At 66.5% G+C, this 56314-nt stretch carries 50 protein-coding genes, 1 tRNA gene and 2 pseudogenes (1 of these 53 cut by a window edge); 23 read left to right on the top strand and 30 right to left on the bottom strand.

The features are described from left to right. Window positions 1-155 precede the first annotated feature (155 nt). Entirely contained in the window at window positions 156-1589 is a 1434-nt protein-coding gene (locus AC3A3G_RS14020; RefSeq protein ID WP_487488470.1) for an NAD(P)-dependent oxidoreductase, read from the top strand. Then, the gene (gene gltB / locus AC3A3G_RS14015; RefSeq protein WP_200216310.1) at window positions 1586-6112 is read left to right on the top strand and encodes a glutamate synthase large subunit; all 4527 of its coding nucleotides are present in this window, start codon (window positions 1586-1588) and stop codon (window positions 6110-6112) included. Before AC3A3G_RS14020 ends, gltB begins: the two co-directional genes overlap by 4 nt. 86 nt (window positions 6113-6198) lie before the next feature. Here gltB and AC3A3G_RS14010 read toward each other — a convergent pair whose 3' ends face one another. After that, window positions 6199-6861 carry a TetR/AcrR family transcriptional regulator gene (locus AC3A3G_RS14010; RefSeq protein WP_234287956.1) on the bottom strand — a complete coding sequence of 221 codons (663 nt, stop codon included), beginning with the start codon at window positions 6859-6861 and terminating at the stop codon, window positions 6199-6201. A gap of 428 nt (window positions 6862-7289) precedes the next feature. Between AC3A3G_RS14010 and AC3A3G_RS14005 the strand changes: the two genes are divergently transcribed. After that, window positions 7290-9416 (top strand): M13 family metallopeptidase, encoded by a 2127-nt coding sequence (locus AC3A3G_RS14005; protein ID WP_125900681.1) that lies wholly within the window; start codon window positions 7290-7292, stop codon window positions 9414-9416. A 388-nt stretch (window positions 9417-9804) separates the two neighbouring features. On the opposite strand, the gene hisS is transcribed toward AC3A3G_RS14005, so the two are convergent. The 5 genes from hisS to AC3A3G_RS13980 all read right to left on the bottom strand — a co-directional run bounded on the left by hisS (window position 9805) and on the right by AC3A3G_RS13980 (window position 14536). Further along, window positions 9805-11289: a histidine--tRNA ligase gene (hisS, locus tag AC3A3G_RS14000; RefSeq protein WP_200216311.1), complete on the bottom strand. Its 1485-nt coding sequence runs from the start codon at window positions 11287-11289 to the stop codon at window positions 9805-9807. A 57-nt stretch (window positions 11290-11346) separates the two neighbouring features. Next, entirely contained in the window at window positions 11347-12567 is a 1221-nt protein-coding gene (locus tag AC3A3G_RS13995; protein WP_200216313.1) for a DUF418 domain-containing protein, read from the bottom strand. A 61-nt stretch (window positions 12568-12628) separates the two neighbouring features. Then, window positions 12629-13195, bottom strand: a complete 567-nt coding sequence (locus tag AC3A3G_RS13990) for a hypothetical protein (protein ID WP_234287957.1) — start codon at window positions 13193-13195, stop codon at window positions 12629-12631. Continuing rightward, on the bottom strand, window positions 13195-14073 hold the full coding sequence (locus AC3A3G_RS13985) for a 3-hydroxybutyryl-CoA dehydrogenase (protein WP_200216315.1): 879 nt from the start codon (window positions 14071-14073) through the stop codon (window positions 13195-13197). The genes AC3A3G_RS13990 and AC3A3G_RS13985 overlap by 1 nt, the downstream gene beginning before the upstream one ends. A gap of 157 nt (window positions 14074-14230) precedes the next feature. After that, window positions 14231-14536, bottom strand: a complete 306-nt coding sequence (locus tag AC3A3G_RS13980; RefSeq protein ID WP_125900685.1) for a YggT family protein — start codon at window positions 14534-14536, stop codon at window positions 14231-14233. A 122-nt stretch (window positions 14537-14658) separates the two neighbouring features. Between AC3A3G_RS13980 and AC3A3G_RS13975 the strand changes: the two genes are divergently transcribed. Then, window positions 14659-14734: transfer RNA gene (locus tag AC3A3G_RS13975), tRNA-Ala, on the top strand. A gap of 59 nt (window positions 14735-14793) precedes the next feature. Here AC3A3G_RS13975 and AC3A3G_RS13970 read toward each other — a convergent pair. The 3 genes from AC3A3G_RS13970 to AC3A3G_RS13960 all read right to left on the bottom strand — a co-directional run bounded on the left by AC3A3G_RS13970 (window position 14794) and on the right by AC3A3G_RS13960 (window position 20130). Further along, entirely contained in the window at window positions 14794-15813 is a 1020-nt protein-coding gene (locus AC3A3G_RS13970) for an NAD-dependent epimerase (RefSeq protein ID WP_487488469.1), read from the bottom strand. Between the two features lie 45 nt (window positions 15814-15858). After that, window positions 15859-17745, bottom strand: a complete 1887-nt coding sequence (locus tag AC3A3G_RS13965) for a M20/M25/M40 family metallo-hydrolase (RefSeq protein WP_200168367.1) — start codon at window positions 17743-17745, stop codon at window positions 15859-15861. A gap of 111 nt (window positions 17746-17856) precedes the next feature. Further along, the gene (locus tag AC3A3G_RS13960; RefSeq protein WP_487488468.1) at window positions 17857-20130 is read right to left on the bottom strand and encodes a TonB-dependent receptor; all 2274 of its coding nucleotides are present in this window, start codon (window positions 20128-20130) and stop codon (window positions 17857-17859) included. A gap of 265 nt (window positions 20131-20395) precedes the next feature. On the opposite strand from AC3A3G_RS13960, the gene AC3A3G_RS13955 reads away from it, so the two are divergent. After that, window positions 20396-21763, top strand: a complete 1368-nt coding sequence (locus AC3A3G_RS13955) for a metallophosphoesterase (protein WP_487488467.1) — start codon at window positions 20396-20398, stop codon at window positions 21761-21763. A gap of 3 nt (window positions 21764-21766) precedes the next feature. On the opposite strand, the gene AC3A3G_RS13950 is transcribed toward AC3A3G_RS13955, so the two are convergent. The 3 genes from AC3A3G_RS13950 to chpT form a co-directional block, all read right to left on the bottom strand. Next, window positions 21767-22504 carry a CheR family methyltransferase gene (locus tag AC3A3G_RS13950; protein WP_234287959.1) on the bottom strand — a complete coding sequence of 246 codons (738 nt, stop codon included), beginning with the start codon at window positions 22502-22504 and terminating at the stop codon, window positions 21767-21769. Window positions 22505-22575: 71 nt separating this feature from the next. Beyond that, window positions 22576-22968 (bottom strand): response regulator, encoded by a 393-nt coding sequence (locus AC3A3G_RS13945; protein ID WP_200216328.1) that lies wholly within the window; start codon window positions 22966-22968, stop codon window positions 22576-22578. Between the two features lie 71 nt (window positions 22969-23039). After that, the gene (gene chpT / locus AC3A3G_RS13940; protein WP_125900700.1) at window positions 23040-23744 is read right to left on the bottom strand and encodes a histidine phosphotransferase ChpT; all 705 of its coding nucleotides are present in this window, start codon (window positions 23742-23744) and stop codon (window positions 23040-23042) included. Window positions 23745-23821: 77 nt separating this feature from the next. On the opposite strand from chpT, the gene cysQ reads away from it, so the two are divergent. Continuing rightward, window positions 23822-24631, top strand: coding sequence for a 3'(2'),5'-bisphosphate nucleotidase CysQ (gene cysQ / locus AC3A3G_RS13935; protein ID WP_368923177.1), 810 nt, complete (start codon window positions 23822-23824; stop codon window positions 24629-24631). Window positions 24632-24647: 16 nt separating this feature from the next. Here cysQ and AC3A3G_RS13930 read toward each other — a convergent pair whose 3' ends face one another. The 4 genes and pseudogenes from AC3A3G_RS13930 to AC3A3G_RS13915 all read right to left on the bottom strand — a co-directional run. Beyond that, window positions 24648-25541: an aldo/keto reductase gene (locus AC3A3G_RS13930; protein ID WP_487488466.1), complete on the bottom strand. Its 894-nt coding sequence runs from the start codon at window positions 25539-25541 to the stop codon at window positions 24648-24650. Window positions 25542-25544: 3 nt separating this feature from the next. Continuing rightward, on the bottom strand, window positions 25545-25787 hold the full coding sequence (locus AC3A3G_RS13925; RefSeq protein WP_487488465.1) for a BolA family protein: 243 nt from the start codon (window positions 25785-25787) through the stop codon (window positions 25545-25547). A 92-nt stretch (window positions 25788-25879) separates the two neighbouring features. Beyond that, window positions 25880-26398: a GNAT family N-acetyltransferase gene (locus AC3A3G_RS13920; protein WP_200168374.1), complete on the bottom strand. Its 519-nt coding sequence runs from the start codon at window positions 26396-26398 to the stop codon at window positions 25880-25882. Continuing rightward, a pseudogene (locus AC3A3G_RS13915) lies at window positions 26395-26688 on the bottom strand (JAB domain-containing protein); the annotation flags it as partial. The gene AC3A3G_RS13920 and the pseudogene AC3A3G_RS13915, both read right to left, overlap by 4 nt. Window positions 26689-26720: 32 nt before the next feature. Here AC3A3G_RS13915 and AC3A3G_RS13910 point away from each other — a divergent pair. Continuing rightward, entirely contained in the window at window positions 26721-28397 is a 1677-nt protein-coding gene (locus AC3A3G_RS13910) for a recombinase family protein (protein ID WP_487488464.1), read from the top strand. Window positions 28398-28998: 601 nt separating this feature from the next. Next, a complete protein-coding gene (locus AC3A3G_RS13905; protein WP_487488463.1) occupies window positions 28999-29187 on the top strand; it encodes a hypothetical protein in 189 nt (62 codons plus the stop codon). Window positions 29188-29265: 78 nt separating this feature from the next. Here AC3A3G_RS13905 and AC3A3G_RS13900 read toward each other — a convergent pair whose 3' ends face one another. Continuing rightward, complete coding sequence (locus AC3A3G_RS13900) at window positions 29266-29631, bottom strand: hypothetical protein (RefSeq protein WP_487488462.1); 366 nt, start codon at window positions 29629-29631, stop codon at window positions 29266-29268. A 132-nt stretch (window positions 29632-29763) separates the two neighbouring features. On the opposite strand from AC3A3G_RS13900, the gene AC3A3G_RS13895 reads away from it, so the two are divergent. From AC3A3G_RS13895 to AC3A3G_RS13875, 5 genes are all read left to right on the top strand, one after another. After that, window positions 29764-30000 carry a hypothetical protein gene (locus AC3A3G_RS13895; protein ID WP_487488461.1) on the top strand — a complete coding sequence of 79 codons (237 nt, stop codon included), beginning with the start codon at window positions 29764-29766 and terminating at the stop codon, window positions 29998-30000. Between the two features lie 193 nt (window positions 30001-30193). Next, on the top strand, window positions 30194-30478 hold the full coding sequence (locus AC3A3G_RS13890; protein WP_487488460.1) for a hypothetical protein: 285 nt from the start codon (window positions 30194-30196) through the stop codon (window positions 30476-30478). Window positions 30479-31363: 885 nt separating this feature from the next. Next, window positions 31364-31933 (top strand): hypothetical protein, encoded by a 570-nt coding sequence (locus AC3A3G_RS13885; protein WP_487488459.1) that lies wholly within the window; start codon window positions 31364-31366, stop codon window positions 31931-31933. Continuing rightward, a complete protein-coding gene (locus tag AC3A3G_RS13880) occupies window positions 31930-32376 on the top strand; it encodes a hypothetical protein (RefSeq protein ID WP_487488458.1) in 447 nt (148 codons plus the stop codon). The genes AC3A3G_RS13885 and AC3A3G_RS13880 overlap by 4 nt, the downstream gene beginning before the upstream one ends. Continuing rightward, on the top strand, window positions 32376-33002 hold the full coding sequence (locus AC3A3G_RS13875; RefSeq protein WP_487488457.1) for a hypothetical protein: 627 nt from the start codon (window positions 32376-32378) through the stop codon (window positions 33000-33002). Before AC3A3G_RS13880 ends, AC3A3G_RS13875 begins: the two co-directional genes overlap by 1 nt. Window positions 33003-33159: 157 nt before the next feature. On the opposite strand, the gene AC3A3G_RS13870 is transcribed toward AC3A3G_RS13875, so the two are convergent. Further along, the gene (locus tag AC3A3G_RS13870) at window positions 33160-33813 is read right to left on the bottom strand and encodes a recombinase family protein (protein WP_487488456.1); all 654 of its coding nucleotides are present in this window, start codon (window positions 33811-33813) and stop codon (window positions 33160-33162) included. 269 nt (window positions 33814-34082) lie between these two features. On the opposite strand from AC3A3G_RS13870, the gene AC3A3G_RS13865 reads away from it, so the two are divergent. From AC3A3G_RS13865 to AC3A3G_RS13855, 3 genes are all read left to right on the top strand, one after another. Continuing rightward, entirely contained in the window at window positions 34083-34925 is an 843-nt protein-coding gene (locus AC3A3G_RS13865; RefSeq protein ID WP_487488455.1) for a hypothetical protein, read from the top strand. 143 nt (window positions 34926-35068) lie between these two features. After that, window positions 35069-35428 (top strand): hypothetical protein, encoded by a 360-nt coding sequence (locus AC3A3G_RS13860; protein WP_487488454.1) that lies wholly within the window; start codon window positions 35069-35071, stop codon window positions 35426-35428. Window positions 35429-35584: 156 nt separating this feature from the next. Then, window positions 35585-35770 carry a hypothetical protein gene (locus AC3A3G_RS13855; RefSeq protein WP_487488453.1) on the top strand — a complete coding sequence of 62 codons (186 nt, stop codon included), beginning with the start codon at window positions 35585-35587 and terminating at the stop codon, window positions 35768-35770. Between the two features lie 77 nt (window positions 35771-35847). On the opposite strand, the gene AC3A3G_RS13850 is transcribed toward AC3A3G_RS13855, so the two are convergent. From AC3A3G_RS13850 to map, 4 genes and pseudogenes are all read right to left on the bottom strand, one after another. Continuing rightward, complete coding sequence (locus AC3A3G_RS13850; protein WP_487488452.1) at window positions 35848-36480, bottom strand: hypothetical protein; 633 nt, start codon at window positions 36478-36480, stop codon at window positions 35848-35850. Between the two features lie 30 nt (window positions 36481-36510). Next, a complete protein-coding gene (locus AC3A3G_RS13845; protein WP_487488451.1) occupies window positions 36511-37104 on the bottom strand; it encodes a TetR/AcrR family transcriptional regulator in 594 nt (197 codons plus the stop codon). Between the two features lie 94 nt (window positions 37105-37198). Further along, a pseudogene (locus tag AC3A3G_RS13840) lies at window positions 37199-37651 on the bottom strand (JAB domain-containing protein); the annotation flags it as partial. Window positions 37652-37677: 26 nt separating this feature from the next. Next, entirely contained in the window at window positions 37678-38499 is an 822-nt protein-coding gene (map, locus tag AC3A3G_RS13835; RefSeq protein WP_087141568.1) for a type I methionyl aminopeptidase, read from the bottom strand. Between the two features lie 149 nt (window positions 38500-38648). Here map and AC3A3G_RS13830 point away from each other — a divergent pair, with 149 nt between their 5' ends. Both AC3A3G_RS13830 and AC3A3G_RS13825 read left to right on the top strand, forming a co-directional pair. Beyond that, entirely contained in the window at window positions 38649-39419 is a 771-nt protein-coding gene (locus tag AC3A3G_RS13830) for a competence/damage-inducible protein A (RefSeq protein WP_487488450.1), read from the top strand. Between the two features lie 185 nt (window positions 39420-39604). Further along, window positions 39605-40900 carry an OmpP1/FadL family transporter gene (locus AC3A3G_RS13825; RefSeq protein ID WP_368923170.1) on the top strand — a complete coding sequence of 432 codons (1296 nt, stop codon included), beginning with the start codon at window positions 39605-39607 and terminating at the stop codon, window positions 40898-40900. A 79-nt stretch (window positions 40901-40979) separates the two neighbouring features. Here AC3A3G_RS13825 and AC3A3G_RS13820 read toward each other — a convergent pair whose 3' ends face one another. The 3 genes from AC3A3G_RS13820 to AC3A3G_RS13810 all read right to left on the bottom strand — a co-directional run bounded on the left by AC3A3G_RS13820 (window position 40980) and on the right by AC3A3G_RS13810 (window position 44582). Further along, window positions 40980-42455: a DEAD/DEAH box helicase gene (locus tag AC3A3G_RS13820; protein ID WP_368923241.1), complete on the bottom strand. Its 1476-nt coding sequence runs from the start codon at window positions 42453-42455 to the stop codon at window positions 40980-40982. Window positions 42456-42761: 306 nt separating this feature from the next. Beyond that, window positions 42762-43409, bottom strand: coding sequence for a DUF1345 domain-containing protein (locus AC3A3G_RS13815; RefSeq protein ID WP_487488449.1), 648 nt, complete (start codon window positions 43407-43409; stop codon window positions 42762-42764). A gap of 57 nt (window positions 43410-43466) precedes the next feature. Next, on the bottom strand, window positions 43467-44582 hold the full coding sequence (locus tag AC3A3G_RS13810) for a Rieske 2Fe-2S domain-containing protein (protein ID WP_487488448.1): 1116 nt from the start codon (window positions 44580-44582) through the stop codon (window positions 43467-43469). 99 nt (window positions 44583-44681) lie between these two features. On the opposite strand from AC3A3G_RS13810, the gene AC3A3G_RS13805 reads away from it, so the two are divergent. The 3 genes from AC3A3G_RS13805 to AC3A3G_RS13795 all read left to right on the top strand — a co-directional run bounded on the left by AC3A3G_RS13805 (window position 44682) and on the right by AC3A3G_RS13795 (window position 48510). Continuing rightward, complete coding sequence (locus tag AC3A3G_RS13805; protein ID WP_487488447.1) at window positions 44682-45626, top strand: alpha/beta fold hydrolase; 945 nt, start codon at window positions 44682-44684, stop codon at window positions 45624-45626. Next, complete coding sequence (locus AC3A3G_RS13800; RefSeq protein ID WP_487488446.1) at window positions 45623-46243, top strand: class I SAM-dependent methyltransferase; 621 nt, start codon at window positions 45623-45625, stop codon at window positions 46241-46243. The genes AC3A3G_RS13805 and AC3A3G_RS13800 overlap by 4 nt, the downstream gene beginning before the upstream one ends. 197 nt (window positions 46244-46440) lie before the next feature. Next, complete coding sequence (locus AC3A3G_RS13795; RefSeq protein ID WP_487488445.1) at window positions 46441-48510, top strand: transglycosylase domain-containing protein; 2070 nt, start codon at window positions 46441-46443, stop codon at window positions 48508-48510. A gap of 32 nt (window positions 48511-48542) precedes the next feature. Here the strand turns inward: AC3A3G_RS13795 and AC3A3G_RS13790 are convergent, their stop codons facing one another. The 3 genes from AC3A3G_RS13790 to AC3A3G_RS13780 all read right to left on the bottom strand — a co-directional run bounded on the left by AC3A3G_RS13790 (window position 48543) and on the right by AC3A3G_RS13780 (window position 51220). Beyond that, a complete protein-coding gene (locus tag AC3A3G_RS13790; RefSeq protein WP_487488444.1) occupies window positions 48543-49256 on the bottom strand; it encodes a M48 family metallopeptidase in 714 nt (237 codons plus the stop codon). Then, window positions 49222-50502, bottom strand: a complete 1281-nt coding sequence (locus tag AC3A3G_RS13785) for a polyhydroxyalkanoate depolymerase (RefSeq protein WP_487488443.1) — start codon at window positions 50500-50502, stop codon at window positions 49222-49224. Before AC3A3G_RS13785 ends, AC3A3G_RS13790 begins: the two co-directional genes overlap by 35 nt. A 97-nt stretch (window positions 50503-50599) precedes the next feature. Next, entirely contained in the window at window positions 50600-51220 is a 621-nt protein-coding gene (locus AC3A3G_RS13780) for an SCO family protein (protein WP_200168386.1), read from the bottom strand. An 89-nt stretch (window positions 51221-51309) separates the two neighbouring features. Between AC3A3G_RS13780 and AC3A3G_RS13775 the strand changes: the two genes are divergently transcribed. Beyond that, a complete protein-coding gene (locus AC3A3G_RS13775; RefSeq protein ID WP_487488442.1) occupies window positions 51310-52854 on the top strand; it encodes an ActS/PrrB/RegB family redox-sensitive histidine kinase in 1545 nt (514 codons plus the stop codon). 69 nt (window positions 52855-52923) lie between these two features. Then, on the top strand, window positions 52924-53478 hold the full coding sequence (locus AC3A3G_RS13770; RefSeq protein ID WP_200168900.1) for an ActR/PrrA/RegA family redox response regulator transcription factor: 555 nt from the start codon (window positions 52924-52926) through the stop codon (window positions 53476-53478). A 26-nt stretch (window positions 53479-53504) separates the two neighbouring features. On the opposite strand, the gene AC3A3G_RS13765 is transcribed toward AC3A3G_RS13770, so the two are convergent. Together AC3A3G_RS13765 and AC3A3G_RS13760 are read right to left on the bottom strand one after the other, a co-directional pair. Continuing rightward, window positions 53505-54359, bottom strand: a complete 855-nt coding sequence (locus AC3A3G_RS13765) for an HAD family hydrolase (protein WP_487488441.1) — start codon at window positions 54357-54359, stop codon at window positions 53505-53507. A gap of 54 nt (window positions 54360-54413) precedes the next feature. Continuing rightward, window positions 54414-56314 carry the 3' portion of a PAS domain-containing sensor histidine kinase gene (locus tag AC3A3G_RS13760; RefSeq protein WP_487488440.1) on the bottom strand. It continues 427 nt past the right edge of the window, so the window shows 1901 of its 2328 coding nt (coding positions 428-2328); its start codon lies off the right edge, out of view; it ends in the stop codon at window positions 54414-54416.

Genomic DNA, 56314 nt, shown 5'->3' with positions numbered 1-56314 from the left:
CGAGCCCGGAAACCTATCGCAACGCACCTAAGCAAAACCCGCTCAGGCTGTAATAATTGCGATTTTTTCGCATCTTTATGCCTTCTAGAAAAATTTATGCCGCAAAATGAGAAAAATATTTGCGTGATGGGAAAATATGCCCGTCTAATGTGCACATGCAAAAAGGCGGACGATCCAACCCTGGCGGTTTCCTGATTGAGCAGCGTCGGCTGGAGAAACAGCCCGCTGATCTGCGCGTGCGCGCCTTCACCGAGATCACGCTCAAACCGACCGCCGACAGCGGCACGGTTCAGGCGTCGCGCTGCACCGACTGCGGCGTGCCCTTCTGCCAAAACGCCTGTCCGCTGCAGAACAACATCCCCGACTGGCTGGCCCTGTCGGCCGACGGCGACCTGCGCGAGGCCTGGCGCGTCGCCTCGGCCACCTCGACCATGCCCGAGATCTGCGGCCGCATCTGTCCGCAAGATCGTCTGTGCGAAGGCGCCTGCACCTTGCAGCAGTCCGGCTGGGACGGCGTCACCATCGGCTCGGTCGAGGCCTGGATCGCCGACACCGCCTTCGACAACGGCTGGGTCGAGCCCATCCGCCCCCTGGCCGAACGCCGCCAGAGCGTGGCCATCGTCGGCTCCGGCCCCGCCGGCCTGGCCGCCGCCGACCGCCTGCGCAGCGAGGGCTACGCCGTCACCGTCTATGACCGCCACGACCGCGCCGGCGGCCTGCTGACCTATGGCATCCCCGGCTTCAAGCTGGAGAAGCGCATCGTCCAGCGCCGCATCGACCGCCTGATCGAGGGCGGAGTCGAGTTCGTGCTGAACGCCAATGTCGGCGTCGATGTGACGATGGACGAGCTGCGCGCGCGCCACGACGCCGTCCTTCTGGCCATGGGCGTCTATCAGGCGCGCACCCTCAGCGTCCCCGGACGCGGTCCGAACGACACCGTCGCCGCACTCGACTTCCTGATCGCCCAGAACCGCGTCGATTGCGGCGACGCGGCTGATGCGTCCGCGCCCCACGCGGCGGGTCGCGACGTCGTCGTCGTCGGCGGCGGCGACACGGCCATGGACTGCGTCCGCACCGCCGTCCGCCAGGGCGCTGCCAGCGTCGTCTGCCTCTATCGCCGCGACCGCGAAAACATGCCCGGCTCGGCCCGCGAGGTGCAGAACGCCGAGGAAGAAGGCGTCCGCTTTGAATGGCTTGGCGCGCCCAAGGCCCTGATGTCCAAGGGCGAGGCCGTCACCGCCGTCCGCGCCCAGCGCATGGCCCTGACGGACGCCGCGCCCCGTGGCCGTCGCGACATCGCCCCCGTGCCCGGCTCGGACTTCGACCTGCCCGCCGACCTGGTGATCGAAGCCCTCGGCTTTGAGCCCGAGGCCTTTGGCGAACAGCTCGACGCCAACCTCGGCCTGACCAGGTGGAACACCCTGCAGGTGGCGCGTGGCGGTTTCGCCACCACCCTGCCCGGCGTGTTCGCCGCTGGAGACGCCGTGCGCGGCGCCTCCCTCGTCGTCTGGGCCGTGCGCGACGGCCAGGACGCTGCGGCCGAGATCGACCGCTACCTGCGCGCCCGCACCGAGGAAGCCGCGGCATGACCGACGCCACGCAACAGAACTGGCTGGCCCAGTATGAAGAGAACCGCGCCCGTCTGATTGACGGCGGCGCCTATGACCCGTCGTCGGAACGCGACGCCTGCGGCGTGGGTCTGGTCTGCGCCATCGACGGCAAGCCTCGCCGCGAAATCGTCGAGATGGCCATCAAGTCGTTGAAGGCCGTAGCCCACCGTGGCGCGGTCGACGCCGACGGCCTGTCCGGCGACGGCGCCGGCGTCATGATCGAACTGCCTCAGGCCTTCTTCGCGGCCCAGGTGCGCGCCGTCGGCCAGACCCTGCGTCCCGGCCCCATCGCCGTGGGTCAGGTCTTCCTGCCGCGCACCGACCTGGGCGCCCAGGACCACGCCCGCGCCATCGTCGAGGCCGAGGCCATCCGTTCGGGCTTCTACATCTACGGCTGGCGCCAGACCCCGCTGGACCTGTCGGTCGTCGGCGTCCGCGCCGACGCCACCCGGCCCGAGATCGAGCAGATCATGCTGGCCGCGCCAGAAGGCATGGAGATCGAGGAACTGGAGCGAGAGCTCTTCCTGTGTCGCCGCCGCATCGAAAAGGCGGTGCAGGCGTCTGGCCTGAACGGCTTCTACCTGTGCTCCCTGTCGGCCCGCTCCATCGTCTACAAGGGCATGGTCCGCGCCGAGCTGCTGGGCCAGTTATATCACGATCTCAAAGACCCCACGGTCGAGGCCGGCTACGCCGTCTTCCACCAGCGCTACTCGACCAACACTTTCCCCGAGTGGAAGCTGGCCCAGCCCTTCCGCATGCTGGCCCACAACGGCGAGATCAACACGCTTCAAGGCAACCTGAACTGGATGCGCGCCCACGAGATCCGCATGGCCGCCTCGGCCTTCGGCGACCGCGACCAGGAGGTCAAGCCGGTGGTCCAGCCGGGCGGTTCAGACTCGGCGGCGCTGGACAATGTCTTCGAGGTCTTGGTCCGCGCCGGGCGCCCCGCCCCCCTGGCCAAGGCCCTGCTGGTCCCCGAGGCCTGGTCCTCGGACGACGTGGTGATGAAGCCCGAGCACCGCGCCCTCTACGCCTATTGCAATGCGGTGATGGAGCCGTGGGACGGTCCCGCCGCCCTGTGCGCCGTCGATGGTCGCTGGGTCGTGGCGGGCAAGGACCGCAACGGCCTGCGTCCCCTGCGCGCCGTGGAAACCGTGGACGGCCTGCTGCTGGCGGGCTCCGAGGCCGGCCTGGTCCCCCTGCCCGAGGGGCGCATCAAGCGTCGCCTGCACATCGGTCCTGGCAAGCTGATCGCCGTCGATCTGAAGCACGGCCGCATCTACGACGAGCATGAGGCCGTCGACGCCCTGGCCGCCGCCCAGCCCTATGAGCAGTGGCTGGAAAACATGGTTGATCTGGAGCCGATCATCGGCCCCGGACCCGAGCCGCGCGCCGCGACGGGCGAGGCCCTGATCCGGCGCCAGATCGCCGCCGGTTTCAGCCGCGAGGATCTGGACCTGCTGCTGGACGCCCTGGTCCGCGACGGCAAGGAGGCCGTGGGGTCCATGGGCGACGACGCCCCGCCCGCCGTTCTGTCCAGCCTGCCGCGCCCTCTGGCCCACTACTTCCGCCAGAATTTCTCGCAGGTGACGAACCCGCCCATCGACCCCCTGCGTGAAGCCGGGGCCATGAGCCTGAAGACCCGCTTCAAGAACCTGGGCAACATCCTGGCCCAGGACGAGGCCCAGACCGAGGTCTTCGTGCTGGACAGCCCGGTCCTGACCACCGGCATGTATCAGCGCCTGCTGGGCGTCGTCGCCGACGGCTCGACGACGGTGATCGACTGCACCTATCCGGTCCCGGCCGAGGGCGACCGCCCCGGCGCCGGCCTGCGTCAGGCGCTCGACCGCATCCGCGACGAGGCCGAGGCCGCCGCGCGCGAGGGCGCCACCCTGATCGTCCTGACCGACGAGCACGCCTCGGCCGAGCGTCTGGCCGCGCCCATGATCCTGGCCACCGCCGGTACGCACAGCCGCTTGATCGCGGCGGGCCTGCGGACCTATTGCTCGCTGGTCGTGCGGTCGGCCGAGACCCTGGACCCGCACGCCTTCGCCGTTCTGGTCGGGGTGGGCGCCACCGCCGTCAATCCGTGGCTGGCGCAGGAACTGTTCCAGGAGCGTCTGGATCGCGGCGCCTATCCGGGCCTGACGCTCCACGACGCCTGCCTCAACTACAAGCACGGCATAGAGGCGGGGCTGCTCAAGGTGCTGGCGCGTAAGGGCATCAGCATCATCTCCGCCTACCGCGGCGGCTGCGAGTTCGAGGTCTTGGGCCTGTCCCGCGCCCTGGCCGCCGAGTTCTTCCCCGGCGCGCCGTCGCGCATCTCCGGCATCGGCCTGGCCGGTCTGGAGCAGGCGGCGCTAAAGCGTCATGCCGTGGCCTTCGGCGCGGCGGTCCCCTCCCCGTCGATGGGCGGCTTCTTCCGCATCCGTGCGGGCGGAGAAGCCCACGCCCATGACGCCAAGACCATCCACCTGCTGCAGGGCGCGGTGAACCGCGGCGACTACAAGCGCTTCAAGCAATACTCCGCCGCCGTCCGCGAGCAGCCGGATCTGGCCCTGCGCGACCTGTTGGACTTCAAGGATGGCCTGACCCCCGTCCAACTGCACGAGGTCGAGAGCGTCTCGGACATCCGCCGCCGCTTCCTGTCCCAGGCCATGTCCCTGGGCGCCCTCAGCCCTGAGGCCCATGAGACCCTGAACATCGCCATGAACCGGATGGGCGCGCGCGCCGTTTCCGGCGAGGGCGGCGAAGACCCGGCGCGCTACGTCCCGCGTCCGAACGGCGACAACGCCAACTCGGCGGTCAAGCAGGTGGCCTCGGGCCGCTTCGGCGTCACCGCCGAATACCTGAACCAGTGCCGCGAGATCGAGATCAAGGTGGCCCAGGGCGCCAAGCCCGGCGAAGGCGGCCAGCTGCCCGGCTTCAAGGTCACCGAGTTCATCGGCCGGATGCGCCACGCCGTTCCGGGCACCACCCTGATCAGCCCGCCGCCGCACCACGACATCTATTCGATCGAGGATCTGGCCCAGCTGATCTACGACCTGAAGGCGATCAATCCCGACGCCAAGGTCACGGTCAAGCTGGTCTCGGCCACCGGCATCGGCGCCATTGCGTCCGGGGTCGCCAAGGCCAAGGCCGACGCCATCCTGATCGCCGGCCACAACGGCGGCACGGGCGCCTCGCCCCAGACCTCGGTCAAGCACGCGGGGATGCCATGGGAGATCGGCCTGGCCGAGGCGCATCAGGTGCTCAGCCTGAACCACCTGCGCTCCTCGGTCAGCCTGCGCGCCGACGGCGGCATCCGCACCGGACGCGACGTGGTCCTGGCCGCGCTACTAGGGGCCGAGGAATACGGCATCGGCACCTCGGGCCTGATCGCCATGGGCTGTCTGATGGTGCGTCAGTGCCATTCCAACACCTGCCCGGTCGGAGTCTGTTCGCAGGACGAGCGCCTGCGCGCCAAGTTCACCGGCACGCCGGAGAAGGTGGTCAACCTCTTCACCTTCATCGCCGAGGAGGTCCGCGAGATCCTGGCCTCGATCGGCGCCCGCACCATCGACGAGATTGTCGGCCGCACCGACCTGCTGCGTCAGACGCGGCGCGGCGGTTCGCATCTGGACGACCTGGACCTCAACCCCCTGCTGATGAAGGTCGACGTCGACCGGCCCGGCCGCTGGGCCGACAAGGCGCGCCAGCCGGTCCCCGAGAGCCTGGACGCCCAGGTCTTGAAGGACGCCACCCCCTTCCTCGAGCGCGGCCAGACGCTGGAGCTGTCCTACCCGCTGAACAACACCCAGCGCACCGCCGGCGCCGGGGTCTCCTCGGCCATCGTCCGCAAGTTCGGGCCAGAGGGTCCGCAAGGCCGTCTGAAGCTGAAGCTGGAAGGCATCGCCGGTCAGAGCTTCGGCGCCTTTGGCGCGCGCGGCCTGATCCTCGACGTCACCGGCGAGGTCAACGACTACGTCGGCAAGGGTCTGTCGGGCGCCGACATCCATGTCCGTCCCCATGAGTGGCGCGCCGACCAGCAGGTCTGCGGCAACACTACCCTCTATGGCGCCACCTCGGGCCGTCTGTTCGTGGCGGGCGCGGCGGGCGAACGCTTCGCCGTCCGCAACTCCGGCGCCGAGGCCGTGGTCGAGGGTCTGGGCGCGCACGGCTGCGAATACATGACCGGCGGCCGTGTGGTCGTGCTCGGCGCGGTCGGCTGGAACCTGGCCGCGGGCATGAGCGGCGGCGAGCTGTTCGTGCTCGACGCCGACGGTCGCGCGGCTCAGGCCCTGAACGGCGACATGGCCGGGGTCGGTCGCATCGACGCCGAGGCGGAAGGCAGGCTCAAGGCCCTGATCGAGGCCCACGCCGGCGCCACCGGCTCGCCTCTGGCGCGACGCATTCTGGCCGGCTGGTCGACCTACGCGTCGCGCTTCGTCCGCATCGCGCCCAAGACCGTCCTGGCCGCGGAGCGCGCCATTGTTGACGTTAGGCTGGCGGAAAGGGCGTAAGTCGGCCACAGCCGCCCTGAGCCCGGCGTGAAAAAGGGCCGCCCGCCTCTCGGCAAGCGGCCCTCGAATACTGTCGCAAGCGAAAGCTACTGACGCGCCGTCTGGCTCGACAGGATCATATCCAGTTGCTTGCGCACATGCGGGGTCAATTCCTCAACGCCCCAGCCGTCATAGGCGGCGTAGCGGAAGTTGGAAATGAAGACGTCCCAGATCATGCGCGGCAGCAGCGTCTGGTCGATGTCCTGGCGAAGCTCCCCTTGCCCCACGGCCGCCTGCAGCACGTCCTGAATCCAGACCACCAGCGGACCAACAAAAGCGCGCGAGCGCTGATCGGCGTCTTCCGGCTGGAACCAGGAACGGGCAACCATGGCCTGCATCAACGGCAGATGACCCAGAGAGCGGTGATAACCTGCGGTCAGGGCTGCCGTCAGGCGATCCGTCACGCGAGCATCGGCGCCCGCGTCGCCGGCGCGCATGTCGTTCAGCAAGCCTTCCATCTCTTCAGCAAAGACCGTCTCGAACAGTTCGGCCTTGTCCTGGAAGTTGGCGAAGACGGCGCCGGTCGACATGCCCGCGCCCTTGGCGATGTCGCGGATCGTCGCCGCATCATAGCCGCGCTCGGCGAAAAGGGTCCGCGCCGCGTCCAGCACCTTGAGGCGCGTACGAACCTTCGCCGCCTGGCGGCGGTTCATCCGCGGCGGGGCGACGGTTTCGACGGTTTCGGCAAGAGTGGGGGAGGGCACGCGCATAGACAGGTGGCTCTGGGCTTAAATGGGTGGCGCGCTCGGCAAGCCAGACCCTGCCTGCTTGACATGGGTCCGAACCTTAAGACGACGTGCGCCCCTGAAACTAAGGGCGAACTTTCATCACCGAACAATGACCAAAATGGGTCATGGTGGGTAAAAATCTCTGCCCTGCCTAAGCGGAGCAATCAAGAAGCCTACGCAATTATACGAATGACTATCACGTCATATGAACAACGATACGGCTTTTCGGGCGAAAAACTATAGTTTTGCATACATCTACTTACACCCTCATAAATGGGCAGAGCGTCGTGCCCCCGCCGCCGTAGGGAGAGAGCTCTCGCTCTCAGCATGAATTTTTTTTAAGACAGCGGCTCCGCGCATCCGGCCTAGGCTCGGCGGCACGGTTCCGGGGCTGAAATGAGGAAACACCCATGAAGAAACTGCTTGTCGGCGTCGCCGCCGTCGCCCTTCTGGCGCCGGGCGCGGCCCTGGCCCATGATGGCCATGACCACGCCTGCATCGACGACGCCTGTTCCGTCTTCGAACTGTTCCAGACTCCAGCCGCCCAGGGCGGCGCCTCTGGCTGGCAAGGCACGGAAGCGCCCCGCTACGGCGCCTGGGGTTTCGATCTGGCGGGACGCGACACCTCGGTGAAACCGGGCGACAGCTTCTTCCGCTACGCCAACGGCGCGGCGCTGGACCAGTTGACGATTCCGTCGGACCGCACCTCCTACGGCTCCTTCCCCCTTCTGCGTGAACTGTCGGACAACCGCATGAAGGCCCTGATCCAGAGCCTGGTCGCGCGCACCGACCTGGCCGCCGGCTCGGACGAAGCCAAGATCGCGGACGCCTATCGTTCCTACATCGACGAAGCCCGCATCGAGGCGCTGGACGCTCAACCGCTGCAGCCCTTCTTGGCCGCCATCCGGGCTGCCGACACGCACGAGAAGATCGCCGCCTACATGGGCCAGACGCAAGGCCGCGTCGGCTCATCCTTCTTCGGCACCGGTATCACAATCGATCAGAAGAACCCGACCCGCTACGCCGTGACCGCCGGGCAGTCGGGCCTGGGCCTGCCCAACCGCGACTACTATCTGGACGCTCGCTTCGCCGACAAGAAGGAGAAGTATCAGGCCTACGTCGAGCGGATGCTGACCAACATCGGCTGGACGGATCCGGCGGGTTCTGCGGCCGCCATCGTCGCCCTGGAAGACAAGATCGCCGAAGCTCACTGGACGCCGATCGAGAACCGTGATCGCGACAAGACCTATAATGAGTATTCGATTCAGAGCCTGGCAGCCGAAGCGCCCGGCTTCGACTGGACCGGCTACTTCAACGCCGCCGGCCTGGGCTCGATCGATCGCCTGATCGTGCGCCAGAACACGGCGATGCCGAAGATCGCCGCCATCTTCGACGAGACCCCGGTCGCCACTCTGCAGGCCTGGCAGGCCTTCCACACCACCGACGACGCCGCCGGCAGCCTGTCGAAGCGCTTTTCCGACGCCCAGTGGGAATTCCGCTCGCGCGACCTGTCGGGCCAGCCCGAGCAGCGCAGCCGCGAAAAACGCGCCATCAGCTTTGCGGAAGGTTCGCTGGGCGAAGCTGCGGGCCGTCTCTACGTCGCCGAATACTTCCCGGCGGAATCCAAGGCCAAGATGGAGGAGCTGGTCGCCAACCTGCGCACCGCCCTGTCGCACCGCATCGACAACCTGACCTGGATGGGCGCCGAGACCAAGGCGGCCGCCCAGGAGAAGCTGCGCAAATTCACCGTCAAGATCGGCTATCCGAACAAGTGGCGGGATTATTCGGCGCTGGAGATCAGGGCCGACGATCTGTTCGGCAACACCCAGCGCCTGGGCCAGTTCATGTGGAACTACCAGCTCAACCGCCTGAACAAGCCGGTCGATAAAGATGAGTGGGGCATGACCCCGCAGACGGTGAACGCCTACTACAACTCAGCCAATAACGAGATCGTGTTCCCCGCGGCTATTCTGCAGCCGCCCTTCTTCGATCCAAACGCGGACCCGGCCGTCAACTACGGCGGCATCGGCGGCGTGATCGGCCACGAGATCGGCCACGGCTTCGACGACCAGGGCTCCAAATCCGACGGCGACGGCGTGCTGCGCAACTGGTGGACCGAGCAGGACAAGGCCAACTTCAAGGCCCTGACCACGCGCCTCGGCGCCCAGTACGACCAGTTCGAACCCCTGCCCGGCTTCCACGTCCAGGGCGGCCTGACCATGGGCGAAAACATCGGCGACGCAGCCGGCACGGCGGTGGGCCTCGAAGCCTACCACCTGTCGCTCAACGGCCAGCCCTCCCCGGTCATCGACGGCGTGACGGGAGACCAGCGCTTCTTCTACGGTTGGGCTCAGGTGTGGCAGTCGAAATACCGCGAGGACGCCCTGAAGAACCAGATCGCCACCGACCCGCACAGCCCGGCCGAATTCCGGGTCATCGGCCCGGTGCGCAACATCGACGCCTGGTACGAAGCCTTTGGCGTCAAGCCCGGCGACAAATACTACCTGAAACCGGAAGACCGCGTTCGTATCTGGTAAGGCGACGCCGGATTAATGAGAAAGGGCCGGAGCCGCGACGCTCCGGCCCTTTTGCATTGGCGCACTCCCCCGCACCGCCGCGCCCTAGCATGACGGCGCTCGAAGCGCCTCGCCCACCTTATCAAACAACCGTCGAGAATCCTGACTTCCAGACATGAAAAAGCCCGCTGCGGGGGATACATCGCAGCGGGCCTTCACGCTCTCTAAGGAGCGGACGTTTCCTCCCCGAAACGCCTTCAAGATGTCGCTGCGACGGTGCGCTGCGCCTCTTGAGTGAGACCAAATGACGCCTTCCGCTGCCCTACGTCAACCAAACCCCGGCCCAAAGAGCATCCTTTTATGACTAAACGTTGATAAGTCACGCTGTCGTCATGGATATTATCGAAGCTTATTCGATAATGGAGCGGACCACCGCGACCAGCTGATCGCGGGCCACGGTCTGTTGCCCCGGACGCTCGGCCTTCCAGGCGTTGTTGTCCGTGATGGCGGCGGCGCGGGCGCGTCCGGCGTCCAGATCCTTGATCGTCACCTGACCGGCGGCGATCTCGTCTCCGCCCAGGATGACGGCGGCCGGGGCTCCGCGGCGGTCGGCGTATTTCATCTGCGCCTTCATGCCCGCCCGGCCCAGATACAGCTCGGCCGGAATGCCTGCCGCGCGCAGTTCGGACACGGCGTCGAGATAGTGCTGCATGTCGTCCTCGGAGAAGACGATGGCCACCACCGGCCCGCGCGTCTCGTCCTCACCGCCGCGACCGGCCGCGCGCAGGGCCGAGGCTAGGCGCGACACGCCGAAGGAGAAGCCTGTCGCCGGGGTCGACTGGCCGGTGAAACGCGACACCAGGTCGTCATAACGCCCGCCGCCGCCGATCGAGCCGAAGCGCACGGCGCGGCCCTTCTCATCCTTGGTGACCAGCAGCAGTTCAGCCTCGAACACCGCGCCGGTGTAGTATTCAAGCCCGCGCACGATGGTCGGGTCGAAGCGCACGTCGTCCTGCGACACGCCCATGGCGGTCAAGGCGCGGTCGATGGCGGCCAGTTCCTTCAGCGCCTCTTCGCCGGCGGAGCCCAAGAAACCTGAACGCGCGGCGCCCGACACGGCGTCCAGCACGCCCGCGCGGCTGAGGCCCGGCGTCTCGGCCGAAGCCAGAAACGCCTCGATCGCCCCGATCACCGAGGCCGGCAGGTTCGCCCCTTTGGTGTAGTCGCCGGACTCGTCCAGACGGCCCTCGCCCAGCAGCAGACGCACGCCCTCGACGCCGAGGCGGTCATATTTGTCCACGGCGCGAAGAGCCGTCAGGCGCTGCGCCGCGTCGACGATCCCGCCCGCGTCGAACAGGCCGTCGAACAGCTTGCGGTTGGACACGCGGATCACCGCCTGCCCGGCCGCCAGACCCGCGGCGCGCAGGCCCTCGCAGCCCATGGCGATGATCTCGGCGTCGGCCTCGGGCCGGTCGGAGCCGACGGTGTCGGCGTCGCACTGCCAGAACTCGCGGAAGCGGCCCGGCCCCGGCTTCTCGTTGCGCCACACCGGCCCATAGGCGTAGCGGCGGAACGGCTTGGGCAGGGTCTCCCAGTTCTGGGCGGCGAAGCGGGCCAGAGGCGCGGTGTGGTCGTAGCGCAGGGCCATCCACTGATCGTCATCGTCCTGAAGCGCGAAGACGCCCTCGTTCGGACGATCGGCGTCCGGCAGGAACTTGCCCAGCGCGTCGGCGTATTCGAAGGCCGGGGTCTCCAGCGCCTCAAAGCCCCAGCGCTCATAGACCTCGGACACGCGCGCGACGATGCGGCGCTCGGCGGTCAGGTCGCGGCCGCGACGGTCAGCGAACCCGCGCGGCGCGCGAGCTTCGGGGCGGTTGGAGGCTTCGTCGGTCATAGGGCGGCGATTAAGCCATCAGTTCCGTCGCCGCAACTCGCCGCCGCCCCTTCCCGCTCAGGCTGCACGCCGCAGCGGCAGGTCGCGCCCATAGCTGAGGCGCCGCCACAGCCACTCAAACGGCCCCATGGTGAACCTCGACAGCCACAGCGGCGACCAGATCAGTTGCAGCGCCCAGACGCCGACGACGATGGCCCACTGCATCGGATAGTCGACCTGGCCGAACAGACGCGGTCCCCACGGCATGTAGAAGATCGTCGTCATGATCAGGGTCTGGGTCAGATAGTTGGTGAAGGCCATCCGCCCCACCGGCGCCAGAACCTTGCGCAGCCAGCCCACGCCGCGCGTCGTGGCCAGGATCAACACCGAGGCGTAGGCCAGGGTGACGATGATCGGATAGGAGGCGACGACCGCCGCCCAGCCGCCGGTGGCCTCGACGCCCGGACCGGCCTGGATCTCCAGCCACTCCAGAACGCCCAGCAGCGCCAAGACCGCCGCGCCGCCCGCCATCAGCATCGCATAGACGCGCGTCGGGACGCGGCCATGGAAGAAGCCCGCCTTGAACAGGCCCAGCCCCAACATCATCAGCGGCACGGTCGAGAAGACATACATCAGCAGGCTGGCGCCCTGGGCGAAGGCCCAGGCCTTCAGGTTCTCCAGCGCCGCACCCGCCCAGCCGCTCTGATAGGCGGCGATGGAGGCCGCGACCGCGCCATCGGCAGGCCCGCCCTCGCTCATGGCCTCCGGGAAATGCGCCATCGTCATCATCAGGCCCGCCTGAAGCGTGGCCAGCAGCACCGTCGCCCCGGCCCCGATCCAGATCAGCGGCTTGGCCGGCATCGACCGCATCAGCATCACGAACAGGCCCGACCAGGCGTAGAGCAGCAGGATATCGCCGTACCAGAAGGCCAGGCCGTGGATCAGGCCGAACAGAGCCAAGAACATCAGGCGACGGCGCAGGACGCGCCCCTTGGCCTCATCGCCGCGCTCGCCGCCGACCAGAAAGATCGACACGCCGAACAGCATGGAGAACAAGGTCACGAACTTCTGGCGGAAGAAGACATCGACCGCCCACTGCGCCATGCCCGAAGCCCCGACGACAGCGGGAAAGGGCGATTGATCCGGCGCCGACTCCAGGATCACCATCGGCAGGGCGAAGGCCGCCGCATTGACCGCCAGAATGCCCAGAACGGCCGCGCCGCGCAGCACGTCCAGCGTCACGATCCGCTGGTTCGCCGCCACCGGATTCGGCTCGGCCGTCGTGACCTGGTCCCTCATGCTCGCCCCTGTTCGTCGCATAGGGGTTCAGGCTTAGGCGGGACGGCCGCTTCGGTTCACGTTAAATCCCCGTAACGTCCCGTTCGGACAGGACGCCCATGCGGTTGTTGACCACCGGCGCCGGGACAAATCCCAGATAGGCCACGCACAGGCCGCCCCACAGGGCGTAGCTGACGCCCATCATGACCGCCAGCGGCAGGCCGCCGACGCCATAGATCAGCAGGGCCGTCTCGATCGCGCCCAGGCCCTGGACCAGACTCTGCGAGGCGGCGCCCGCCAGACCCGCCATGACCACGGCCATGATCGTCTGCATCGCCGCCGCCAGCAGGCCGCCGAACACGGTGAAGCGGCACGCCACGCCCAGTCGCGTCGACGGGCGCCCGGTCTTGCCGTGGCTGTCGAGCAGCAGCCAAAGCCCCACCGGCGCCGCGATCAGTCCGACCGCCAGCATCACCAGCCGCCAGTCCGTATCCACGCCCGACCACCAGTTCTCGGGCGGCCAGATGAACAGGGTCAGGATCACCGGCGGCCAGGCCGCCGCCGCCAGGGCGGCCGGAACCAGGGCGCCCGCGCCGCGCCGCGGCGCCACACGCTTCAGGCCCGGCAGGGAGGGAAAGGCGACGGCCATCAGCGGGTCGGGACCGGCGTCTCGCCGGAATAGTCGTAGAAGCCGCGCCCGCTCTTCTTGCCCAGCCACCCGGCCTCGACATATTTCACCAGCAGCGGACAGGGCCGGTATTTGCTGTCGGCCAGGCCGTCATACAGCACGTTCATGATCGCCAGGGCCACGTCCAGCCCCATGAAGTCCGCCAGCTCCAGCGGCCCCATCGGATGGTTGGCGCCCAGCTTCAGCGCCTTGTCGATCGAGGCGACGTCGCCGACGCCTTCATACAGGACATAAACCGCCTCGTTCATCATCGGCACCAGGATGCGATTGACGATGAAGGCGGGGAAGTCCTCGGACTCCGTGATGATCTTGCCCAGGCTCTCGGCGAAGGCGACCGCCGTCTCGAAGGTCGAGGCCGAGGTGGCGATGCCGCGCACCAGTTCGACCAGTTTCATCGTCGGCGCCGGCTTCATGAAGTGCAGGCCGATGAAGCGCTCAGGCCGATCCGTGACCGAGGCCAGGCGGGTGATGGAGATCGAGGAGGTGTTGGACGCCAGCAGAACATCCGGCCCCAGCAGCGGCGTCAGTTCGGTGAAAACGCCCTTCTTGACCGCTTCGTCCTCGGACGCGGCTTCGATGACCAGATCGGCCCCGGCCGCCTCCGCCAGGGTTTTCACGGCGGTGACGCGCTGAAGCGCCGCCTGGGCCTCCGCCTCGGTCGACAGGCCGCGCGCCGCGCGCCGCGCCAGGCTGGCCGCGATCTCGCCCAGGGCCAGGGTCACCCGGTCCGACGCAATGTCGTACAGCTTCACCTCATAGCCGCCGGCGGCCACCACCTGAGCGATGCCCGAACCCATTTGCCCGGCGCCGATGACGGCGACTGTCCTGATCGTGGTCATGAATTACGCGAAAAAGGCGGTCCGCCAGGGACCAGTCGTCGGCACCTTAGGAGCCCGCTCGCGCCACGCAAGGGCGGATTGGGCTCCATATGCGGATTCCTGGGGGGCCGTGATCCGGGCTCAACGCCCGACGGCCTCCCCTCGACGCAGCCGTGGATCAGCCCAGCGACATGATCAGCATCGGCGCGACCGTCCGGTTGAACAGCACGCTCAGGAACTGCAACGCCAGCAAGGCGATGATCGGGGTGATGTCGATGCCGCCCAGCGACGGCACCACACGCTGGAGCGGGCCCAGGATCGGCCGCGTCACCGTATCCAGCACATAGGCGACCTGACCCACGAAACGGTTGCGCCGATTGATCACGTCGAAGGCGAACAGCCAGCTCAGGATCGCCGAGGCGATGATGCACCAGATCATCAAGGTGACGACGGCGTTCACCAGCCAGACAAGGGCGAAACCCATGAGAAACTCCTGCTTCGTTCACGCCGCTTCTAGCGGCCCCGCCGCAGATCGCCAAGGATTCGTGCGCGGCCCGTTGACACGCCCCCCCGCACGCTTCTATGTCCCGCGCCTGCCTGTCGGTCGGGGCCGTAGCTCAGTTGGTAGAGCGCGTCGTTCGCAATGACGAGGTCAGGGGTTCGACTCCCCTCGGCTCCACCAGGGCACCTTCACGAAATCGCTGACGTTCGATCGCCCTCCAGGGCGAGCGCTTCTGCGCCTCAGTTCTCGCGATAGAAGTTGCAATACCAGTCGACGAAGCGGGCGACGCCCTCCTCCACCGGGGTCGTAGGAGCGTAGTCGAGGGCGGCCAGGGTGTCGGTCACGTCGGCTTCGGTGTCGGCCACGTCGCCGTCCTGCATGGGCATCGGGTTCAGCTTCGCCTTGCGGCCCAGTTTGGTCTCCAGCACCTCGATATAACGCATCAGCGGCACCGGGCGACCCGCGCCCAGGTTCAGGATACGCCAGGGGGCGACCCCGCTGGTCGCGGGATTGGGGGCGGTCGCGTCCCATGCCGGGTCGATCGCGGCGGGACGATCCAGCGCGGCGACCACCCCGGTGACGATGTCGTCGACATAGGTGAAGTCGCGGCTCATCCGCCCCTCGCCGTACACGTCGATCGGCTCGTCCTTCAGGATGGCGCGGGTGAATTTGAACAGGGCCATGTCCGGGCGCCCCCACGGTCCATAGACGGTGAAGAACCGCAAGCCGGTCGCCGGAAAGCCGAACAGGTGGGCGTAGGAATGGGCCATGGCCTCATTGGCCAGCTTGGTCGCCGCATAGACGGTCAGCGGATGGTCGGCGGGCTGGCGCACCGAGAACGGCAGAGCGCGATTGGCCCCAAACACCGAACTGGTCGAGGCGAAGACCAGGTTGGCCGCCTCGACCGCGCGGCAGCCTTCCAGGATGCTGAGGAAGCCGACGACATTGGAATCGACATAGGTCTCGGGCGCTTCCAAGCTGTAGCGGACTCCCGCCTGGGCGGCGAGGTGGACCACCCGGCGCGGCCTGTGCTCGGCGAACAGGGCGGCGACGCCGTCGCGATCGGCCAGGTCCAGCGTATGATGGCGATAGTTGGGATAGGCCTGAAGCTGGGCCAGGCGCGCCTGCTTCAGCGCCGGATCATAATAGGCGTTGAGATTGTCCAGGCCGATGACGCGCTCGCCCCGCTCCAGCAGACGCCGGGCGGTGTGGAAGCCGATGAAGCCGGCGGAGCCGGTGACCAGGACGGGATCGCTCATGATCGGCTGCGATAAACGGTCGCGCGGCCGGACGCCAGCACCCCTCTAGGGCAGGGCCTCCGCCACGGCGGGCGACGGCGCCAGCAGTTGGGCCGAAACATTCAGGCCGACGCCCGCGATCAGACAGGCCGCCGCCGCAAACAGGACCAGGCGCGTCGCCTTCGCGCCCGGCGCCAGGGGCCGGGCGAACAACAGGGCCAGCAAGGCGATCAGGGCCAGGGCGCCCGGCATGTCCATCCCCACGCCCAGGAAGACGAAGTGACCAATGGCCAGCAGCCAGGCGCCGCCCAGCACGGTCGCCACGGCGGCGGGCAGAAGGCCGAGCGGCCGCGTCAAGCCGGGGTCGATCAAAGCCGCCAGGGCCGCCGCCGTCGCAGCCAGCAACACCGGCCAGACGAACAGCAGGGCCGCCTCGGGCGCCGCCCCCTGCAGGGCGCAGCCGAACACGAAGACCAGAGCGATCAGGCCCAGCCAGCCGCCCCAGGCCGACCGCTCGGCCCGTCCCGGCCACAACGACAGGATGATAGCGACCACGCCCAGTCCCAGCATCACCGGACTGAACCCGCCGACCAGCAGGACGACGGCGGTCAGGACGGCGAACGCCCCGCCGATCACGCGCGGCCGCGCCCGGCGCGCGCCGGTCAGCAGGACCAAGGCCAGGGCGACGATCGCCAGCGTCGCCCCCGCCTCCATCCACGGCAGGCGGCGCAACAGGGTGTAGTAGACGTCCGGCGAATCGGCGCGACTCGACATCGGCCCGGCCAGAAGGCGCGTCGCCTGCACCAGGATCACGCCCCCGGTCAGGAACCACAGCCCGTCCAGCAGACCCAGACCAACCTGCCCCGCCGTCAGCCCCGCCCGACGCCGCGCCCGCCAGGCCGCGAAACCGCCCAACGCCGCCGCCAGGGCCAGCAGAAGCCAGCCGGTTCCTTGCGCATGGGCGATCATCCAGCGGCCGAAGACGTCGGAGTAGACCAGGTTCTCGCCCTTGGCCGGCAAGCTGTGCGCGCGCGCCAGCTCATCGGCCGCCTCCAGCGCCTGGGAGCCCAGATGCTGGACCGCGCCCCGATCCAGATTGGCGGGCGTGGCGTTGGCCGAGTGATACTGATCCGGGCGGCCGATGAAGGCCAGGTTCAGCCCGCCGATTCCCCGGTCCTTGGGCACGGTGAAGTCGGTGCCGTTGGGCATCCGCTCGTACATGAAGGCGGCGATGGAGGTGGCGGTGGTTCCGCCGTCGGCCCTGGCCGCCGCACGACGGAACAGCTGCACGGTCGGCCCGGCCTCGCGCCCGGTCTCGAACATGGCGGCGCGGCCGCCGCCGCCGCGCGCCTCGAGGTTCACCACCGCCCCGATGCGGTCCCGCAGGGGATGGCCGCCGAAGAAGACCCGCGCCCCGTCCAGTCCCAGCTCCTCGGCGTCGGTCAGCAGCACGACCAGATCGCGCTCGACCGGACCGCGCGCCTGGATCGCCCGCACGGCTTCCAGAATGGCGGCGACCCCGGCGGAATCGTCGGCCGCGCCAGGCGAGCCGACCACGGTGTCATAGTGGGCCATCAGCATGACGGCGGGCTGGCTGCGGTCTTTTCCGGGCAGGACGCCGATCAGATTGATCGCCTGATTGCCCGCCGCGGCCGGATCGCCCCCCGCCCGCGCCAGCCGCTTGACCGAGGCGGGCGACAACGGCCCGGTCTGTTCGCTGACCTCCAGCCCCAGCTGCGTCAGCCGCGCGCTCAGATAGGCGCGGACCCGCGCATGTTCGGGCGAGCCGACCGGGTGGGGGGCGCGGGCGATCTGTTCGATGTCGGTCATGGCCCGCGCGGCCGAGAAGGCGGCGGCAGGCGCGTCCGCCGCGCGCGGCTTCGGCGCCTGGGTGGTCCACACCGCCAGCAAGAAGGCGAGCGTCAGCGATCCGAACAGCAAGGCCAGCCGCATGTGAGATCCTCCCCGATCCGGTCCGCAGTAGGACCAAGCTGGACCGGAATGGCAAGAGGGCGGCGACAGGTCTCCCCGCCGCCGCCCTCCGATGCGATCAGCCGTAAAGGCTTAGAAACGCTTCGACAGCTCCACGCCGTACATACGCGGTTCGTTGACGAAGGCCGTCAGGTTGTTGAAGTCGATGGCGCCGATGACGTTGGCCTCGTCCGTGATGTTGCGGACATAGACGGCCGCCTCCAGACCCCGGTTCAGGTCGCGCCAGCCCGCACGCAGGCCGCCTTCGAACGCCGTGTCCTGCATGAATTCGACCGATTCATAGAGGAACAGGTTGAAGTCCTTCTGCATCACCCAGTCGGTCGCGGCGAACAGCTCCTGATCGTCGCCGATCGGATGGACGTAGGACAGCGTCAGATTGGCGGTCCATTCCGGCGCCTGGGGGAAGGGGTTGCCGTCGATATAGGCCAGGCGCGCCGCTCCGACCGTCACCATCCGGTCGGTGACGGTGCAGTTGGCGAGCGGCGAGCAGACGCCGACCTGAAGATCCTTGTCCTTGATTTCGGTATGGTTCCAGGCCAGGCCGCCAGCCAGGCTGAAGCCCGCGCCCAGATAGACGTCGCCGTCCACTTCCAGGCCATAGCCCTCGCCCTTGTCGGCGTTCAGCAGCTGGTTGAAGTTGCCGGCGCCGCCGATGGCCGTGAACTGCGGATCGGAGACTTCGTAAAAGTAGGCCGTGGCGTTCAGGCGGGCGCGGCCGTCCCACAGGCGAGCCTTGAACCCGGCCTCATAGGACATGACCGTTTCCGAATCCGCCGTGGTCACGATGTCCGCCGAAGCGATGCGGCCCTGGATCGACGGGCCGCGATAGCCGTTGGCCACGCGAGCGAACAGGTTCAGGCCGTCGTTGACCTCGTACAGGGCGCTGACGTCCCAGCTGACCTGTTCATCGCCGACCGACTTGGTGACGTTATCCAGCGGCTTGGCCGTGGACGAGCTGCCTGCCGGGATGATGCGGCGGCCCCAGAAGTCGCGGCTGTCGTCGGTGTAGCGAACCCCGGCCGTCAGCTTCAGCGCGTCCGTCACCTGATAGCGGCCCTGACCGAAGATCGACCAGGAGTCCGACTTCTGGATGACGTCGGGAACCACCGTCGGCGCGATGCCGCCGACGCCGTTGAAGGTGCCCGAGACCAGGTTGAAGCGCTCGTCCCAATAGAATGCGCCGACCTGCCAGCCGAAGCGGCCGTCGCCGTTCGAGGCCAGGCGCAGCTCATAGGTGTTCTGGATCAGGTCGCTGGACAGGGTGCCGGTCTCGACCGCGAACGGGGTCTTGTAACCGGCGCCGGTCGGAGCCCCGACCGAGACGCCGCCGTCGATGTCGCCATTGCCCTGGCTTTCGCCCTGATAGGAACCGATGACGCCGGTCAGCGTCGCCGGGCCGAAGTCATAGGCGACCTGCAGCGACTGCGAGAGGGTCTTCTGCTTCTGGTAGTTGTTGCGGCCGCCGTCGTACCAGACCGTTTCACGGTCGAAGTTGTCGTTCAGCTTGTTCGAGCCCTTGGTCAGGACGTTGGCGCGGTTCATCGTGCCCGTGCCCTCATAGTCGCGCGCCTGCAGGGTCAGCAGGGTCGACAGACGGTCGGTCGGGGTCCAGGCGACGTGAATGCGACCCGCCACGTCGTCGAAGGAGCCCAGATCCTTGTCGTCCTTCTTGGCGAAGGGGGCGTCCCAGGCGTTGTTGACCCAGTCGTCGCGGTGGTTCCACAGGGCGGCCACGCGCACCGACAGCGTATCCGACGCCGGCAGGGTCACGCCCGTCTCGGCGCGCATCGAGCCGTAGTTGCCGTAGGTCAGCGAGCCGAAGCCGGTGAAGTCATCGCCCGGCTTCACCGTATCGATCTTGACCACGCCCGCCGGAGTGTTGCGGCCGAACAGGGTGCCCTGCGGACCGCGCAGCACTTCCAGCTGCTTCACGTCGAACAGGGGGAAGCCCTTCAGATAGACGTTCTCCAGCACCACGTCGTCCAGCACGACCGAAACCGGCTGCGAGGCGTTGAAGTCGAAGTCCACATTGCCCAAGCCGCGAATGTAGAAGCGAGGCGCATAACGGCCGTTCGAACTCTCAACCTGCAGGCTGGGCACGCGACCCGACAGCTGCAGGATGTCGCCGCCGCCGGCGTTTACGGCGTTCAGCGTCTCGGTGTTCATGGCGGTGACAGCGAACGGCACGTCGCGGATGTTTTCGCTACGGCGCTGGGCGGTGACGACGATGTCGCCGACGGCGGCGGCCTGTTCTGCCTGGACATCGGCGGATTGCGCCAGAGCCGGCGTGGAGAGCAACAAAGCCAGGCTGCTGGCGGAGGCGGCGAGAACCGAGAGACGCGTCATCGAGATATCCCCTTCTTGATGATCTGGAGCGGGTGAATTCGCCGCAGGCCCTAGGCCCGAAGCTGAGCGGGCGCCAGCAGCGAGACGCGCTCCCGCGTGAACCTTTCGCGACATGGCCACAGGCCAAAAGAAACCAATGTTCGATTCATCAGCGAAGCGGCCTTGCCGTTGTGCGCCGCAGAAGGACGTGTAAAGCAGATCGGCTGCGCCTTCCCCTTGCGGCTCGCAGATGCATGAAGCGCGCGACCCGCCGCAGGAGAAGCCCATGCTGATCGCCGCCCCGTCCCGTCGCCGCTTCATGCAGGGCGCGACCGCCTTGCCCCTGTTCGGCGCGACGTCTGTTTTCGGCGCTGACAAACCGTCCGCCGTGATCGGCCGCGTCCTGGCCATGTCGGATCTTCACTCCGCCTATGAACGCAGCGCCCAACTGTTGGCCGCTCTGCGCGCCGAGGTTCGCAGCCATCCCGTTCCGCACTTGATCGCGATCGACGGCGATATCTTCGAGCACGGCAACGTCGTCTCGGTACGCTCCGAAGGCGCGATCGACTGGGCCTTCCTGGCCGCCCTGCCCGCCATCGCCCCGACGGTGGTCAATCTGGGCAACCACGACAACGACCTGACGGCGGACCTGCATGAGGTGGTCGCGCGGATGCGCGGCCTGGGGATCACCGTCCTCAGCAACATCGTCGACGCCCGCAACGGCCGACCCTACGCCCCGGCCGCGACGGAGCTGACCTTCGGCGGGCGGCGGCTGCGCATCGCCGGCTTCGGCACGAATTCGCTGAACACCTATCCCAAGGCCAGCCGCGACTGGCTGTCGATCCCCGATCCGACGCAATGGGCGAACATCCAGCTGCCGACCCTTCTGGACGGCGCGGACCTGACCCTGGTGATGAGCCACGCCGGGGTGGCGGGCGATCGTGGGATGCTGTCCGCCCTGCCCGACGGCGTTCTGATGATCGGCGGGCACAACCACCTGCTGTTCCAGGAGACGCTGGGGCGCGGCCTCTACGCCCACACCGGATCGTGGAGCAACGCCTATACGGCGGCCGACTATCTCAGCGATGGAAGCGTCCGGGCGCAGTCGCGCACCGTCGCCCTGGACGGCCCCGCCGACCCGGCCCTGGCCGCCCTGATCCGCACGACGCTGGACCGGCATCTGACCGATCAGGAGCGCGTGATCCTCGGGACCAGTTCGACCGCCCTGTCTCTGGGCGACACCGGCCGCGCCGTGGCTGCCGCCTTCGCCCGCTTCGCCGGGGCCCAGGCGGGCTTCATCGGCCACACCACCCTGGGCACGGGCCTGAGCGCCGGCCCGGTCAGCCGCTACGCCTTCGACGCCGTGGTGCGTTTCGACGGCAAGCTGATGGCCGCCGAGGTTCCGGCCGCTCGCCTGGCCGAACTGACGACCCTGGCCAATCAGGACCGGGTCATGCCCTTCGCACGCCGCACCGGCGACTTCGTCTATGGCGCGGTCGAAGGCGGCGAACAGCGCGAGACGGTCCGCATCGTCACCACCGACTGGTGCGCCCTGAACCAGCATGAATATTTCGGCGTCACGGACCTGGCCTTCGCCGAGGTTCCCGGCCCCGGCGTCAAGGCGGTGGCGGCCGCGGGCCTGCTCAAGCCCTGACGGTCAGGCGGCGCGGCGATAGGCGGACGGCGCCTTTACATACAATCCCCGCCGTCCCGCCACCGGACGAAAGGCGACGCTATCGCCGTCCGGCCGCTCGTCCGCGCCCAGGAACAGACAGCCGTCGTCGATCAGTCGGCGCTCCAGTCCATCCAGCAGGCGCGCCCGGCGGTCCGACGCCATGTCGTTCAACACATGACGGCAGAAGACGATGTCGAAGCGACCTTCGTCCCCCGGCTCGTCCAGAAGGTTGGCGCGCTTGAAACGGATCGCGGCGCGCAGTTCGGGTCGAGCACGCCACTGGTCGTCCACCTGTTCGAACCAGCGCAACATGACGCGAGCCGACAAACCTCGCTGAATCTCGAAGGAGGTGTAAAGGCCGGACATGGCCTTTTCGATCGCCTGGCGCGACAGGTCGGTGGCCAGAACCTCGACCTCGGCGCCGGCTTCCAGGGCGGCGATGGCCAGGGAATAGGCTTCCTGGCCCGTGCCGCCGCCCGCCGACCAGATTCGCACCCGCCCGCCGCGCGCCGCCGTCAGGGCCGGCAGGAGCTCGCGCTCCAGCACCTCGAAGGCCGCCCGGTCACGCCGGAACCAGGTCTCGCCGTTCAGCAGGGCCTCGATCACGCCCCAGCCGAGCGAGGCCACAGGGCGGCTCCACAGGCTGGCCAGCATGGCCTCGACATTGTGATAGCCCTCGCGCCGCGCCACAGGCCCCAGCCGATGCTCGGCCAGCTGCATCCGTTCTCGCGAGAGGCGGAAACCCGCGCGCGAGGACAGGAGCGCTTGAAGACGTTCGAAATCCTCCGGCGTCATGACGGCGTTTGAACCGCTCCCACTTCGGCGAGCTTTGAGTACAGGATCTCGCCGTCGAAAGGCTTCATAACATATTCGTCGGCGCCCGCGGACAGTGCTTCGGCGATACGATCAGCGCGGGTCTCGACCGAACAGAACAGCACCTTGGGATCGTCGCCGCCGGGCAGGTGGCGCAGACGGCCCAGGAAGGTCATGCCGTCCATGACCGGCATCTGCCAGTCCAGCAGGACCACGTCCGGCATGGCGGCGACGCAGGCCTCCAGCGCCTCGGCGCCGTCAGCCGCTTCCTGTACCTCGAAAGCAAGATCTTCGAGGATGCGTCGCGCCACCTTGCGGATGATGCGGCTGTCATCAACGATCAGACAGGTTCTAGGATCCACGGAGCTCATTCTCGCAACACGCGAAATAACGACGATATTTCCGCCACCATGGTCCAGCGGCGGTTAACGGAAGGTTCGCCTCAGCCCGCCGAAGGCAGGCGTGCGATCAGGGCCACGCGACCGTCCTCGACCGTGGTCTGCAGCCGCCCCCCCGCGTCGCAGACCGTCAGCCACAGCCAGTAGGGCTGAATCCACTGTCCGGCCAGCCCTTCGGTCAGGCGCTCGCCTCGGAGGCCGGTCAGGGCCTCGGCCTTGAGCCGCGCCCGCGCTCCCTCGGCCGAGCCGACCAGGATCAGCTGCCCGTCTTCACTCCGAACGGCCACGATCGCTTCTCCGCCCATCGGCAGAGCCGACACCGTCAGATAGGCGAGATTCAACAAGGCGCGGGCTTGAATCTTGGTGAAGGTTTCCTCGCCGACGCGCCAGTCCAGCGTCGCCCGTCCGCCGTCGGTCAGCCCTGCCAGAACGTTTCGCAACTCCTCGCCCGAGAACCGCTCGCTGGTGGTCGCGGCCCCAAAGGCCACGCGCGCGAAATGAACCAGGGCCACCATCTTTGCCGCGCTTTGGCGGATCAGGCCCAGGGCGTCGTCACGCATGTCCTGAGCGCTGGGATCATCCAGAAGATCCAGCCCCGACATCACCGCGCCCGCCGGGCTGATGAAGTCATGACAAAGCTTGGCGGCGATGTAAGCCGCCAGTTCGGCCCCGTCCACGGGCAAGTCTGCGACAGGCAGGTCGGCGATGATGGGCTCTGGAGTCAGGTCGGACACGGCGATCAGCGGCATGGTTTTGAAAAGGTTAAAGCCAAGGTGACCTGATTTGCCGGTTCTTGAAACCGGCCGCATGGGCTATCGGATGAGCCATGACCGCCTCCGCCTCTTCTTCCGCCCTCGCCGCTCTTGAAGACGATCTCGCCTCGGGCCGGTTGGCCGGCGTTCTGGCCGACATCGCCGAAGAAGCGGCCCAACTGATCCTGCCCTACTGGCGCGCCGGAACAACGGCCGAGATCAAGGCCGACGACAGCCCCGTCACCGCCGCCGATCGCGCCGCCGAGGCGCTGATCCTGAAGCGCCTGACCGCCCTCTGGCCCCAAGTGGAGGCCGTGGCCGAAGAGGCCGCCTGCGCCGATGGGCTGCCGACCGAGGTCGGCGAATGGTTCTGGCTGATCGATCCGCTGGATGGGACCAAGGGCTTCATCCAGGGTCGAGAGAGCTACACCGTCAACATCGCCCTGATCCGTGGCGACGCCCCCGTCGCCGGCGCGGTGACGGCGCCCGCCCTTGGATTGACCTGGCGTTCCTCCGCGCCGGGGGCAGGCGCTCTGCGCCGGGCGTTCGGCGAAACCTGGAAGCCGATCCGGGTGCGCGAGCGCCCGCAGGAGGCTGTCGCCCTAGTCAGCCACAGCATTAGCGATGAGGACGCCCTGCGCCTAGCCGCGCGCAACGGCTGCCCCCAGTGGCAAGGCATGGATTCTTCGCTGAAGTTCTGCCTGATCGCCGAGGGTCGCTACGACGCCTATCCGCGCACCGGCCCGACCAGCGAATGGGACACGGCTGCGGGCCAGGCGGTGCTGGAGGCGGCCGGCGGGCGCGTTCTGGCCGAGGACGGCCGCCCCCTGGCCTATGGCAAGCCCGGCTTCCTCAACGGCCCCTTCTCGGCCATCGGCGCCTGAGAGCCAGGCCCGCGCCTCAGACCTGGGCGTCCACCCGGGCCATTTCGATCTGAGCCGAGAGTCCGGCGGGCAGGTCGCGTTCCGGCGCCGCCGCCAGAGCCTCCAGATGCGCCCGGTCGCGCGGACGGATCAGGACGCTGGACACTCCCGGATCGGTCAGACCGTAAGCCAGACAGATGGCCTCGGCGGTCCAGCCCTGGGTCTGATGCAGGAAGGCGAAGGAGCCGCGCCGCGCCTCCTCGACCGGCCCTCGCCCGCCCAGGCCGAAGAGACCGCGCTTCTTCGGCGCCCCGGCCTCGGCCGCCTTGCGTTCGGTCGACAGGCTGTCGGGGAAATAATCATAGACGAACAGGCTCATCTGCCGTTCCAGCGCCGCGCGCATCCGCGCGCGCACCCGCCACTCGATATTGGCGTGAAAGGGGGTGAACAGGGCGTCGAACGCCCCGGTCGAGACATAGAGGTCGGTCACGGCCTCATTCCCGGCCACGCCCAGCATCCGCACATGACCCGCCTTGCGGATCGTCTTCAGCGCCGTCAGCGACGCCTGCGGCAACTCGTTCTCGCCCGGCCGATCCAGCACAGCGATGTCGAACCAGCCCAGGCCCGAGGCGTGCAGCCCCTGCTCGATCTCCCGCCCCAGGCCGATCGGGGAAAAATCCCGATCCGCGCCTGCCCCCAGCTCCAGGCTGACGATGACCAACCGCCGCTCGACATGGGCCAGGGCCTCGCCCGCCGCCCGCAGCAGCGCCGGATCGGCGATGTCGAAGTGATAGGCGTTGATCCCCGCCTCTAGCGCCGCGAAGATCATGTCGCGCACATGCGCCCCGCCGCGCGCCGCCGCGGCCGCCCCCAGGCACAGGGTCAGGTTGGAGACAGCCGCCCCCGACACGCCGAAGGGGCGATAGCGCATGGATCAGCCCGCCTCGACAGGGGTCGAGGTCTCCAGCGCCAGGGCGTGCAGCTCACCGCCCATCTTGCCCTTCAGCGAGGCGTAGACCAGTTGATGTTGACGCACGCGGTTCAGACCGCGAAACGCCTCGGACACGATGCGGGCGCGATAGTGGTCGCCGTCGCCGGCCAGATCCTCAATGGCGATGTCCGCGTCGGGGAAGGCCTCGGTCAGATGGGCGCGAAGATCATCAACGGACATGGGCATGAAAAAGCACTCCAGAAACGACGGGCCGTAGGGCCTGACCCGAGAATGTAAAGCCTACCCGGCGGCGGCGGCCCTGTCAGCCGTCAGCGCGCTCATCCGCCCCTGGGCCGCTCGAACAGGGTGACGATCGAATCCTTGTAGTCGGCGTGACCGTAAGGGCGATAGCCCACCCGCTCGGCCAGACGGATCGAAGCGGCGTTGTCGGGCGAGATCATGCAGACGGTGCGCGGCTCAGGTCGGCGACGATCAGCCCAGGCCAGGGCCGCCTGCAGCGCCTCGCGCGCCATGCTGCGCCCCTGGAAGGCGGGCGCCACGCCCCAACCCAGTTCCGGCGCGTCGAACGGCGGCGTGATGTCCCGGCGATAGTCCAGAACGCCGACACTGCCGACATAGGCGCCTGTGGCCGTCTCGCGGATGGTCCAGTTGCCGTAACCCCTGGCCTGCCAGTGACCCAGATCGCGCAGCAGGCGGAACCACACCTCCTCCTCGGACAGGCCGCGCCCCATGATGTGGCGGGTGAACTCGGCGTCGGCCCACAGGGCGGTCAGGTCGTCCATGTCGCCGACGGCGACGGGCGTCAGCGTCAGGCGCTCAGTCGAAAGAACGGTCACATCAATCCCAGTTGCTTGAAGCTGGCCACGCCTTCGCGGCCGACGATGAGGTGGTCGTGAACCTGGACCGACAGGGCGCGCGCCGCCTCTATCACCTGTTTGGTCATGTCGATGTCGGCCCGACTGGGCGTCGGATCGCCCGAGGGGTGGTTGTGCACGATGATCATGGCGCTGGCCGACAGCTCCAGCGCCCGGCGCACCACCTCGCGCGGATAGACAGGGGCGTGGTCGACCGTGCCCCGGTTCTGAATCTCGTCCAGGATCAGCTGGTTCTTCTTGTCCACGTTGAGTGCTATCTGCAAAACTCATATACGGCTACGCCATGCAAGCCATAGTCTATCGGCGATATTCCTCGGATGAACAGGGGGACGGGTCTGCCCAGACCTTGGAAGCGCAGCTTGAACGGTGTCAGGCATTCGCCGAGGCGCAGGGCTGGACCATCGTTGAGGTTCTGACCGACGAAGCCAAGTCGGCTTTCAAGGCCGATCATTTGCGGCCTGACGCGGACCTTGGTCGGTTCGTCTCGCGCCTTCGGGATGGGGAGTTCGCCAAGGGCACCGTTCTGATCGCTGACAACATCTCGCGCTTGAGCCGTCGTCCCGTCGATGAAGCGATGGCGTGGATCCACGAAGTGAACGGCAAGGGCGTGGAAATCGCGCTGGCCGACACCAAAGAGGTCTTCAGGTCCAACCCCAAACTCGGCGACTTCCTACAGACGGCCATCAAGTTCGGGGTCAGCCACCAAGCGTCTGCCGACAAGTCGGACCAGACGCGCCGGTCCAAGAACAAGCTCTGGAAACTGGCTGAAGCTCGGGAAGGCGAATGGACCTCTCTCGCCGGGTTGCTCCCCCGTTGGCTGGAACGGAACAAGACGAAAAACGGCTGGATCGTTGATGACGACATGGCCGCGACCATCAACCAAATCTATCAGTGGTCGGCTGACGGCATCGGTGTGAACACCATCGTCAACATGCTCAACGCCCGGCCCGATCTGCCGCCGTTCGGCGAGCCGAAAGACTACCGCAGCGGCATCCCGGCATGGACTCGGACGACGGTCAGGCAATACCTGACCAGCCCGATTGTCGAAGGAGATTTCCGCCCAAGGACCGGCATGTTCGCCGGGCGGGTGATACACGATTTCTATCCAAGGATTGTCCCGGCAGACATCGTTGCCCGCGCTCGCGCTGACCTGAAGGCCCGCCGGAAAGTGGCGGGCAAGGGTGCGGGCACCGGCTACACCAACCTCTTCGCCGGGCTGACGAAGTGCGGCGTCTGCGGCCAGCGCGCTTCGCTGTCCACGTCGGTCCAGAAGGGTAAGCCTTACCCCTACGTTCGCTGCGAAGGCTCGCAGGAAGGCCGCTGCACCAACAAGGGTGGGTTCGCCTACCGGGCGTTTGAGGCGAGCGCGCTGGACCTGTTCTTGGACCTCGCCTTGGATGATCGCTTCTTCGCGGCAACCGGCGAACTCGGCCGCGCGCGGGTCAGGAAAGCCGAGATTGAAAAGACGCTCGGCGACCGACGCGCCTTCAAGATGAACCTTCTGCGCTCGTTCACCGGCAACGACCCAGAGGTTGCGGCTGTCATCGCTGAAGCCAACGACGACATCGCGCGCCTGACCGCCGAACTGACGGATGTGGAAGTTGCGATCACCACGGCCAGCGGAAAGGTCGGGAACATCGAACACCTGCGGCGTGTGAACGACATTCGTGAAGCGGCGAACTCGACCGAAGACGACGTGCGAAATCAGGCGCGGTCGAAGCTGCGAAAAGCCCTGTCCACCATCGTCATGGGCGTGGACATCGAAAGCGACGAAGCCGGGACGAAGTTCTTCACCGTCATTCTGGCGGGCGGCATTATGGCCGTAAGGATCGACACGAAGGGCCGCATCATTCAGGCCGTGTCCGACGCTGCTGGCCAACCACTCCACGCATATCTAACTTCTGACCAACGCGATGCGTTGGCGCCGTTGATCAATCGTATCGAGAAACTTGCGGCTTGAAGCCGTGGTCAACACCGCAATCGTCCAACTGTTTGACCAAGTGTGCCTGAACTCCATTCGAAGGTTGTCCTACCGTCACGACCAACGTCAATGAAGTCTGTTCGAAGTGTCCAACTATTAGACAAAGGTGCGTCAACACCGCTGACATGGTGTTTACGCCGCTGGTGTTTACACACACCGCCATGTCACGCGAAGTGACATAGGCAACAAGTGCCGGGTCTTTAACGCCTCGTTAAGCACGGTGTTGCCGGTGTAAACACCGCGTTTGGCGCGAGAGTGTTGCCAAGCCTTGGGGATATCTTGGGGCTGGACGGATTATTCTCGGAAAACTGCGGTCGGGGGTATTGGCGCCCGCCGCGAGTTGTGAGACATAGGCTTCGGACACGGAAAAACCGGCCGCAGTTCCCGCTGCAACCGGTTTCTAAAGGTCCGTTTTCAACCCGGCCCGTGCAGGCCAAGCCAGAAAGGAGTGTCTTTCACTTCAGACTTGAAAATACATTCCTTGACGGCTGCGTCAAGCGTGGACGTAATTTTCCGGCATTTGCCGTCGTTAATGAAGCCACGTCGTGCGGGTCTTTTCTAACGTAGAAAGATCAACACAATGGCATCCAGCCTTACTACCCATGACTATCCTATCATCAAGCTCGCCTTGAGCCTTCGCTACTTCCAGCACACGATTGCCGCCTACTTCGGCGTAAATCAGGGCCGGATCAGCGAGTTCAAGAACAGCCCGTTCTTCGCGGCCGTCGCTCCGGCGCCCGCGTTGCCGGTGGGTTTCCCGCCGCGCTGATAGGGTAGCGACCTAACGGATCGGCCCGTGGAAGGAGACTTCTGCGGGCCTTTTCTATGCGATCCACAGCGGAGCCGATCAGTCCTCTGACAGGTTCTCGGTCACCTTCTCGATGGCGGCGACGGTCTTGTCCCGCACGTCCTCGGCCGAAATGGTCACCCCGTTCGGCAACGTCACCTCGAATTTGTCGAACCCGAGTTGGGCGGCGACGATGACGGCGATCAGGCCAAGGATCGCGCCCGCGAGCCATGCCAAACAGACGGCGACGGTCGTGGCCAGCGGCTGTGTGGGCACGAACATCGACACGACCAGCGTGATGATTAGGGCCACGAAGACGCCGCCGAAGGCCAGCCCGGCGGCGGCTACAGCCCGGCCCGGCTCACGGAGGAAGCAGCTTACGGCGTCGGATACCCGGACAAGGGCGCGCTTGAGGTGGTTCAGCATCCCATATTTAGGGGCGAGATAAAGGGCAGGATAAGGATCGCATAAGAACGAAATAAGGTTCTTGTAATCTTCTTGTGTTGTCGCTATCAGACTCTTATGTGCCGATTAGGCGGGCTGTGAGGGAGACTGGAAATGCAACGACCGGCGAGCGAAGTCGCGGAAGAGTGCGGGGACATGCTGCGTCAGAGCGGCATCAAGGCCATCACCATGAAGTGGCCCGAGTTCTACGAACTCAACAACATGAAGCGGTTCACCAACGAACGTCACGCCGAACTACGTCAGGCGTTCATGGCGGAAGGGCTGATCATCGGGTTTGGTAATCACGCCATCGTCGTCACGCACGACAGCAACCATTCCAAGGTAAGCTGATCCAGCGTGGGCGCACGAATAATAATGAAGTGTGCGGCCGGATCGTGTAGTTTGACTAAATTGAAGTAGAGGAACGGCTTGGGGCTGGTCCACGACAGTTTCGGACCATAAGACGCGCGAATGCTTTCGTGTGCTGGTTTGTAAGCCTCGGAAGGTGCCCCAAGCCATTCCGAGGCTTTTTCTTTGGGGACACATGTCTGGATTCGACTACGACAGAACATCGGCTGAACGACTGGTCCGCAGACGCGGCGTTGTTCAGAGCAAGCCGCACGTCGTCCGCGACCGCACCAATCCGAAGCGCGCCAAGGCGGGCCAAGGTCTGGTCGCTGCGGAGTTCGAAGCCCGACACGGGAAGGCCCCGGCCAAGGACAAGGTTCGCGGCGGTAAGCTGCGCTCCCGCTCTGGCGCGGTGACCTCAATCACCGGCGCCGAAGCTGCGGCGATTGCTGCGAAGTATCTGGACGCCCCGGCGACCTAAACGATTTGACTGCGGGTTGTTGGTCCCGGCTCAAAACCATCTTGGCACCTGATAGGCAAAACATACGTCCAAGGGGTTTCTTATGGTTGGCGCCCCTCCAACAAAACCTGACCGGGACTTTAGGCTGTGAAGGACCAGCCGCCAGACCGGGGATATGAACCGAGGGCGCGGTTAAGAGGTATACACCGGCAGGATGGCAAGGGGTCGCGCCCACCTACCTGCTGCGGCTCCCTCGGATTGCAACGGCCATGTCCGTCGCGAAAGAGCTATTAGAAAGAAGACGTGCGCTGTCCTGATCGTGACAACACGTCTGCTGAATCCCGTTGTTATAATTTCCTTGCTCGGGGCAGCGCGGCGAGAAACAAACTCGCTAACCGTTTTGTCAATCAACGACTACCTGCCGGGCAACTACCTCGCCTGATCACTGCCTGATCGCCACAGATCATTAAACAGCACATCACTTGGATACGCCTACCGGACCCGAGAGGGATTCAGGGCTGTTGGACAGGAAGACCGCTTCACGGCTGGAATACAGGGAAACCGCCAGCCACGCCCTCACGGGCCTCTGGGGCGTAGGAAACAGTGCATGAACTGAAGTCTCTCCCCCTCAAGGTTGCTTCCATTTTTGGAGTGATCTTGGGGGGGAGAGAGACTGTATCTGGCATGGATGATTGCACTTCAGTCATGCTTGGGAAAAGCCCTTCGCCAAGCCATCTGCAATGCAGAAGGAAGCGCAAAGCGAGGCGAGCCGAGCGACTTGCGCGACTGATGCCGGTGAGGCGCCAAGCCTCGCCGCCATCGAAGATCACTCTGCCCTGCTGACCTGATCCGTCCGAATTCCTCCCCGCCGACAAATACCTGCACAGCCAACACACGGAGGTCGTCATGGCCGCAGGTAAAGGTGGCGCGCGACCCGGTGCAGGACGCCCGAGAGGTTCGACCACCAGCGCGAACAGCGCAGCACAAATTCGAACCCGGATCACGGAGCAACACGCCGCGATCAAGGATGACAAAGGGCGCCCGCTCTTCTCGGAAGAGGTGGCCGGGTCCGATCCGCTGTCCACCATCGAGCTATATCGCAAGGTCCACCTTCAGGACTTTGAGAACACCGGCGACATCGCTGCGCTGAAAGAAGCCATGTCCGCAGCCCGTGAGGCCGCGCCGTATTCCCACGCGAAGCGTCAGAGCATCGTGCAGGAAAACATCAACGTGAACCCCGCCGAGGCAAAGACCGACGCGGAACTGATGGGCCGCCAACCACTTCGGAACCGCCGAGGGTCATGGGTGGGCAGTCCTCCCGTTATGGTGGCCCCGGCACAATACCCCGACCACGTTCACCGTCGTTTTGCTCGCCATCGTCGTCAGCGGCGATCAGACGAAAATGACCACGGCCCGGCTCTTCGGATACGACCGGGTTTAACTGCAATGCTCCAATGTGGTCTAATGGCGATATGAACACGCTCACGACCCTGCTGGCCGTCATGGCTCTGGCCGATCCGGTGACCATCATTAGCGGTGTGCAGATAGGCGACACCCCTGAAAGCGTTCAGCGGATCGTGCCCGGCCGACTGATCGACATCGTTGGCTCCAACGGCCTTCAGATGATCCACGAAAATGATCGGACCATCACGTTCTGCAATCGGCGCGTCGTTGCCGTGCAGGTGAACATCGGCCGCAACCTTCACGATTTCACCGACAGCGTTCAGGACGAAACAGCGAACATGGGCGATCCTTGGACCGTCGCCCGACACTACCGGACAGCCTCGGGGCAGATCAGCACCATCAACGCCGAGTGGGAAATGCCCGGCGGTCTGGTCTACTCTTACAAGCTGATCCAGACGGAGAACGGACCAATCGACGTGGCCAAGAGCCTCGCCATGGAAACACACGGCTGCTGATGTTCGGACTCGGTAAGAAAACCCCGCTCTTCGACTATGTGAAGAAGACCAACCTACGGGTGATGATCGACCTGCTTGAGCGGGGACGTGGACGACAACACAAAGACGCCTTGGCCTTGCTGATCGGCCACCTTATCGAAGACATGGCCTCGCACATGGTCAAGCAGGGGCCCCCGAAGAACCACGGCAAAACGATCAATGCCGACGTGTTCACATTCGAAGTGCTGGCCTACTCGGCGCACCTGCTTCAGGCCGCGACATTCGCCATCGCCAACGCAGATTTCGAAGAGGCTTCGGACCACATCTATCAGCAGTTCGGCGCCGGATTCGGGATGCTGATCGCTACCGTAGACAAGCGGGCGGGCTGGCAGACCAAGCCGGTCTTTGTTGCTCGGTTTGACGAATACGGGAAACGCGACAGCACCGGCATGAATCTGTTCAGCACCCTGATGACCGTAGGCGACGCCAACGTGCCGATGGTGTTCTATGAGCGTCCCATGGACCTCGGCTTGCACCCCGAGTTCATGGCCCGGATCGCCGCGCTGACCAGCCTCGCCAAGACTTACGGGGAGACGCTGATGAATGCCATCACCGAATATGATCTGGACGTGCCCGACGACTACTGACCGGAATGCCCCGCAGATCGTCAGTGACGGTCAGGACGCCGTGGTTGGGACGATGGAGTGGACATGAAGCCCGAGGGCGCCACATGGGCCGGAAACACTAACCGGCGTGGCCCCGCGCGCCCTAATGGCATTGAAAAGGAAATCAAAAAATCGACGGTCAGTCGGCCGCGATCTTCGACAGCCAGCCGAGGGACACCTTGCGCCCATGATCGGCCTGAACGGTCGCCTGAATCGTCCGCAGAGGCTTCTTTTCAGCCTTCAGGCGACGAACGGTCGCCAACACAGCCTGTTCCTCTGGAACGTCCACCAGACCGCCGTCAGGGCCGACCGTGGACCCGAAGGGCACAATCCCCCCAAGATACCGCCCACGGGCCTTGGCGTCGGCTTTGGCGCCTCTGATACGGTCAGCAATACGATCACGTTCAGCCTCGGCGAAGGCTGCGGTGATCGTCAGGAACATCTTGCTCATGCCGTTCATGACGACATCGCCGCCGAGGTCCAGCAGGACCAGCGACACACCCTGTTCCTTGAGGACTTCGACGGTCTGAAGGGCATCCAGTGCGGACCTGAAAAGCCGATCCAGCTTGGTCGCAACGATGGTGTCGCCTCTCTTCAGGCTGGCCATCATCGTCTGACCCTCGGCGCGCTCGCTCACAGGGATGCTTCCCGAAACAGCGCGCTCAACAACCAGTTTGTCGATGGTCAGGCCGTTCATCATAGCCCACCCCTGAAGCTGGCGGTCCTGTGCCTCAAGGCTCTCGCCCTCAAGCTGATGGGTCGTGCTGACTCGACAGTAAGCGTAGATGGTCATAGCCGTGGCCTGTTCATATGTTCACTTGACTATGAGGGGCGTGATGTGGTCTGTCAATACTGTTCACATGCTGGTCCGCGTGAACAGCGGGCCATCCGGCGACCCTCCGAAGACGCTGGTGCGACTCACTCGCAGGGGTGGGGGTGGTAGGTCTCACGGGCGCGCGGGCGCGGCGCGGCCAGTGCCGAGACCAAATTTTCTATAATTTTTGAATAGGTCGCACACGCGCGCTACTTCAGGTTCAAACCATTTCTGGACCGGAACAGTCGATGCCGTTCGTCATCACCAAAACCGCGAATGTCGGCACATCACATCCGACCGTAGCTCGACTGATGCTGCAAACGAGCGCGATCCTCGACGCGGCTGGAATGACGCAGACCGAGAAAGACGAACTCAACACGATCTACTTCAAAGAGCTTCAGCCGGTTTTGCTGGAATGCTGGAACATCCGTGACAGCCTCGGGGCCGAAATCACGGAATGTCTCGAAAACTGCGAGGTCGATGTCAAGGATCATCGCGTGATTCGAATGCGGTCGGTCAATCAGCTTGAACAGCGGGCCGAGAATTTCCTGTATCAGGCGAAGAACTATCTTCGGAACACGCTGCGGGTCTGGAACTGGTTCAGCGGAGCCAAATTCAGCGATGCCTCTGCCTACATTCTGAACGGCAAGGAAACGCAGTCGAAGCTTGAACAATGGGCTTTGAAGGAGTTCGGCCCCGACGACGTTCGGACTCGCCTGATCCAGTCTGAACAGCAGTGGGCGGTTCCGCTCATTAGGATGCGGAACGCCTTGGAGCATCCCGATGGCTTCAGCGGGAGGGTCCACTTCGAAAACATCAAGATCGAAGGCCAGACATTCCATCCGCCGTCGTGGTGGCGGAACGACGAAAAGCCGGTGCCAGTGGTCTTGTCCATGACGCAGATGGTGGAAGACATGCTGGCCATGGGCGAGGACATCTTGGCCGTGAATATCGCGCCGAGATTGGCGCCGAGGTCTGCAATCTACAAGATTCCCGAGGCCGAGCGCGATCCGCAGCAGCCCATCCGCTTGCGCGTAGGGATGACGCCGGAGTTTGCGGCCGAACTTATGGCGTCGATCAAAAAGGACTGACCGGATCGGGTCTCAAATGGCACTAACGGTCGTGCATTGACGCAGGGGGCTACAATGTGTAGACAGGGGGTGCAACGCGCTTCTGCGCGAGGCCGCTGTCAACGTCGTTGACGGTGTTAGCCACCGGAGAACGGAGTTTTCCAATGTCCAAGACCGATACTGCGATTGCCGCAGCCCTCGAAAGCCACCGGGCTGAAATGCTCGATTACGTCAACAAGACCTTCGACGCCCTGAAGGCCAAGCTGATCGAAAACGCGGCCACCCTGCCCAAGACCGTCAAGGTGCCCACTCTGGAACAGTGCCAAGACCCCCGCAACAAGGACGGTGCCAACCTGACCGAACGCGGCGTGGAAATCCTCTACCGCCTGTTCGATGACGACGCCGGTTATAACCGCGCGTCCAAGGCCCTCGGGATCACGCAGACGGCGGCCCGCAACCGCAAGGGCCTGTGGGTGAAGAGGGGCGGTCTGAACCGTGACCGCCTGACCCTCGACATCGACTGATCGTCGTCGCCGCCCTGACCATGGAAGCCCCCGGAGCGATCCGGGGGTTTTTCAATTTTTGGCTCCACTCGACGGTCGAACGACGGTAGGCATGCAACTTCACGGGGAGGTTTCTATGTCCAAGTTGTTCGCCGCTATCGTCGCGGCTGGTTGGGAATGGCCCGGCTGATCATGAAGGTCGTCAGCGAAGCCCCGTTTGACGCTCAATCCGAGTTCTTTCCTGAAGCGGCCATCAGCATCGACAGGACGACGGGCGAGGAAGAAACCTTGCCGCTGGCCAGCACCTTGGCCGCCATGGGCATCCGGCGCGAGAACGGCGCCGTCACCGCGGTCAAGCGTTAGCCGCGCCGTCACTCCGATAGAAACTTGAGCGCATGATGGGGAGGCCGGGTCAGACGATCCGGCCTCCCTTGTTGTTTTCAATCTTCGCCGGTCAGTTGGCGGATGACCTTCGCCATATCCACCGGCTTGCTCGGCGGCGGCTCTACCCGCTTCAGGTCGCCGGTAAGGAAATCCCGTAGCTCGGTCGCCATCGTAGCTTCATCGACCGCGACGTTCAGCTTGACGCCATGAAGGTAGACGGTGCTGCGGAGGTCAGGGCCTGAATCAAATCGTGTGGTCATGCCGTCATGGTTTTTCGTCCAGCGACCTTCCAGCGAGACTTTCCGGGTCAACGCTTCAGAGCGACCGTCACACCTGAAATCCCCGCCTATGCCCCATCGGAGAGTGTTTGAACGCTTCCCATCCGGGCCGACCGAGTTCACTTGCGAGCATGTGATTAGCTCTTCGTGATAGATGTCACTGCTGAAATCTCGGAACGAGTAGATCAGAGACCCATCCGCGTTCTCGAACTGCGTCATGAAATGCCGGGAAGGCGGTGCCACGGCTCCTTTGGTCAGAGCGTCGTAGATCGTTTCCGCAGTAAGGAAGCCGAGTAGGCTATCACCGGGCTGTGGGAGCGGATGCCATGCATAGTCGTCGCTGAAAATCATCCAGAAGCCATACCACGCGGGACGGAAGCCAAAAGCAGAGGTTTGAGGGCGAATTTGCAAAACGCACTGCACTGGTCCATGTAGCATCCCTCAAACTTCGGACACTATATGTAGTGTCTGGGGTGGGGTCAGGAAGAAGTTGATCGCCGAAGCCAGATGGTGACGAAGGGCGTCCGCTCGCGGTGGCTCAAGATCGAAATCGCCGCTCAAATCACGAGAGAAGGCGAAGCCGGAAAGCAGGGCCATTAGCAGTCGAGCGCGCACATCGGCGTCGGGTCCACCAACCCATTCTTCCAACTCTGCGAACACAGACGATCCAAGTGTCTGGTCGATCAACGCTCTGGCGCGATGCGATCCTGACGATCTCAACATGACAATCACGCCTTGAAGGGCAATGCCTCCCTTCGGACCTCGGACCACCTCGTTAGCGACCCTTTCGGCGAATCCTTCGGAGCTTCCCCAAAGCCGCTTCCAATCCGCCTTACAGGCTCGGATGACCTCAACGAACAGTTCGTCCTTGCCGCCGAAGTAGCGGTTGATCAGGGCCGGATCGACGCCAGCCTTGGAGCCGATGGCGCGCACGCCAACCGTCTCAAAGCTTTCGTCAGCGAAGAGGCCAATGGCCGACCGCAGGATGTTCAGGCGGGTGGTGTCGGCGCCTCTGGAACTGGTCTCGGGTCTCATGACCCGACTGTATCCGAAAATTTGTTCAGGTCGCGAAATGACCAGCGATGCGGACCACTGGCCATCTCGGAAATGTTTTGCGGAACGCACAATATCTGTCGAGGTAGAGGACGCGGAACTGCTCGCGCGGCTCGTGCTGCAGCGACAGACGCACATAGGACAGCAGCGCCGTCCACGACGAGATGACGGTGCGCTTGTTCGCCTCCTCCTTGGCCACGCGGCGCGAGACTTCGTGCAGGGCGGCGAGGTCCAGCGCCGTCTCAGGCCCCAACCCCTTGGCCCGACCCCGCGAATCCTCGGCCTTGACCGTCATCAGATCCTCGACCGAGGCCGCCAGCACCGCCGCCAGCGACCCGAACCGCGTCAGCAGGGCCTTGGCCACCGGCTTGACGTCGCCCTGCGGCTGGCTGCGGAACAGAAACAGCTCCAGCAGCTCATAGTCCGGCAGATGATGGAGGCCCGCCCCGCGCGCGCGATCGCGCAGCCGCTCGCGATGCCCGGCATGGTGCGGCTTGGCCTTCGGTTGTTCCGGCGGTTGATCCAGCATCAGCCTCCCCCACGGGGGAGACTAGCTCAGAATTTCGGGCGGAACAGGCCCTTAGGAGAGGCGGTGAAGATTTCCAGCCCGTCCTCGGTCACGCCGATCGAATGTTCGCACTGCGACGACAGCGACTTGTCGCGCGTTACGGCGGTCCAGCCGTCCGACAGCACCTTCACCGCGGGCTTGCCCAGGTTCACCATCGGCTCGACCGTGAAGAACATGCCCGGCTTCAGCACGGCGCCCTCGCCGCGACGGCCGTAGTGCAGGACGTTGGGGCTGTCGTGGAAGACCCGGCCGATGCCGTGACCGCAGAAGTCGCGCACCACGCTCATGCGCTGGGCCTCGACGAACTTCTGAATGGCGAAGCCGATGTCGCCGAAGGTGTTCCCCGGCTTGATCTGGGCCAGGCCCAGGTCCAGCGAGTCGTAGGTGACGTCGATCAGCTTCTTGGCGCGGGCGTTGATCTCGCCGACCGGATACATGCGGCTGCTATCGCCATGCCAGCCGTCGACGATGACGGTGTGGTCGATGTTGACGATGTCGCCTTCCTTCAGAACCTTGTCGCCGGGAATGCCGTGGCAGACGACGTGGTTGATCGAGGTGCAGACCGTCTTAGTATAGCCCTTGTAGCCCAAGCAGGCGGGGGTGCCGCCGTTGTCCAGGGTGAACTCGCGCACCAGATCGTCCAGCTCGCCCGTGGTGACGCCCGGCTTCACATGCTCGCCGATCATGTCCAGCGCCTCGGCGACCAGACGGCCCGCCTTGCGCATGCCCTCGAACCCTTCCGCGTCATAGATGCGGATTTCGTGGCTGCGGACAAAGACGTCGGTTTCCAGGTCGGGGGTCTCGTACATGCTCGGCTTTCGGGGAGGCGCGCTCCGCAAGAGCGCGGAACGGGCGAAGAGGCTGCTTTCAGGACTTCAGATGGTCAGACTAGCATAAAACCTCAAGCCCGTCAGGGTTCACGGCTGACGCAAGCGCGCGCCCTTCCTATCTACGGGCCATGTCCCAGATCGCCCCCTCCCCCACCGCCGCCGTCCTGATCATCGGCGACGAAATCCTGTCGGGCCGCACGCGCGACACCAATCTGAACACCCTGGCCCGGTTTCTGACGCCGCTGGGCGTCGATCTGATGGAGGCGCGGGTGGTCGGCGATCGTCAGGAGCAGATCGTCGCGGCGCTGAACGCCCTGCGCGCGGCCCACGACTACGTCTTCACCACCGGCGGCATCGGCCCGACCCATGACGACATCACCGCCGATGCGGTCGGCGCCGCCTTCGGCCTTCCCGTGCGCGAACACCCCGAGGCGCTCGCCATCCTCGCGCGCCGCTATGCGCCGGGCGAGTTCAACGCTGCGCGGCGCCGCATGGCCCGCGTGCCCGAAGGCGGCGTCCTGATCGCCAATCCGGTCAGCGACGCGCCGGGCTTCCAGGTCGACAACGTCTTCGTCATGGCCGGCGTGCCCAAGATTATGGAGGCCATGCTGGACGACGTGGCGCCGCGCCTGAAGACGGGCGCGCCGGTGCATAGCCGGTCCCTGCGCGTCACCGGCGTCGGCGAGGGCGCCGTGGCCGACATCCTGCGCGCCGCCGCCGAGGCGCGACCGCATCTGTCCTTCGGCTCCTACCTCTTCGGTTTCGGCGCCGGACAGACCGCCGACGAGGTCGGAACCCAGCTGGTGATCCGGGGTCGAGATCAGTCCGAAGTTGACGCGGCGGAACACGATCTAACCGCAAACCTACGTTCTTCAGGTATCGAAATTGCCGCTACGTAACCTCACCAAGGTGTGAAATTGTGCGATTTTTGCGCCACGCTTTCGCCGAGAAGGGGTCCGACACCGGCCTTGGACGCAACGCTTTCATGACACGGACGCTGTGGCTGTTAGCGTGGCGGCTCTCCCCGAACCAAGGCTGGCCGCCTCTACAAAAATGGCCGGCCCATTACATAGGTGAAGCGTAAATGACCCCCAGGAACATGGCCCGCCTCGGCGGCCTGGCACTGACCACCGCCCTGATGACGGGCGCCGCCGCCCCGGCCTTCGCCGGCTCCTTCTATCTGCAGGAACAGTCCGTGCGCGGCGCCGGACGCGCCTTCTCGGGCGAGGCCGCCGATCGCGGCGTCGGTTCGATGTGGTGGAACCCCGCCTCCATCGCCCGCAGCGGCCGTGAAGTCTCCATCGGCATGCACGCCATTCGCATCGATTCCGAAGTGAAGAACGCCGGCTCCTACCTGACCTATCCGGGCGGCGTGGACATACCGGTGGTCAACCCGCGCAACACCGAGGTCGATCCGATCGAAAGCGGCCTGGTGCCGAACTTCGCCTTCGCCACGCCGATCGGCGACCGCTTCGCCGTCGGCGTCTCGGTGGCCGCCCCCTACAACTTCACCACCAAGTACGAACAGGGCTCCTTCGCCCGCTACGACGCCCTGACGTCGGAACTGCGCTCGGGCGACGCCAGCCTGACCGTGGCCTATCAGGTCAACGACTGGCTGGACGTCGGCGCCGGGCTGAACGCCCAGTTCGTCAAGGCCAAGCTGACCTCGGCCATGCCGAACCTGTCGCCGCTGCTGCCCGACGGCTCCAACAGCCTGGAAGGCGACGGCTGGGACTTCGGCTGGAACGTCGGCGCCCAGGTGCACAAGGGGCCGTGGGACTTCGGCCTCAGCTACCGCTCCAAGATCGAGCATGAACTGGAAGGCGACGTGACCGTGGCCGGCCTGCTGGGCCCGCTCGCAGGCGCCAACGTCTCGACCGGCGGCAAGGCCAGCTTCAACACCCCGTGGTTCGCCTCGGCCTCGGTCCGCTACGCCGTCAACGACAAGCTGACCGTGAACGCCCAGGTCAACCGCATCGGCTGGTCCGAGTTTGACGCCATCACCGTCGAATACACGGGCGGCGGCGACGTCATCCATCAGGACTACAAGGACGTGACCACCGGCGCCATCGGCCTGGACTATGCGATCAGCGACAAGACCACGCTGCGCGCCGGCGTCGGCTATGACCCGACCCCGACTCGCGACAGCCTGCGCACCGCCCGCATCCCGGACGCCGACCGCTGGCTGTTCTCGGTCGGCGGTTCGACCGAAGTGACCGAGGGCGTCACCTTCGACGCCGGCCTGACCTACATCGCCTTCAGCGACTCGACGATCCGCGACGACCGCACCCTGTACCAGGGCGCCATGACCTCGCACCTGCGTGGTGAAGCCGAAGGCTCGGCCCTGGTCGCCTCGCTGGGCGCGCGCTGGGCCTTCTGACCCAGGCCTGACGACTAACGTGAAAACGGCGGCTCCCGCAAAGGAGCCGCCGTTTTTATTCGCCTCTACGCCGAGAGCATCAGCCCTGGGCGGCGTGGCCCTTGCCGCCGTTCGACGGACGACGACGACGCGGGCGACGCTGCAGTTCGCCGACCGGCTTGGGCTCGGCCGCAGGCGTCGCGCGCGCGGCCGAACGGGCGCGGTCGCCCGCCATCGGATCATAGGCCGCCGCCGGACGCTCAGCCGCAGGCGCGCCGTTGCGGCCGCGACGCTGGCGGTGCGGCTGACCGCCGCCCTCCTGCTTGACGCCTTCGCGGTGCGGGTTGCGCCCGCCGCGACGGCCGCCGCGCCCTTCGCCGTCCGAACGGCCTTCACGCTCGGGCAGGGTCGCCTTCTTGGCCACGCCCGCCGACATGATGGAGGCGTCCAGCTGGGCCAGGGCCTTGTCGTTGCGACGGTCGATCGCGGGGATCTTCTGGCGCGTGACCTTCTCGATGTCCTTCAGCAGCTTCATCTCGTCGCCGGCGACGAAGCTGATGGCGGTGCCGTCCTTGCCCGCGCGGGCCGTACGGCCGATGCGGTGGACATAGGCTTCCGGCACATAGGGCAGCTCGAAGTTCACCACGTGGGTGACCTTGTCCACGTCGATGCCGCGCGCGGCGATGTCGGTCGCGACCAGGACGCGCAGCTTGCCGTTCTTGAAGGCTTCCAGGGCGCGCTCGCGCTGGGGCTGGCTCTTGTTGCCGTGGATGGCGCCGGCCTCGACGCCGCCGGCCTCCAGATAGGCCGCGACCTTGTCGGCGCCGTGCTTGGTCTTGGTGAAGACCAGGCAGCGCGTATAGGCGGGATCAGAGAACAGCTCGGTCAGCAGGGCGCGCTTCTTGCCCTGTTCGATCCAGATCACCGACTGCTTGATGCGCTCGACCGTGGTCGACTGCGGCGTGACCTGGACCTTGACCGGATCCTTCAACAGCTCGCCCGCCAGCTTGCCGATCTCCGACGGCATGGTGGCCGAGAAGAACAGGTTCTGGCGCTTGGCCGGGATGCGGCTGACGATCTGGCGGATCGGCTTGATGAAGCCCAGGTCCAGCATCTGGTCGGCTTCGTCCAGGACGAAGATTTCCGTCGAGCTGAGGTCCAGCGTCTTCTGTTGCAGGTGGTCCAGCAGGCGGCCCGGCGCCGCGACCAGAACGTCGAGACCCTGTTGCAGGGCGCGTTCCTGCGGGCCGTATTTCACGCCGCCGAAGATGACGGCGACGCGGAAGCCCAGATGGGCGCCGTACTGCTTGAAGCTGTCGGCGATCTGGGTCGCCAGCTCGCGCGTGGGGCTCAGGATCAGGGCGCGCGTGGTGCGCGGCTTGGGCGCCACGCGGTTTTCGGCCAGGCGATGCAGGATCGGCAGGGCGAAGGCCGCCGTCTTGCCGGTGCCGGTCTGGGCGATGCCCAGCAGATCCTTGCCCTTCATGACGTCGGGGATGGACTTGGCCTGGATCGGCGTCGGCTTCTCATAGCCGGTCGACGCCAGGGCGGTCAGGAGAGCCTTGTTCAGGCCCATGGATTCGAAGGTGATGGTGTCGCTCACGTCTGTCTTTCACGAACGGCGGCGCGCGCGGCTGGACGAACCAGCCTTCACAAAGGGCGCACGTCGCCTGCCCGAAGCTCGGGCGAGGAACGGGCGCCGCCCCGCGTGTATGGACGACGTATGAAATCGAATGAACCGGCCGCTCGACAGACAGGCCTTCCGGGGAGGGAAGCCCAAACACGCGCTGGAGGCGCCGGTCACCGCATTGTGCGATGCAGCGCAGATGGGCCTCAATAGCGGCCAAGTCAAGGCGCCCGGCTGGAATGGGCGTGCGAAAGCCTAAAGCAGGCTCACGGCCATATTCACCGCCAGGGCCAGGATCACCGTATTGAAGACGAAGGCGATCAGGCTGTGCACGGTGGCGATCCGGCGCAGTTTACGGCTGCTGATCTGGATGTCGGCCGTCTGGCTGGCCACGCCGATGATCACGGAGAAATGCAGGAAGTCGCCGTAGTCCGCCTCTTCTTCGCCGGGAAAGATCAACCCGCGCCGATCGCCGCCGCCGTGAGCGGGCGCATAGAACTCATGGGCGTAGTGCAGGGCGAACAGGACGTGGGTGAACAGCCACGACGCGGCGATGGTGCCGATGGAGAACAGCGCCTCGCCCAGGCTCGGCTTGCCGCCGTCCGCCGTCTCCATGACGATCACGAAAACGCTGGCCGCCGCCCCCAGCAAACTGAGCGGCAGGACGGCGCCGCCCGCCTGATCCAGGTCCGCCGCCCGCTTGCGAATGGCCGACGCCGTGCGATGGCGATACAGGCGGATGAAGGTGAGCATCAGGAAGACGCTGACGCTGGCGTCCCAGGCGGCGGCGATCCGCATCGGCCAGTCCCACGCGGCAGGCGTTAAAATCACCGCGACCGCCAGGACGGCGAGCCCCAGCCACAGGGCGAAATGCAGACGGAAGATGCGCGCGACCCGCTTCATGGCCGCATGATTACGCTGTTAAGCGCCGACGACCAGAGCCCCCCGCCGCCCTGACCGTCAGCTCTTCCAGCGCAGCACCGTCTCCTTGATCGGATTGGCGAAGGCGCGGCCCTCGGCGCGGCTCTTCAGCCATTCGCGCTTCAGCTGCTGATACCATTTGGCCTGTTTGTCGGCGTCGTCGATCCAGATCAGGGCTGGGTCGTACTTCAGCCCCTCGTTCTGAAGATTCACCATGCCGCCGTCCTGTTTCAGGAAGGCGACGACGCCCATCCGCAGGAAGGGCTTGGCGATGCCGAACACCCAGTGGTCGGACCAGAAGATCTGGGTGATGCGGGTCTTGGTCTCGCTCACCGGCGTCAGGCAGGTCAGGGCCAGCACCTGCTTTTCGCCCACCTGGATATGCTCCCAGCGATAGCCCGGCAGGCGGAAGGTGATCTCGGTCGCAGGCGCCCCGCCCAGCACCTTGTACAGCCGGCTGTTCGACGACGGCGCATGGCGCACCATGGCCCAGCCGAAGTCGACCGGGGCGAAGGTCTTGGCCTTCTCGTGCATCGAATGTTCGGAGCGCCACCACCACTGCTGGTGGACATAGGGCCCGTGGGCGGGGTCCATCAGGCCGACGACGGCGTGGTCGATATGGCTGTCGAAATCCATCCACTCGACCAGACGCGGCTGGCCGGCGGCGCCGGGGAACTGCGGCGGTTCCTGATCCGGTTCGGACGGGTTTCGGGCGTCGGCCGCCATCCAGACGAAGACCATGCCCTGGCTCTCGCGCACCGGATAGGATCGCACCTTGATGCGGTTGGCCTCGAACGCCTGATCCTCGACCAGCGACGGGATGGCCGCGCAGACGCCGTCCGGCCGGAAGCGCCAGCCGTGATAGGGGCATTCGATCGTCTCGCCCTCGCCCGGCTTTTCGACCAGCCGTCCAGCCGACAGCGGCGCCGCGCGGTGGGGGCAGATGTCGCGCATGCCATAGACCTCGCCCGCGCGCGTCCGCCCGATCAGGACCGGCTCGCCCATGATCTCATAGCGTTTCAGGCTGGCGACCGGCACGTCGCGCGCCAGGGCGACGAAATACCAGGCGTCAGTGACGAAGCCCTTGCCGAAGGCCGTCGGCGGGGCTTTGGCTTCAGGCGTGGCGGAAGGTGCGGGCGCGGCGTCTGCGGTCATGGCCGCCTTGTAGCAGCAGGGACGGGCGGCCGTCCAAAGGCCATTCCCTTCCTCAGCCGATGAATTAATCTGTCTCAAATTCTCTTTGGGAGAGACGCCTTGATCCGCACCGCCTCCGCCGCCTTCATCGCCGCCGCCCTGTTGCTGGCCGCCGCCCCTGCCCTGGCTCAGGACGGCCACGTCAACCATGCGGCCCACGACGCGGCGCACGCCGCCTTCGCCTCCGACCGCCTCAGCGTCCGCGTCGACGGGCCGGAAGGCGCCCCCGATCTGATCCTGATCCCCGGCCTGTCGTCCTCGCCCGACATCTGGCAGGGCGCGGTCGATCACCTGGCCGGGCGCTATCGCGTCCACCGCATCCACGTCGCCGGTTTCGCCGGCGCCGCGCCGCAAGCCAACGCCCAGGGCGATGCGCCCCAGCCGGTCGGCGCCCCCGTGGCCGAGGAGATCGCCCGCTACATCCGCGAACAGCATCTGAACAACCCCGCCGTCGTCGGCCACTCCATGGGCGGGACCATGGGCATGATGCTGGCCGCGCGTCACCCCGAACTGGTCGGCAAGCTGATGGTCGTGGACATGATCCCCTTCATGGGCGCCATGTTCGGCGCGCCCGGCGCAACGGCCGAAAGCGTGACCCCCGTCGCCGATCAGATCTGGACCGCCCAGTCGACCAGCCCGCGCGAGGCCTACGTCGCCCAGGCCACCACCGCCATCAACGGCATGATCAACACCGAGAGTCGCCGCGAGGAGGCGCTTGAGGACATGCGCGACAGCGACCAGAAGGTCTCGGCCGCCGCCTTCCGCGAACTGGTCACAACCGACCTGCGCCCCGAACTGGCGAAGATCACCGCCCCGACCCAGGTGCTCTACGTCAAGTTCAACGACGCCCGCATGACCGACGCCGTCACCGACGCCATCTATCAGATGTCCTTCGCGACCCTGCCCGGCGCCAAGCTGAAGCGCATCGACGACAGCGCCCACTTCATCATGTTCGACCAGCCGACGGCCTTCTACGGCGAACTGGACGCCTTCCTGGCCAAATGAGCCATCCAGCCGCGGATCGGATCGTCGGCCTGTATCAGGACAAGGCGGCGGACTGGATTCGCGACCGGGGCGACGCCCTGAGCCGACACCAAGGCGATTGGGACGAGGTCGCCTGGCTGGATCGCTTCACCGAGGGCTGGCCGCCCGGCGCCCGCGTGCTGGACGTCGGCTGCGGCTCGGGCTGGCCGATGGGCGCCGCCCTGCTGGAACGCGGCTTCGAGGTCGTCGGCCTGGACGCCTCGCCCGGCCTGATCGCCCATGCGCGCGAGACCCTGCCCAAAGGCGACTGGCGCGTCGGCGACATGCGCGACGGCCTGCCGGACGGCGCCTTTCACGGCGTGCTGGCCTGGCACAGCCTGTTCCACCTGACGCCGGAAGCGCAGACGGCGGTCCTGCCCGCCCTGGCCGCCCGTGTGACGCCCGGCGGACGGCTGATGTTCACCGCCGGCCCCGCCCACGGCGAGGCGATCGGCGAATGGCGCGGCGAGGCGCTCTATCACGGCAGCCTGGCCCCCGACGCCTATCGCGCCCTGCTGACCGAGGCCGATCTGACGGTGGAGAACGCTGGCGATCAGGGCGTCTGGCTGGCCCGGCGCGCCATTCTTTCGGCGAAATAGGCGCTCACGCTGCCGTGATCGGAAACGGGGGCGTTTTCGTCGACGACGCGAACGGCTAGAGCGAAATCGGTTCAGTTGGACTGCGTTCAACTGAACCCAGATATTCGCTCCAGCTTAATTCTGGACCATTGTTCTAGGTTCAGTCGATTCCGACTGAACCGAAAATGGTCTAGGGTTCGCGCCGCTGGCATAGAGGGATGTTCATGGCGCGCAAAGACCGCGGACCCGATGGGAACGATCAGGGCGGAGGAAAACCGCACCGCACCTTCATGGGCCGCCTCTTCTACTGGAGCGCGGTTCTGGCGGTCTGGGGCCTGATCTTCGCTGTCGTCTTCTTCGCCGTCTTCGCGCGCGACCTGCCCGACACCTCCAGCCTGTATGAAGTCGATCGCCAGCCCTCGATCACCTATCTGGACCGCTCCGGCGCCCTGATCGCGGTGCGCGGCACCCAGATGGCGCCGCCGGTCGATCTGGACGCCCTGCCCGACTACGTCCCCGCCGCCTTCGTGGCCATCGAGGACCGCCGCTTCTATCACCACCCCGGTTTCGACCCGATCGGCATGAGCCGCGCCATGGCCTCGAACCTGAAGGCCGGGCGCGTGGTCCAGGGCGGCTCGACCATCACCCAGCAACTGGCCAAGAACCTGTTCCTGACGCCCGATCAGAACATGAAGCGCAAGGTTCAGGAGCTGATGCTGGCCGTGTGGCTGGAGATGAAGTTCTCCAAGAAGGAGATCCTCGCCCTCTATCTGAACCGCGTCTATTTCGGCGCCGGCGCCTATGGCATCGAATCCGCCTCGCAACGCTATTTCGACAAGAGCGCCGACAAGCTGACGGTCGGCGAGGCCGCCCTGCTGGCGGGCCTGCTGAAGGCGCCTTCGCGCTATTCGCCGGTGTCCGAGAGCGAGCGCGCCGCCACCCGCGCCAACGTCGTGCTGAACGAAATGGTCGAGGTCGGCGCCATCACTCCGGCCCAGCGCGAAGCCGCCGTGGCCGAGCCGGTGCGGGTGTCCAAGACCCTGGCCAGCCAGCACGCCCAATACTTCATCGACTGGCTGGACAAGCAGATCCGCGGCCTGGTCGGCGAACCGACCGAAGACCTCGTGGTCGAGACCACCCTGGACCTGACGCTGCAGACCGACGCCGAACGCGCCGTGCGCCGCATCCTGGATCGCGACAAGGGCAAGGGCGTCGAACAGGCGGCCCTGGTCGCCCTGGACGGCGACGGCCGGGTGCGCGCCATGATCGGCGGCGCCTCCTACGGCGACAGCCAGTTCAACCGCGCCGTCGATGCGCGACGCCAGTCCGGCTCGGCCTGGAAGCCCTTCGTCTATCTGGCGGCGGTCGAGGCCGGCTATACCCCCGAGACCCCGGTGGTCGACCAGCCCGTGACCATCGGCGGCTGGTCGCCACGCAACTATTCCGGCCGTTTCTCGGGCCAGATGACCCTGGCTCAGGCCGTCGCCCAGTCGACCAACACCGTCGCCGCCTATGTCGCCGACCAGGTCGGCCGCGACAGCGTGGCCCGCGCCGCCAAGCGCCTGGGGATCACCAGCGAAATCGGCCTGCAGCCGTCCATGGCCCTGGGCGCCGTCGAGGTCAGCCCGCTGGAGATGGCCCAGGCCTATGACGCCTTCGCCAACGGCGGCCGCCGCGTTGACGCCTATGGCATCAGCCGCATCCGCACCCCGTCCGGGCGGGTGATCTACACCCACGGCCCGTCCGAAGGCGGCCAGGCCATCAACAATCCGCCGCTCTACTACATGAACCAGATGCTGCGCGGGGTGATCACCTCGGGCAGCGGCCGCTCGGCCGCCATCGGCGGGCGCGACATCGCGGGCAAGACCGGCACCACCTCGGACTACAAGGACGCCTGGTTCGTCGGCTACACGGGCGGCTTCGTCGCCGCCGTCTGGGTCGGCAAGGACGACAACAAGCCGATGGCCCGCATCACCGGCGGCTCCTCGCCCGCCGCCATCTGGCGCGGCTTCATGGAGGCGGCCCTGCCCAAGCTGGCGGTCCAGGCTATCCCCAACGGCCCGCCCCTGCCCGAGGGCTGGATCCCGCCCGATCCCGTCGGCGACCTGATGGGCCAGGTCGAGGATCCCTACGCCACGGCGCAGCCCTATGACGACGCGCAACCGCCCGTCGTCATCGACGGCCAGGCCCCGCAACAGACCCAGCCGCAGCACCCCCCGGCGGCGCGCCCCGCCCCGCCGCAGGCCGCGCCCCAGCAGGAACGCCGCCCCGACGCGCTGTTCTTCTAAGGTCTTCCTTCTCCCCTTGTGGGAGCAGGGCTTCAGCCGCCGACGGCGTGCAGGGCCGCGCCGTGATCGCGCAGCCAGCGGCGGTGCGGGCGGTGATCTCCGACCAGGCGGGCGACCACCGCCCAATAGGCCGGGCTGTGGTCGGCGTGGACCAGGTGGGCGACTTCGTGCGCGGCCAGGTAGTCGGCGACGGCGGGCGGGGCCATGATGACGCGCCAGGAATAGCGGATCGAGCGATTGTGCGGGCTGCACGAGCCCCAGCGCGAGCGGGTGTCGACAATGGACACCTTCACCGGCTTCTGGCCCAGGGTCTTCAGATGGACGTCGGTTCGCTCGACCAGGAAGTCGCGCGCGGCGCGGCGAAACCAGTTCTCGATGCGGCGCGAGAAGGCCTCGCCCTCGCCGCCCGAACGCAGCACCGGCCCCTCAGGCATGTCGATCAGGCGCGCCGCCCCTGCGCCCCCGCTGGCTTCCAGGCGCACCTGGCGACCCAGCCAGGTCACGACGGCGCCCGGCTCGAACGGCTGGGCGTCGATCCGCGCGGCCAGTCGCTCGGCGATCCATCCGGCCTTGGTGCGGGCGAAGGCCACGACCTCGCCCAGGCGTCGCTCGCTGGGGGCTACGGCCACGGCCTCGCCGGCGCGGGCGTCGATGCGGATCGACAGTCGACGCGCGCGCGGATTGACCGACAGCCTCAGGGCGCCGCCGCCCTCAAGCGGCAGACGCTGACCGTTCCGGTACGACACTGAGGGCTTCGTTGCTGGCGATGAAGTCGCGCACGCGGGGATAGATCTCCTCGCGGAAACGGCGGCCGTTGAAGACGCCGTAGTGGCCGACCTTGGGCTGGACGTAGAGCAGGCGGCGGTCGTCGGGAATGTTGGGCGTCAGGCCGTGCGCCGCCTGGGTCTGGCCGACGCCGGAGATGTCGTCCATCTCGCCCTCGATGGTGGCCAGGCCGATGTCCGTGATCGCGGTCAGATCAACCGTCTCGCCGCGATGCTGCAACAGGCCGCGCGGCAGCAGGTGCTGCTGGAAGACGATGTCGATGGTCTGGAGATAGAACTCCTCGGTCAGGTCCAGCACCGACAGGTATTCATCGTAGAACTGCTCGTGCTTCTCGACCCCGTCGCCGTCGCCCGCCACCAGATCCTCGAAATAGCGGCGATGGGCGTCGACGTGCTTGCCCTCGTTCATCGACATGAAGCTGTAGAGCTGGACGAAGCCCGGATAGACCCGCCGCCCCACGCCCGGATAGGGCCAGGGCACGGTGTGGATCATGTTCGACTTGAACCAGGTGAAGGGTTTTTCCTCGGCCAGCTGGTTCGTCACCGTCGGCGACAGGCGGGCGTCGATGGGCGAGCCCATGAAGGTCATGGAGGCGGGGCGGTTCGGGTCGTTCTCGGCCGCCATCACGGCGCAGGCCGCCAGCACCGGCGGCCCCGGCTGGCAGACGCCGACGACGTGGGCGCGCGGCCCCACCGCCGCCAACATGTCGCGCACGTGGTCGATGTAGTCGTTGAAGTCGAACCGGCCTTCCAGCATCGGCACCTGGCGGGCGTTGGTCCAGTCGGTGACATAGACGTCGTGGTCCTGCAGGAAGGTCTCGACCGTGCCGCGCAGAAGGGTGGCGTAGTGGCCCGACAGCGGGGCCACGATCACTACGGCGGGCGCCGCCGCGGGTTTGCCTGCGCGCTTCAAGTCGCCGATGTTGCGCGCGAACCGCACCAGGCGGCACCAGGGCGAGGACCAGACGACCTGTTCGGTGGTGCGAACCGGCTTGCCGTCGATCTCAAGCGTCTCCAGGCCCCAGTCGGGCTTGCCGTAACGGCGCGTCAGGCTTTCGAACACCTCGGCCGAGGCATAGGCGGTGCGGCCGATCGCCGTGTCCGACGCCGGATTGAACGGAGAGGTCCAGAACTGGCGGGCCATCTGGGCCCCGATCCGGAACGGCATCGCCGAATGATAGGCGAGCTCGTGAAAAGCGTAGAGCATGAAACCCCGACTGCGGCCCCCGCCGATGCGGAACGCCGATCATACAGAGTGCTGCGCCGCAAAAAAGACCGGCGGCGCTTCGTTCAGGGAAAGGTGATCAGCCCTTTTCCATCGCGTTTTCGATCAGGGTCGCGGTGCGGCTGGGCCCCAGGTCGTGGGCGACGGCGCTGCGGAACTTTCCGTCAGGCCCCATCAGATAGACGGTCAAGCCGTGGTTCATGGTGTAGCCTTCGCCCTCGCCGACCTTCTGATAGAAGGCGCGATAGGCCTTGGCGGCCTTGGCCACCTGCTCCGGCGTGCCGGTCAGGCCGATGACGCCGTCGGGGAAGCCGTCAGACGAGAGGTAGTCCTTCAGCATCTGCGGCGTGTCGCGCTCGGGGTCGATGCTGATGAAGACGATCTGCAGATCCTCAGCCTTGTCGCCCATCCGCTCCTGCACGGCGTTCAGCACGCCCAGGGTGGTCGGGCAGTAGTCGGGGCAGTAGGTGAAGCCGAAGAAGACCAGGGTCCATTTGCCGTTCAGGATCGTCTGATCGACCGTCTTGCCGTTCTGATCCGTCAGGGTGAAGTCGCCGCCGACCAGGGGCTGGCCCGTCGCGACGTCCGTGGTCTGGGCCGCCTGCTGGCGACCGCCGACGACCACCATGGTGATCAGGCCCAGCGCCAGGGCGATGACCGCGCAGGCGGCGGCGAACAGGATCACAGGACGGCGGGGCATGGCGTCTCCTCATCAGGCACGGAGGTCATTTCGGCGGCCGCGACACGGCGAACCGTGCAGCCGCTCTTCGCCCGGTCTATAGAAGAGCGGTGAGCCGTACAGAAGCCCCCATCCCGTCGCACGCCCGCCCCCAGGCCCATCATCAGGCCCATCCGCATGACCTGATCCAGGCGGCCGGCGAACTGGCCGGTCTGCCGGAACTGCCCCGACGCGGGCGGGGCCTGTCGCTGCGCACCCTGATCGTGCTGCGCTGGCTGGCGGTGATCGGCCAGACCTCGGCCATCCTGACCGCCTATTTCGCCCTGCACTTCCCCTTGCCTCTGTGGGAGTGCCTGACCGTGATCGGCGCGGGCGTGGCGATGAACCTGGCGACCATGGCGCGGGCGCGGCGCATCGACGGCAGCCTGCCCGACGGGCCGAGAACCGCCGCCCAGCTCGGCTTCGACATTCTGCAGCTGGCCACGCTGCTGGCCCTGACCGGCGGGCTGGCCAACCCCTTCTGCCTGCTGCTGGTCGCGCCCGTGACCATCGCGGCGGCGGCCCTGCCCGCCCGCCAGGCGGTGATCCTGGGCGTCATGGCGCTGATCGCCGTGGGCTTCCTCTTCTCCTGGTCCCTGCCTCTGCCGTGGCGGCTGCATGAGCATCTGGAGCTGCCGGGCCTCTATCGCCTGGGGCTGGGGCTGGCCCTGGTGACGGGGGTGCTGTTCACGGCCGGCTACGCCTGGAAGGTCGCCGCCGACGCCGACAAGCTGGAGCTGGCCCTCGCCACCACCCAGGACGTGCTGCAGCGTGAACAGAGGCTGGCGGCCCTGGGCGGCCTGGCCGCCGCCGCCGCCCACGAGCTGGGCACGCCCCTGGCCACCATCCAGGTCGTCGCCAAGGAGATGCTTCGCGACGCGCCTGCAGGCAGCCCGGCGGCCGAGGACGCCGCCCTGATCCTGCAGCAGGCGGAACGCTGCCGCGCCATTCTGAAACAGCTGTCGGCCCAGCCCGAAGAGGGCGACGCCCTGTTCGCCGACATCGGCCTGAAGGCCCTGCTGGAAGAGGTGGCCGAGCCGCATCGCGGCTTCGACCTCGACTTCGACATCGCCCTGAAGATCCCATCCGGCCAGGACGCCCCGCGCCTGCGCCGCCTGCCCGAGATCGTCCACGGCCTGTCCACCCTGGTCGAGAACGCCGCCGATTTCGCCACCGCCCGCGTCCAGTTGACCGCTGTGGTCGACGCCGGGTGGATCGAGATCGACATCGTCGACGACGGCCCCGGCTTCGCCTCCGAAATCCTGCCGCGTCTGGGCGAGCCCTATGTGACCAGCCGCCCCCAGGCCAAGGCCCGCCGCGCCCTGGCCGCCCAGATCGCCTCGGCCACCCGCCCCGGCCGGTCGGCGGTCAAGCGCGGACGCCGAGCGCCGCCGCCGATCACCGCCCCCATCGCCCCCAGCCAGGGCGGCATGGGCCTGGGCTTCTTCATCGCCCGCACCCTGCTGGAACGGACCGGGGCCAAGGTCTCGGTCGGCTCCGGCGACGCCGCCAAGGGGCAGCCCGGCGGCGCGCTGGTCTCCGTGCGTTGGCCGCGACAGGCGCTGGAAGTCACCGCCTCGGCCATGGACGGGCCCGCAGACGAGAGCGGAACCTGATGTCGCAGTTGCGAGCTTGGCCCTTGACCCTGCGTCGCTGACGCACGACCTGAACCGCAGGAGAATTTCATGTCCGAACTCGAGACCCAGATCGCCGCCCTCAACGACAAGTCCCTGCTGTTGCTGGACGACGATCAAGCCCTGCGCACCCGCCTGGGCCGAGCCTTGGAATCGCGTGGCTTCACCGTCACCGTCGCCAGCTCAGTGGCCGAGGCGGGCGACGCCCTGCGCCAGTCGGTCCCGGCCTTCGCCGTTCTGGACATGCGGCTTGAGGACGGCAACGGCCTGAAGGTGGTCGAAATGATCCGCGAGCGGCGCGAGGACGCCCGCATCGTCATGCTGACCGGCTACGGCGCCATCGCCACGGCTGTCGCGGCGGTCAAGGCCGGCGCCGTCGACTATCTGCAGAAGCCCGCTGACGCCGACGACGTGGTCAAGGCCCTTCTGTCGTCCGGCGAAGCGCCCGAGCCGCCCGAGAACCCGATGTCGGCCGACCGAGTGCGCTGGGAGCATATCCAGCGCGTCTATGAGCTGTGCGACCACAACGTGTCCGAGACGGCGCGCCGCCTGGGCATGCACCGTCGCACCCTGCAACGCATCCTGGCGAAACGCGCCCCGCGTTAAGGCGGACCCGCCTCAGCCCGCTTGCTTCAGTCCGCCGGCATCCGGCCATAGTTGACGGCGATGCGGCCGATCAGCCCCTTGACGATCAGGTCGACGGGCGAGCCTTCGCGATAGTCGCCCGCCGCGACGAAGTTGACCCGGTCCTCCGAGATCAGGCGGTGGATTTTGTCGTGGTCGCGCGGCGTGCTGTCGGGGTCGTAGACGGCGATGGAGAAACCGCCCTTGGTGTGCATCATCTTCATGGTCGGCACATCGGTATCGCCGTCGCCGAGGAAGATCATGCGATCAAAGGGAATCGGGCGCTCCTCGTCCGGGATGAAGCGGTTGATGCGCTCATCATCCCAGTGGTTGCGCACCCCCTTGTTGATGCGGAACAGATACTGGGTCTTGGTGGTGTAGTTGACGCCCACGGCGGGCCAGACCGCCACGTCTTCGTCGTCATAGGCGTACTTCGAGGCGAAGACGTGGGTGAAGGCCTCGGCGATGGGGCAGCCCTCGATCATCTCGGTCAGGCCCGCCGAGATGATATAGTGCTCGATCTCCAGCCCGAACTGGGCGCCGAAGGCGTTCATCCGGTCGAACCAGGAGCGATCCCGCAGCCCCTCGAACAGGGCCACGTCGCGGCCGTGGTCGCGCAGCGCCTGGCGCGTCACCGGGGCGCCCTGTTCGCGCGCGGCCAGCAGCATCATCTGCATGTACATCAGGATGCCGTCGCCGTCCGAAGCGATGGTCCGTGGACGGACGGTCTCGTTCCAGAACTGGGCCGGCGTCATCCCGATCGAGGGGATGAAGCTGACCTCCTGCATGTTTCCTCGCGCCAGGGTGCCGTCGAAATCATAGATGACGGCGGTCTTGAGCAGGGGGCGGTTCGTGTCGGCCATGAGGACGTCCTGGAAGGCTTGGACACGCCCTCTAGCACGACTGGACGGCCAAGATCAGCCCAGCAGCAGTTCCGGCGCGGCGGTCGGCGCCGTCGCCTCGACCGGCAGGTGCAGGATGAAGGCGGCCCCTTTGCCCGGTTCCGACTGGACCTCGGCCCAGCCTCCGTGCAGCTCGACCAGGGCCTTGACCAGGGCCAGGGCCACGCCCGGTCCGCCGCGCTCGCGCCGCACGAAGCGATCGAAGACGTGCGCCTGAAGATGGTAGGGAATGCCCCGGCCGGTGTCCTCGACACGGATGCGGACCTCGCCGGGTCCGGCCTCGGCGGTCAGGCTGACGGCGCCGCCTTCGGACACCGCGCGGCAGGCGTTCTCCAGCAGATGATCGACCGCCTGGGCTATGCGGCGGGCGTCGGCGCGGATCGGCTTCAGCCCGGTCGGGCAAGCCAGGTACAGCGTGGCGCCGCGGCCCTCGACCTTGGCCCTGATCTTTTCCGCCGCCTCGTCCAGCAGGTCGCAGACCCGCACGTCGCCCAGGGTCAACTCCATCTCGCCCGCGTCGATCTGGGCCATGTCCAGCACGTCGTCGATGGAGCGGGCCAGGTGGCTGGCCGCCACGCGGATAGCGCCTGCGTGCTGACGGCTGCGCTCGGGCAGGTCGCCCATGGCCTCCAGCAGTTCGGAATAGCCGACGATGGTCGTCAGCGGCGTGCGCAGCTCATAGGAGACGCTGCCGACGAACTCGCGCTTCAGCGCCTGGCTCTCGGCCAGGGCGGCCTCCTTGGCCGCCAGGGCTTGCTCCAGTCCACGCCGCGCCGTGACGTCCGAGAAGGCGACCAGGGTCGCGCCGTCCGGAAGAGGCCGGGTCTGCCAGGCGACGCTGCGGCCGTCCTCAGTTCGCCCCTCGCCCGCAATCGGCACCCGGCTTTCGGGATCGGGATCGGCCACCCGCGCCTTCAAGCCCAGCCACAGGGCCGCATCGGGTAGGACCGGACGGCACAGGGCCGCCACGGCGTCGAAGTCGGCGGCTTCGTTCAGCCGCTCGCCCGAGACGGCCCAGAAGGTCTCGAACGCCTCATTGTGCAGCCGCAGCCGCCCGTCCGAGCCGAACACGGCCACGGCGTCGTTCAGCTTGTCCAGGGTCGCGCGCTGGACCTGAATCTGGGCGTTGTAGCGACTACGCAGCTGCAGCTCGCCGGTGATGTCCGAGAAGATCAGCAGGATGCCGCCCAGCGGATGCGGCTGGCGCACCACCCGCAGCGTCCGCCCGTCCGGCAGGGACCAGCTATCGTCCGGCGAGGCCTCGGCGGCGCCGTAGAAGTCCAGCTCCTCGGCCTTCCAGGCGGCGTAGTCGACGACCTCGGGCAGCAGTCGCTTCTGACGCAGCCGGTCCAGCAGTTCGGCGTGGGTCGGGCGCTCGTCCAGCCAGGCCGGATCAACCCCGAACAACGACTGGAAGGCGGTGTTGTGGAAGGCCAGCCGCTTGGACGGGCCGAAGATCGCCACGGCGTCCGCCAGGTGGTTCAGCGTTTCGTCATGGGCCTCGACGTGACGACGCAAGGTGTCTCGGGTCTCCTCGGCCTCGGTCATCTCGCCGGCGAAGGCGATGACGGCGCCCCGTCCGCCCGCAAGCGGCTCGGCCAGGATCTTCCACGCCCGCCGCCGCCCGCCAGCGGTGGTCCAGCGAAAGCCCTCCTGGCGCGCGTTCAGGCGCAGGGCTTCGCCCACCACCCCGTCCGCGCCGCGGTCGAAGCTGAGTCCCCGCTCGCGCGCCTCGGCCAGGGTTTCGGCGCCCGTCTCGACCAGCCAGGCGCTGTTGGCCCAGACCAGCCGCCCGGCCCCGTCAACAACCCAGGTCGGCGCTGGCGATTGTTCGGCCAGAACCCCCGCGCTCACGCCGCCGTCCAGCGCGCCCTCCCCGCCCCCGACCCCAGTCAGGCGCGACAGCCGCAGCCAGG

This window comes from Brevundimonas sp. Soil_N_31, assembly GCF_057655995.1.
Note: the sequence above shows the minus strand (reverse complement) of the source record. Positions and strands in the feature narration are given on the sequence as shown.

Coding starts and splice junctions, on each gene's coding strand:
- AC3A3G_RS14020 (WP_487488470.1), top strand. CDS start 156: ATGCAAAAAGGCGGACGATCCAACCCTGGCGGTTTCCTGATTGAGCAG.
- gltB (WP_200216310.1), top strand. CDS start 1,586: ATGACCGACGCCACGCAACAGAACTGGCTGGCCCAGTATGAAGAGAAC.
- AC3A3G_RS14010 (WP_234287956.1), bottom strand. CDS start 6,861: ATGCGCGTGCCCTCCCCCACTCTTGCCGAAACCGTCGAAACCGTCGCC.
- AC3A3G_RS14005 (WP_125900681.1), top strand. CDS start 7,290: ATGAAGAAACTGCTTGTCGGCGTCGCCGCCGTCGCCCTTCTGGCGCCG.
- hisS (WP_200216311.1), bottom strand. CDS start 11,289: ATGACCGACGAAGCCTCCAACCGCCCCGAAGCTCGCGCGCCGCGCGGG.
- AC3A3G_RS13995 (WP_200216313.1), bottom strand. CDS start 12,567: ATGAGGGACCAGGTCACGACGGCCGAGCCGAATCCGGTGGCGGCGAAC.
- AC3A3G_RS13990 (WP_234287957.1), bottom strand. CDS start 13,195: ATGGCCGTCGCCTTTCCCTCCCTGCCGGGCCTGAAGCGTGTGGCGCCG.
- AC3A3G_RS13985 (WP_200216315.1), bottom strand. CDS start 14,073: ATGACCACGATCAGGACAGTCGCCGTCATCGGCGCCGGGCAAATGGGT.
- AC3A3G_RS13980 (WP_125900685.1), bottom strand. CDS start 14,536: ATGGGTTTCGCCCTTGTCTGGCTGGTGAACGCCGTCGTCACCTTGATG.
- AC3A3G_RS13970 (WP_487488469.1), bottom strand. CDS start 15,813: ATGAGCGATCCCGTCCTGGTCACCGGCTCCGCCGGCTTCATCGGCTTC.
- AC3A3G_RS13965 (WP_200168367.1), bottom strand. CDS start 17,745: ATGCGGCTGGCCTTGCTGTTCGGATCGCTGACGCTCGCCTTCTTGCTG.
- AC3A3G_RS13960 (WP_487488468.1), bottom strand. CDS start 20,130: ATGACGCGTCTCTCGGTTCTCGCCGCCTCCGCCAGCAGCCTGGCTTTG.
- AC3A3G_RS13955 (WP_487488467.1), top strand. CDS start 20,396: ATGCTGATCGCCGCCCCGTCCCGTCGCCGCTTCATGCAGGGCGCGACC.
- AC3A3G_RS13950 (WP_234287959.1), bottom strand. CDS start 22,504: ATGCAGCTGGCCGAGCATCGGCTGGGGCCTGTGGCGCGGCGCGAGGGC.
- AC3A3G_RS13945 (WP_200216328.1), bottom strand. CDS start 22,968: ATGAGCTCCGTGGATCCTAGAACCTGTCTGATCGTTGATGACAGCCGC.
- chpT (WP_125900700.1), bottom strand. CDS start 23,744: ATGCCGCTGATCGCCGTGTCCGACCTGACTCCAGAGCCCATCATCGCC.
- cysQ (WP_368923177.1), top strand. CDS start 23,822: ATGACCGCCTCCGCCTCTTCTTCCGCCCTCGCCGCTCTTGAAGACGAT.
- AC3A3G_RS13930 (WP_487488466.1), bottom strand. CDS start 25,541: ATGCGCTATCGCCCCTTCGGCGTGTCGGGGGCGGCTGTCTCCAACCTG.
- AC3A3G_RS13925 (WP_487488465.1), bottom strand. CDS start 25,787: ATGCCCATGTCCGTTGATGATCTTCGCGCCCATCTGACCGAGGCCTTC.
- AC3A3G_RS13910 (WP_487488464.1), top strand. CDS start 26,721: ATGCAAGCCATAGTCTATCGGCGATATTCCTCGGATGAACAGGGGGAC.
- AC3A3G_RS13905 (WP_487488463.1), top strand. CDS start 28,999: ATGGCATCCAGCCTTACTACCCATGACTATCCTATCATCAAGCTCGCC.
- AC3A3G_RS13900 (WP_487488462.1), bottom strand. CDS start 29,631: ATGCTGAACCACCTCAAGCGCGCCCTTGTCCGGGTATCCGACGCCGTA.
- AC3A3G_RS13895 (WP_487488461.1), top strand. CDS start 29,764: ATGCAACGACCGGCGAGCGAAGTCGCGGAAGAGTGCGGGGACATGCTG.
- AC3A3G_RS13890 (WP_487488460.1), top strand. CDS start 30,194: ATGTCTGGATTCGACTACGACAGAACATCGGCTGAACGACTGGTCCGC.
- AC3A3G_RS13885 (WP_487488459.1), top strand. CDS start 31,364: ATGGCCGCAGGTAAAGGTGGCGCGCGACCCGGTGCAGGACGCCCGAGA.
- AC3A3G_RS13880 (WP_487488458.1), top strand. CDS start 31,930: ATGAACACGCTCACGACCCTGCTGGCCGTCATGGCTCTGGCCGATCCG.
- AC3A3G_RS13875 (WP_487488457.1), top strand. CDS start 32,376: ATGTTCGGACTCGGTAAGAAAACCCCGCTCTTCGACTATGTGAAGAAG.
- AC3A3G_RS13870 (WP_487488456.1), bottom strand. CDS start 33,813: ATGACCATCTACGCTTACTGTCGAGTCAGCACGACCCATCAGCTTGAG.
- AC3A3G_RS13865 (WP_487488455.1), top strand. CDS start 34,083: ATGCCGTTCGTCATCACCAAAACCGCGAATGTCGGCACATCACATCCG.
- AC3A3G_RS13860 (WP_487488454.1), top strand. CDS start 35,069: ATGTCCAAGACCGATACTGCGATTGCCGCAGCCCTCGAAAGCCACCGG.
- AC3A3G_RS13855 (WP_487488453.1), top strand. CDS start 35,585: ATGGCCCGGCTGATCATGAAGGTCGTCAGCGAAGCCCCGTTTGACGCT.
- AC3A3G_RS13845 (WP_487488451.1), bottom strand. CDS start 37,104: ATGAGACCCGAGACCAGTTCCAGAGGCGCCGACACCACCCGCCTGAAC.
- map (WP_087141568.1), bottom strand. CDS start 38,499: ATGTACGAGACCCCCGACCTGGAAACCGACGTCTTTGTCCGCAGCCAC.
- AC3A3G_RS13830 (WP_487488450.1), top strand. CDS start 38,649: ATGTCCCAGATCGCCCCCTCCCCCACCGCCGCCGTCCTGATCATCGGC.
- AC3A3G_RS13825 (WP_368923170.1), top strand. CDS start 39,605: ATGACCCCCAGGAACATGGCCCGCCTCGGCGGCCTGGCACTGACCACC.
- AC3A3G_RS13820 (WP_368923241.1), bottom strand. CDS start 42,455: ATGGGCCTGAACAAGGCTCTCCTGACCGCCCTGGCGTCGACCGGCTAT.
- AC3A3G_RS13815 (WP_487488449.1), bottom strand. CDS start 43,409: ATGAAGCGGGTCGCGCGCATCTTCCGTCTGCATTTCGCCCTGTGGCTG.
- AC3A3G_RS13810 (WP_487488448.1), bottom strand. CDS start 44,582: ATGACCGCAGACGCCGCGCCCGCACCTTCCGCCACGCCTGAAGCCAAA.
- AC3A3G_RS13800 (WP_487488446.1), top strand. CDS start 45,623: ATGAGCCATCCAGCCGCGGATCGGATCGTCGGCCTGTATCAGGACAAG.
- AC3A3G_RS13795 (WP_487488445.1), top strand. CDS start 46,441: ATGTTCATGGCGCGCAAAGACCGCGGACCCGATGGGAACGATCAGGGC.
- AC3A3G_RS13785 (WP_487488443.1), bottom strand. CDS start 50,502: ATGCTCTACGCTTTTCACGAGCTCGCCTATCATTCGGCGATGCCGTTC.
- AC3A3G_RS13780 (WP_200168386.1), bottom strand. CDS start 51,220: ATGCCCCGCCGTCCTGTGATCCTGTTCGCCGCCGCCTGCGCGGTCATC.
- AC3A3G_RS13770 (WP_200168900.1), top strand. CDS start 52,924: ATGTCCGAACTCGAGACCCAGATCGCCGCCCTCAACGACAAGTCCCTG.
- AC3A3G_RS13765 (WP_487488441.1), bottom strand. CDS start 54,359: ATGGCCGACACGAACCGCCCCCTGCTCAAGACCGCCGTCATCTATGAT.